The following is a 56,741-nucleotide window of genomic DNA, read 5'->3' on the forward strand; positions in this document are numbered from 1 at the left end:
ATCATCCGCGAGGTCCGGCTCGACGATCCCGGCGCGGTAACCGTCACGATCACCCCGACCTACTCGGGCTGCCCGGCGATGGCCACGATCCGTGACGACATCACCGCCGCGTTGCAGCGTCACGGATTCGCCGACGTCACGATCCGAACCAGCCTCACCCCGGCGTGGAGCACCGACTGGATCACCGACGAAGGGCGCGCCAAGCTCGTCGAGGCCGGATACTCGCCGCCGGGCGCTGCCCCGCGGCGGCGGTCGGGGCCGATCCCGCTGACGTTGACCGCGCGCCCGCGCGAGGTGGCGTGTCCGCAATGTGGTTCGACTCGCACGCAACTGATCTCGGAGTTCGGCGCTACCCTGTGCAAGGCGCACTACCAGTGTCTGGCCTGTGCCGAGCCGTTCGATCACGTCAAGGAGATCTGACCGTGACCTCAACCGTCGAGACCACCGCCGTTCCGGTCACCGGTCCGTCGCGCAACCGCGACTTCCACAGCCTGACCGTCGCCGACGTCGAATCCCTGTGTGACGACGCCGTCGCCGTCCGGTTCGACGTTCCGCCGGATCTACGGGACACCTTCACCTTTCGGCCCGGACAGTCCCTCACATTGCGGCGCACGGTCGACGGGACCGAACACCGGCGCACCTACTCGATCTGCGCGCCCGCGGGCACTGCTCCGCGCGTGGGTGTTCGCGAGGTGAACGGAGGACTGTTCTCGAGCTGGCTCGTCCATCACGTGCGGCCCGGCGACCGCATCGAGGTGCAGCCGCCATCGGGATCGTTTCAGGCGAACCCGGATTCGGGTGGGCGGCACCTGTTGATCGCGGCCGGCTCGGGCATCACCCCGATGCTGTCGATCGCTGCGTCGATGCTGGCGACTCCCGACGCCGAGGTGACGCTGATCTACGCCAACCGCAAGACCCGGTCGGTGATGTTCGCCGAGGACATCGCCGATCTCAAGGACGCCCACGGCCCGAGGTTCGACGTGATCCACGTGCTCTCCCGTGAGCCGCGCGAGGCCGAATTGTTCAGCGGGCGACTCGATCGTGATCGTCTCGAGGAGATCCTCACCACCGTCGTACCGACCGGCGACATGGACCACTTCTGGTTGTGTGGCCCGCTCGGCATGGTCGAGGCGGCCGAGGAGGTGCTCCTGGCCCGTGACATCGACAGGGACCGTATCCACCACGAACTCTTCTACGTCGAGGCCACCCCGCCACCACCGGATCGGCATCGGGAGCCGGGGATCTCGGGACCCACGAGCGAGGTGACCATCGTCCTCGACGGACGTTCGGTTGCCGGATCGCTCTCGCGGGACGAGAGCATCCTCGACGCGGGGGAGAACCTGCGCTCGGACCTGCCGTTCGCCTGCAAGGGCGGGGTGTGTGGAACCTGCCGCGCCAAGATCACCTGTGGGGAGGTCGACATGCGACGCAACTATGCCCTCGAGGAGTCCGAGGTGGCCGCCGGATTCGTCCTCACCTGCCAGTCCTATCCCGTAACCGAGTCCGTGACCGTCGATTTCGACGCCTGACACCGTCCTCCCTCTCACGCCTGGAGTCCACCATGACCAGCACCCTCCCCAGCGCCGCCGGCAGTCCGGAGACCGTCGACATCGACCACGCGAGTCGCGACCGGATCGCCGATCTGCAGCTCTCGCGTCTCAAGTGGTCCTTGCATCACGCCTACGACAACGTCGCGCATTACCGGAACGCCTTCGACGAGAAGGGGGTTCATCCGAGCGATCTGAAGGAACTCTCGGATCTGTCGTTGTTCCCGTTCACGGCGAAAGCCGATCTGCGCGACAACTATCCGTTCGGGATGTTCGCGGTACCGCAGAAGCAGGTGTCGCGGATTCACGCCTCGTCGGGAACGACGGGGCGTCCCACCGTCGTCGGTTACACCGCGAACGATCTGAACAACTGGGCCGATTTGGTGGCTCGCAGCCTGCGGGCGGCCGGGGTTCGGCCGTCGGACAAGGTCCACGTCGCCTACGGCTACGGTCTGTTCACCGGTGGGCTGGGCGCGCACTACGGCGCAGAGCGGTTGGGCTGCACGGTGATCCCGATGTCCGGTGGCATGACCGATCGCCAGATCCAGCTGATCGAGGACTTCGCTCCCGATGCCATCATGGTCACGCCGTCGTACATGCTGACCATCGTCGATTCGATGATCGCCAAGGGCATCGATCCGTCGTCGACCTCGTTGCGCGTTGGTGTCTTCGGCGCTGAGCCGTGGACCGAGCAGATGCGGCGTGAACTCGAGACCCAGGTGGGGATGGACGCCGTCGACATTTACGGACTGTCGGAGGTGATGGGCCCCGGTGTCGCGCAGGAATGCGTGGAAACCAAAGATGGACTGCACATCTGGGAGGACCACTTCTATCCCGAGATCGTCGACCCGATGACCGGTGAGGTGCTGCCGGACGGCGAGGAGGGAGAGCTCGTCTTCACCTCCCTGACCAAGGAGGCGATGCCGGTCATCCGGTATCGCACCCGCGATCTGACGCGACTGCTGCCGGGCACCGCGCGTTCGGTGCGACGGATGCAGAAGGTGACCGGACGATGCGACGACATGATCATCCTGCGCGGGGTCAATCTGTTCCCGACGCAGATCGAGGAACTGATCCTCACCGTGCCGGCACTCGCGCCCCAATTCCAGTGCGTCCTCGAACGTCCCGGCCGCATGGACAATCTGACCGTGCGCGTCGAATACCGTCCCGACGCACCGGGTTCGGACTGGCAGCCTGCTGCCGATTCGTTGAGAAAGGCCATCAAGAATCGGATCGGGGTTACCGTGGATGTCGAGATCGCCGAGCCCGGGACCCTGCAACGATCGACCGGCAAGGCGAAACGATTGGTCGACAACCGCCCCAAGGATTGATGTCATGAGCACCGCCGCCTCACACGATTTGGAGTTCGACGTGTGGCGGGAGGCGATCTCGAGTGCCTTCGTGCCGTTGGACGCCGCGCCGCTCGTCGGCGCGCCCACGGCATTCAGCGGCGGCCTCGCCAGCCGGGAACTCGGGGACCTCCAGCTGTCGGAGGTGCTCGGGGAGTCGGCGTGGGTGCGCCGGACCGCATCGACGATCCGCCGGGCCGACCCCGGCGTGATCAAGGTGGCGCTGCAGTTGTCGGGGCATTCGACGGTGTCACAGGCCGGGCGGGAGGCCGAACTCGGACCCGGGGACCTGGCCGTCTACGACACGAGCCGACGTTACGAGCTGGCCCTGGCCGACTCATTCGACATCCTGGTCGCCGTCATCCCGCGGGAGACGTTGCGTATCAATGACTCCGAACTCGACGACGGCGTGGCGCGCACCATCACCTCATGCACCGGTGTGGGCGCTCTGCTACGTCCGATGCTCTGCGCGCTGCGGGAACAATCGCTGGGCGAGGAGCCGATGGCGCCGCAGGGAATGAGCGCACAGTCCCTCGTGACCGATGCCGTGGCCGACCTCGTCAGCGCCTGCCTGCGTGCCGCGGTGCCCGACACCGGCATCGGCGCCGGGGAGACGGTACTGATGTCGGCGCGGACGTACATCGAAGGGCACCTCGGTGACCCGTTCCTGACACCGGCAGCCGTTGCGGCTCATCATCATGTGTCGCTGCGCTATCTGCAGAAGCTCTTCGCGCAGGACGGCGACACCGTCGCCGGGTTCATCCGGCGGCTGCGGCTGGAGCGATGCCGCCGGGACCTGGCCGACCCGCTGCAGATCCACCGCAGCGTCGGAGCGATCTGTGCCGCCAACGGTCTCGTCGAGGCCGCCCACTTCTCCCGAATCTTCAAGAGCGCCTACGGCATGAGCCCGCGTCAATACCGCGACTCCCACCTGCCCGCCGCAAGCTGACCCCGTACCCCGCCGGCGTCCCTGATCCCGCTGGTCGAGGTGACGATAGGAACTCGGCGTCCCTTTGCCCGCTGGTCGAGGTGCGACGAGCGCAGCGAGGAGCCTCGAGACCGCTTGTGCTGCTGATGGTTCCGGTGTGCTGCGGAGGTCCTTTTGCCGGTTGGTGCGGCGGCGGGTTGTGCACACCGATTGTCGGGTTGAGCGGTTTTGTCGGTGGTCATCGTTAGGGTGTGGGTAGTGGTGGTGATCGGCGAGTTCGTGTTCATGGCATCGTGCGGCGGGAGGGGTGGTGATGACCGGAGAGCGTGTGTCGACGGCGGGGTTGTGGTCGTCGCCGTCGGTGTGGCCGGTGTTGTTGGAGCCGATCCTCGCCGGCATCCCTGACAGTTCCGATATACCCAACAGTTCCGATACCCCTGTCACGGCCGACGTACCCTTGCCGATGGTGCCCGCGACGAAGCGGTCAACGAGTCGTTGTGCGCGATGATCGATTTGGAGCGCGGCAAGTCGTATCTGGCGTATGAGATGTATGGGCAGGCGTGGCGGGTTGCGCAGAGTGTGCGGCGTGTTGAGTCGTCGGGCACCGATCATTCGTGGTTGTTGTGTGACGAGCATGCGCAGGTCGCGGCGCGGTTTGCGCATTGTTTGTCGTTGTCGCAGCGGGCTGCCGAGGAGTTGTTGTCGCACGCGATCGCGTTGCATACCCGGTTGCCGAGGGTGTTGTTGTCGTTGCGTGACGGGCAGATCTCGGCGGATCTGGTGAAGGTGGTCATCTCGCATACCGAGTTGGTGGATGGCCGCGAGATCGCAGCTGATGTCGATGCGGAGATCGCCGTCGAACTCGGGGTGCATCGGGGTGCGTGGTCGCGGTGGTCGGTGGCGACGATGGTGGATCGGATTGTGTTCCGTCACGATCGGGATGCGGTGCGGGAGCGTTGGCGTCGGGCCATTGATGGTCGGGAGATGACTGCTCGTCCGACGCGTGACGGGATGGGCCGGTTGTCGGTGACGATGTCGGCCGAGGACATGGCGGTAGCGGTGGCGGGGGTTCGGCGGCTTGCTGATGCGGTGTGTCCGGGGGATGGGCGGACGGTCGCGCAGCGGTGTTCGGATGCGTGTTTCGCGTTGTTGTCGGGGACGGTGTTCGAATGTCGTTGTGGAAGTGCGGAGTGCACGGCGGTGATCCCGGAGCCGGGTACGGTGCCGCCGATGACCGGTGCGGCGATCGTGCATGTGATCGCGGACGCGTCGACGGTCGCCGCGGCGACGGCCCCGCCTGCTGATGAGGTCGCGACCCCTGACGAAGGACGCGTGTCGGCGGGGTTCCTGATCGGGCATGGGGTGATTGCCGATACCCAGGTTGCCGAGATCGTGACCCGGCCCGGGACGGTGGTGCGGCCGGTCGTGCCCGCGGGGACCGTGGAGAACGGTGATGGCTCGTTCACGGTGCCCGCGTATCAGCCGTCTGATCCGCATCGTCCGTCGTCGGCGTTGGACACGTTTGTGCGGGTACGTGATGGTGTCGGGGTGAATCCGGGGGATGCGACGCCGAGGTTTGCTACTGACGTCGAGCATGTCGAGGAGTTCGATCACGACAATCCTGCGGCTGGTGGGCAGACCAGCCCGGACAATCTGAACATCAAGTCGCGGTTCTTCCATCTACTCAAGACGTTTGGTACCGGATGGCTCGATATGCAGTATCGCGATGGTGCGGGCCGGTTGCGGACCGAGTTCGTGCTCCCGGAGGGTTTGGTGGTGCCGGGGAAACCGGAGAATCTGGAAGTCCTGTTTCCCGGGTTGCGGCGGGTGCGGTTCACACCGCCGCGGACGCGGCAGACGCCGGCCGGTGGTGAGGATGAGGGTGATCCGGAGAAACCGGGCCCGCGGATACTGCACGCACCCCGTCGTTCGATGACGCGGGTGGCGGCCAAACATGCCCGTCGCCGTGCCGAGCGGGAGCGCAACCGTCGCCGCCGCGAGAACGGCACCTCCGACATCCACGCACGCATCCGCGGACTGGACTGAGCGACTGACTGAAAACCGCTGCCCGAGTTGGCAAACGCGGGTGGTACACCCACCGCGTCTGCCAACTCGGGCAGCGTTCCCTACGTTCAGTACATGATCACCCCGCGCACGTTCTCGGCGCGGCGCATCGCGGCGTAGCCGTCGTTGACCTGGTCGAGAGTGTATGTGCGCGTGATCATCTCGTCGAGCTTGAGACGCCCCTCCATGTACAGGCGTAGCAGGTGGGGGATGTCGAAGCGGATGTTGGCGTTGCCGAACCATGCGCCCTTGAACGTCTTGCGCATCGCGGTGAGGTCGAACAGGCTCATCGTGACGTCTGTGGCGGTGAGGTCACCTACCGAGACCTGCACGCACACACCACCCTTGGCGACCAGGCTCATCGCCGGTGCCACCAGGGCACCCTGTGCGACGTCGACGGTGATGAGCACCTTGTCGGCCAGCTGACCCCAGGTGATCTCCTGCAGGAGTTCCTGTGCTTCCTCGATGCTCGCGACAGCGTGCGTGGCGCCGAAGATCTTGGCCTGATCCCGCTTGAACGGCGACGGATCGACGAGCACGACGTGCCGAGCACCCGCCAGCGCGGCACCCTGCACCGCACCGCAGCCGACACCGCCCATACCCAATACGACGACGGTCTCACCGGCAGAGACGCCGGCCGCGTAGACCGACGAGCCCCAACCGGTGGTCACACCGCACCCGACGAGCGCGGCCTTGTCGAGCGGGATGTCCTTGGTGAGTTTGACGCATGACGCCTCGTTGACCACGGTCACCGGTGCGAAGGTGCCGAGCAGGCACATCAGACCCGCATCCTGGCCGTTGACGTGATGACGGGATGTGCCGTCGGAGAGCTGCACGCCGGCAAGCAGATTGGCGCCGAGATCACAGATGCTCGACATCCCCTTGGCGCACGACGGGCACCGCCCGCACGCCGGGATGAAGCCGAGGGCGACGTGGTCGCCGACCTCGACGGACTTCACCCCCGGGCCGATCTCGGTCACCACACCGGCGCCCTCGTGGCCGCCGATGTACGGATACATCCCCACGGGCACGCTGCCGTCGCGGACGTGCTCGTCGGAATGGCACATCCCCGACGCAGCCAGCTCGACCTTCACCTCGCCGTACTTCGGGGCGTCGAGCTCGAGCTCTTCGATCTGCCAATCCTGGCCGGGCTCCCACAGAACTGCTGCTTGTGTTTTCATGATCGATCCTTGTCTTCGGTGAAACTACTTCGGTTGGTCCGATGTTCGGGCGGTCGTCACAGGTCTGTCGGTTCAGAGAACGACGGTGACGACCTTCTCCTCGGTGTTCGCGACGATGCCCGCCCACCCGAGCTCACGGCCGACACCGCTGGTCTTCATGCCGCCCCAGGGCAACGCCGGGTCGATCGCCGCCCACCCGTTGACCCAGACCGCTCCGGCCCGTACCCGCGCCGCCAGCGAATGAGCCTGAGCCACATCCGATGTCCAGATACTGGCGGCGAGGCCGTAATCGGTGTCGTTGGCCAGTGCGATCGCCTCGTCCGGTTCGTCGAAGGCGATCACCGTGCCGACCGGCCCGAAGATCTCCTCGCGGGCGATCCGCATGTCGTTGGTGGCGTCGGCAAAGATGGTGGGCTGCACGAAGAATCCGGACTCCCCGCCACGGTCGCCGCCGGCGACGAGGCGAGCCCCCTCGGACCGGCCGGACGCGATGTAGTCCAGCACGGTGGCCTGCTGTTTCGCGTTGACCAACGCGCCCATGGTGGTGGCCGGATCCAACGGGTCGCCGAGGACCTGCGCGGCCGCGGCGCCGGCGAGTCCCTCGACCACCGCGTCGTAGTGCGAACGATGCACCAGCACACGGGTTCCGGCGGCGCACACTTCGCCCTGATTGAAGAACAGCCCCATCGCGGTGCCGTTGATCGCGGCCTCGACGTCGGCGTCGGCGAGGATGATCTGCGGTGACTTGCCGCCGAGTTCGAGCGTGGTGCGCTTGAAGGTGTCGGCGGCCACCTTCAGGATGTGGCGACCCACCCGTGGGCTTCCGGTGAAGCTGATCTTGTCGACGTCGGGATGCGCGGTCAACGCCTCACCCACCACCTGGCCCAGTCCGGGGACGACGCCGACGACGCCGTCGGGCAGTCCGGCCTCGGCGAGTAGCGATGCCAGATGCAGGATCGACAGCGGTGCATCCTCCGGGGGCTTCACCACGACGGTGTTCCCGGCTGCCAGGGCTGGTGCGAGCTTCCATGCGGCGATCATCAGCGGGGTGTTCCACGGGATGATCGCGCCGATCACGCCGACCGGCTCACGCACGGTGTAGGAGTGTGTCGGCCGCCCGAAGTAGCCGGCGGTGGGGATCGACTGCCCGGTGATCTTGTCGGCCCAGCCCGCGAAGTGACGGAACGTGGCCGCCGCGTTGGGGACGTCGAGCATGGCCGGTTGCCCGATCGGCTTGCCGATGTCGAGCGACTCGAGGCGGGCCAGGATGTCGGCATCACGCTCGATGAGGTCGGCCACCCGGTTGAGCAGTGCGCCGCGGGCCGCGCCGGGGGTGGCGGCCCAACTGCCCGACAGTGCGGCACGGGCCGCGCGGACCGCGTCATCGATGTCGGTGGCCGAGCCCGCGGCGACGTCGACCAGCGGCCGACCGGTCGCCGGGTTCAGGTCGGTGAAGGTCTCACCGTCGGCGGCCGCGCGCCAGGCACCTCCGATGAAAAGCCTCGTCTCGGTGCCCGCGGGTAGGTGGGTGGCCGCGCCGTCGATGTCCACTGCCGTCATTGCGTCTCCGCTCTCTCGGTCGTTGTGACTGCTGCCACAATTCTCGAAATCGGCGGCCGGCATTACTTGCACGTGCGCGCATGGATTGTTGACCGAACGCGAACCATCACAACTGGCTAACGACCGCTCCCGCGATTTCCGGGACGCCGATTCGGGGCGTTAAGCTGAGAAAACTGTGACTGTTGTGATTGAAGGGGCTGATGGTGCATAAGAGCTTGGTGCGAGTTCTGGCGGCGGTGTCGACCGCCGTGACCGTCGGCGCGCTCACCGGCACGGGCGTCGGCGTCGCCGACACCGATCCGGCGCCGCCCAATTCCTCGACCAACACCACGACGACGTCGACCACCTCGACCGCCGACCAGCCGGCCAACCCCGCCAATCCGGCACCGATGAACGCGTCGAAGATCCAGACCCTCGTCCATGATTCGCCCCAGCAGGTCACCGCGATCGTGTACTCGGCGTCGATGGACAAGCTGATCCCGGTGACTGTCCTGCTGCCCAAGGACAAGAGCAAGCCCGCGCCGACGCTGTACCTGCTCAACGGTGCCGGTGGCGGCGAGGACTCGGCCACCTGGGCCGCTAAGACCAGTTACATGCAGTACTTCGCCGACAAGAACGTGTACGTGGTGACGCCGATCGGCGGCGCCTTCTCCTATTACACCGACTGGCAGAAGGACGATCCGGTACTCGGGCGCAACAAGTGGACGACCTTTCTCACCAAAGAGCTTCCGCCGCTGATCAACAAGGAGTTCGACACGACGGGCGAGAACGCCATCGCCGGCATCTCGATGGCCGGCACGTCGGTGCTCAATCTCGCGATCGCGGCCCCCGGACTGTACAAGTCGGTCGCCGCCTACAGCGGGTGCGCCCGCACCAGTGACCCGTTGGGGCTGGCCTATATCCGGATGGTCGTCGGCGATCGCGGCCACGGCAACATCGTCAACATGTGGGGCGTGCCGGGCGGTCCCGGGTGGGTGGCCAACGACCCGTACGTCAACGCCGGAAAACTCAAGGGCACCAAGGTGTACATGACCAGCGGCAGCGGTCTGCCGGGTCCCAACGATCAGCTCAATGCGCCACTCATCGACGGTGATCCGGTCACCCTCGGCAACCAGATCCTCCTCGGCGGCGTGATCGAGGCCGCGGTCAATCAGTGCACCGAGCAGATGGCCCAGCGGATGAACGAACTCGGTGTCGAGAGCAAGGTCATGTTGCGTCCCACCGGAACCCACTCGTGGGCCTACTGGGAACAGGACCTGCACGACACCTGGCCGATGATCGCCGCCGACCTCGCAAAGCGGCCGGCCGGCAACTAGGCCGATAGGCGCCTAGTAGGCCATGAACAGGATCTCGTTGCGCGAGTACTCGTGGTCGGGGTGATTCTCGGCCAGGTGCTTGCGAACGTTGTCGACGAGTTCGTCCTCGGTGGTGCCGCGCAGCATCTCGCCGCACGGGCAGGTCAGCCGGGTCTTCATGAGTGGGGCACCCGATCCTTCAGGAGTAGTCGGACGGTCAGTTCGAGGCGATTGGTGACATCGGTCGCCGACGCGCGGCGCGTGAGCCACTGCACCAGGTTGGACATCCACACGTCGGCGAGCACGCGGGCGATGGCGAGATCCTCCTCGCCCGGTTCACCCTCGTCGACGATCGCGCCGGCGAGCAACCGGTCGATGATGCCGGCGACCTGATCGACCTCGGCGGTCGCCGACGCGTCGGCGAACATGAACGCCCGGGTCATCGCCTCGGTGAGAAGCGGATCGCGCTGCATCGCGAAGGTGATCATGTCCAGGACGTGCCGCAGACGTTCGATCGCGTTGTCGCCGCGCAGTTGTGACCGGTCGACCCGAGACTCGACGCGGGCGAGTTCGCGCGCCAGCGAGGTCACCAGCAGGTGCACCTTGGACGGGAAATACCGGTAGAGCGTGCCGACCGCGACGTCGGCTTTCTCGGCGACGGTCCGCATCTGGACGGCGTCGTAGCCGCCCTTGGACGCCAAGGTCAGGGTGGCGTCGAGGATTCGACGTCGTCGGTCTCGCTGGGCCGCGGACCCGTATTCGCCTGTGCCGGTGTCGGCGACCGCTTCGGTCGCGGTTGCGGCGTTGTCAGATGCAGCCATGTGCTCTCGGACATCCTCACGTCGTCGGGTCGTGGTGGGCCGCGCGGTCGCGTAGGTGGGTAGGCGAACCTGCGTCCCTCATGGCATATTAGAACAGGTTCTAGTTCCTGGTCACCTTTCGACACCGAAGGAATCCCGTGACTCTCGCCACGTCTTCCGAACAGCTCGCGGTCTGCGAGGCCGTCGCGGCCTGGTCGGCGCGGGTCGGTACCACCGACATCGCGCGTGCCCAGATCGACAAACCGGGCGAGGACTGGTTGGGATTGTTCCACCAACTCGCCGAGTTCGGGCTGTTCGCCGCGGTGTTACCCGAATCCAAGGGTGGTCTGGGCGCGGGTTTCACCGACCTCGCCGCCATGCTCGAGCAATGCGGCCGCGACCTCGTGCCCGGTCCGATCGGGGAGACCGCGGCGACCGCACTCGCGCTCACCATGACCGACGACCCGCGGGCCGAGGGGCTGCTGGCCGCAGTGGTCGCAGGCGAGGCGCCCGGAGTCGTCCCGGTCTCCGACGGTCCGCTGCCATCCATCGGGGATCGGCTGGAGCTGGTGGTGCCCGGATACGTCGACGCAGCGGTACTGCTCCTGCCCACCGTCGACGGGTGGCGCATTCTCGCGCCCGGCGACGGGACGCGAGAAGCGACCGTCGAGACCCCGGTCGACGGGGCCACTCCGGTCGCCCGCGTCACGATCGACGGCCTCGAGCCGGATGCGCCGATCGTGTGCGCCGACTCACCCCTCGTCGACGGTGTACTGGCGTTGGCGCGCAACGCTTTCGCGAGCGGCGTGTGCCGCTGGGCGCTCGACACCGCCGTCGGCTACGCCAAGGTCCGCACCCAATTCGGGGTGGCGATCGGCTCCTTCCAGGCGATCAAACACATCTGTGCCGATATGTTGTGCCGCACCGAGCAGGTCGAGGCCGCGGCCTGGGATCTCGCGAACGCCCTCGACTCCGCCACTGCCGACGCCGGCGCCGACGAGCAGTTGTCGCTGAGCGTCGAGGTCGCCGACATCCTGGTCGCCGACCTACCCGTCGCCGTCACCAAGGACTGCGTGCAGGTCCTCGGCGGCGTCGGCTTCACCTTCGAACACGATGCGCATCTGTATCTGCGCTCGGCGATGACCGCGCGCGCCCGTCTCGGCGCCGGTGTTCCCGCGCGGATCTCGCTGTCACAGCGCGGACTCGGCGGGCAGCGGCGCGAATTCGAGGTCGACCTGTCGGCCGTCGAGGGGCATCGTGCGGAGGTTCGTGCGATGGTCGAAAAGGTGCGGGCCACACCGGAATCGGAGCAACGTCGGCTGCTCGCCGAGAGCGGCTACCTGGCGCCGCACTGGCCGCCGCCGCACGGGCTCGGCGCCGACCCCGCGCTCCAACTGCTCATCGACGCCGAGTTCGACCGCGCCGATGTCGTCCGGCCCGACCTCGTCATCGGGGCCTGGGCCATCCCGACCATCCTCGAGCACGGCACCGACGCTCAACGCGACCGCTTCGTGGCGCCCACGCTGGCCGGGGACATCATCTGGTGTCAGCTGTTCAGCGAACCCGAGGCCGGATCGGATCTGGCCTCGCTGCGCACCCGCGCCACCCGGACCGACGGGGGCTGGATGCTGACCGGACAGAAGATCTGGACCTCGCAGGCCCACAATGCGCAGTGGGGAATCTGCCTGGCGCGCACCGGCGATGGTGACACACCCAAGCACAAGGGCATCTCCTACTTCCTGGTCGACATGGCCTCGCCGGGCATCGACATCCGGCCGCTGCGCGAGCTGACCGGTCGCGCGAACTTCAACGAGGTCTTCCTCGACGAGGTGTTCGTCCCCGACGACTGCGTGGTCGGTGAGATCGGCGGCGGGTGGCGACTGGCGCGCACGACCCTGGCCAACGAGCGGGTCGCGATGGGCGGTTCCGGGCTCGGCAAGGAGATGGAGTCGCTGCTGCACCAGATTTCCGAAATGTCCCGGCCGCTCGACCGCGCCGAGCAGGCACGTCTGGGCCGACTCGTCGCCGACGCCCACATCGGTCGGGTCCTCGACGCACGTGCGGTCACCCGGCGCCTGGCCGGCCATGATCCCGGGGCGCTGTCGAATGTGCGCAAACTGATCGGCGTCGCCCACCGGCAGTCGGTGCCCGAGGCGGCGCTCGATTTCCTGGGACTCGACGCGGTGATGGCCGGTGGCGCTTCGGATCTCGCATTGCAGAATCGGTGCCTGTCGATCGCGGGCGGCACCACCCAGATCCTCAAGACCGCCGCAGCGGAGCGAATCCTCGGACTCCCGCGCGCCTGATCTGATACAACTAGAACAGGTTCTAATTCTTGCGATAGGAGGTGCCGGGGTGGACTTTGCCGTCGATACCGAGGCGATCGCCGTCGGGGACGTCGCCGCCGAGGTGCTCACACGACACGAGACGGTCTGGGAGTCGAAGTTCACCGACACCGTCGGTGGCTTCGACGCCGCGCTCTGGGACGAGATGACCGCTGCCGGACTCGGACAGTTGGCGCTTCCGGAGTCGCTGGGTGGTGACGATCTCGGCATCCTCGCGTTGACGCCGCTGTTGCGTCGGCTGGGGGAGTCGGCGGCCGTGGTGCCCGCGATCGGATCACTGGCCTCGGCGCTGGTGCTGCGCGCCCTCGACTCGCGGCAGCGATGGGCGGGCACGCTCGCCGAGGGCGCCTGGCACGCCGTCGCACTCGGCGAGCTCGGCGGTGCACTCACCGACGCCCCGTCGACCACGCTGCGCGATGGCCGGCTGAACGGCGTCAAAACCGGAGTCCTGCACGCGGAGGGCTCGACGGTGCTGCTCGTCGGCACCGACGCCGGAGTAGTCGCGGTACGCACGGAGGCACCCGGAGTGGCGCTGGTGCGCACCCCGTCCTCGAGCGGCTGGGGTGAGTACACGGTGCGTTTCGACGACGTGTCCGTCGACGCCGCCGACCTGCTGACCGCCGACCTCGCGCTGTTGCGCGACGCCTACCGGATCGCGTTGTGCGTCTACGCCGACGGCCTGATCGCCGGCGCCACCCGACTGACCGCCGACCACGTCACCAACCGTCAGCAGTTCGACAAGCCGATCGCACTGTTCCAGGCGGTCAGCCAGCAACTCGCCGACGTCTACGTCGTCGGCCGTTCGATGAACCTCGCGACCACCTCCGCGGCGTGGCGTATATCGGAAGATCTTGATGCGCAACAGGATCTGGCCATCGGTACCTATTGGATGGCCGACGAGCTGCCCCCGACCCTGCGCACGATGATCCACCTGCACGGCGGACTCGGCGTCGACGTCACCTATCCGTTGCACCGATACTTCTCGATCGCCAAGGACCTCGCCAGGCTGGTCGGGGGGTCGTCGGCGCGGATCGACGAGCTGGCGGACCTGCACACCGAGGAGACCGCCGATGTTCATTGATCTGACACCCGATCAACGGGCACTCAAAATGCAACTGCGCGAATACTTCTCCGACCTGATCAGTCCCGAGGACGCGCACACCATGCTCACCGAGCGGCACGGTGAGACCTGTCGCAAGGTGATCAAGCAGATGGGTACCGACGGGTGGCTCGGCGTCGGATGGCCCAAAGAGTACGGCGGCAAGGGTTTCGGTGAGATCGAACAACAGATCTTCACCAACGAGGCGGTCCGTGCCGACGTCCCGCTGCCCGCGGTGACCCTGCAGACCGTCGGCCCGACCCTGCAGGAACACGGCACCGAGGAGCAGAAGGACCTGTTCCTACCCAAGATCCTCTCCGGCGACGTGCATTTCGCGATCGGCTACACCGAGCCCGAGGCCGGCACCGACCTGGCGTCGCTGACCACCACCGCCGTGCTCGACGGCGACCACTACGTCGTCAACGGACAGAAGATCTTCACCACCGGTGGCCACGACGCCGACTACATCTGGCTCGCGGTACGCACCGACAAGAACGCCCCGAAACACAAGGGCATCTCGATTCTCATCGTCGACACCACCGACCCCGGCTACTCATGGACGCCGATCATCACCGCCGACGGCGCACATCACGTCAACGCCACCTACTACAACGACGTGCGGGTGCCGGTGTCGATGAGTGTCGGTGAAGAGGGCGGCGGCTGGCGCCTGATCACCACCCAGCTCAACCACGAGCGGGTGATGCTCGGCCCCGCCGGACGCATCGAGGGACTGGCCGCGCGCGTGCGGCGCTGGGCGCAGCGCCCGGGCGCCGACGGCGTACCGATCGCCGAGCACCCCGACGTCCGGCGCACACTCGCCCGGATCGACGCCTACGCCCGGATCAACGAACTGCTCAATTGGCAGGTGGCCTCCACCGGTGAGGCCATCTCGATGGCCGACGCCGCGGCCACCAAGGTCTTCGCGACCGAACGACTGCAGGGCATCCACCGCATGATCGACGAGATCCTCACCCGCCATGGTGATCTCACCGACCCCGACACCGACGAGCTCGTGCGATGGCTCGACGTGCAGGCCAAACGCAACGTGGTCATCACCTTCGGTGGCGGCGTCAACGAGGTGATGCGCGACATGATCGCCACCGCCGGACTCGGATTGCCGAGGGCCAAGCGATGACCGCCCGGACGAGCGAGGCCATCCTCGAGGCCACCGAACAGATCAAGGCGGCCGGACCGAGCGCATCGGTCGCCGGCCGGGATCCGGTGAACCTACCCATGATCCGCAACTGGGTGGAGGCGATGGGTGACGACAACCCCATCTACGTCGACGCCGACGCGGCTCGTGGCGCAGGCCACCGGGGGATCGTCGCACCACCGGCGATGGCGCAGGTGTGGACGATGCGCGGACTGCGCGGGGTGCGCAGCGCCGACGATCCGCTCGGGCGCGCCAGTGAACTGTTCGACGAGGCTGGCTACACCTCGGTCGTCGCCACCAACTGCGACACCACCTATCACCGCTACGTGGAGGTCGGTGAAGAGGTGAGCCTGTCGGCCGAACTCGTCGACGTCGTCGGACCCAAGACCACAGCACTCGGCGAGGGCTGGTTCTTCACCACCCGCAACACCTGGTCGGTCGGCGACGAGGTGGTCGCCGAGATGGACTTCCGCATCCTCAAATTCCGTCCGCCGGCCGGCCCATCCGTTCCGGGGACGACGACGGTCCCGGAGGATCTGGACCCCGCGAAGATGTTGCGGCCCAGTGCGTCCCGGGACACCGCGTTCTTCTGGGACGGTGTGGCGGCACACGAACTGCGCATCCAGCAGGTCGCCGACGGCTCGTTGCGGCATCCGCCGGTCCCGGCGACCTGGAAGCCCCGCGCAGCCGACGGTACCGTCCCGGACACCGACTTCGTGGTCTCCACCGGGCTCGGCACCGTGTACAGCTACGTGGTGCACCGTGCGCCGAAGGTGCCCGGCCGCGGCCTGCCCTTCGTCGTCGCGCTCGTCGAACTCGATGAGGGTGTACGCATGCTCGGCGAGCTGCGCGGCGTGGACCCCGATGCGGTGGAGATCGGGATGCCGGTCACCACCACCTATCTCGACTTTCCCGCCGACCCCGATACCGGTGCGCCGGCGTGGACGCTCTACGCCTTCACCTCGCGTGAGGACGGAGGACGGTCATGACCCTCGAGGCGGCACCGGCAGTGGAGGTGGGAACGAGGTTGCCGGAGTTGATGATCGAGGCCACCCCGACCTTCGTCGTGGCGACAGCGCTGGCCACCCGCGACTTCCAGGACGTGCACCACGACCGGGATCTCGCGCACGCCAAGGGCTCCAAGGATATCTTCGTCAACATCCTCACCGACACCGGACTGGTCGAGCGGTTCGTCACCGACTGGGCCGGCCCGTCGGCGCGCATCACCACGATCACCCTCAAGTTGGGGGTGCCCTGGTACGCCTACGATGCGGTGACGTTCACCGGCGAGGTGACCGCATGCGATCAGGACGCGGTCACCGTGTCGGTGGTGGGTGCCAATTCCCTTGGCAAACACGTCATCTCGACGGTCTCACTGACGTTGCACGCAGGAGCGAAGTGATGGGAACAGCGAAGTGACGGGAACACTGAAGTGACGGGAACACTGGGCGGACAGGCCGCCATCGTCGGCATCGGTGCCACCGAGTTCTCCAAGGATTCCGGGCGCAGTGAGCTCCGGCTGGCCGCGGAGGCGGTGGGTGCGGCGATCGCCGACGCCGGATTGACCCCGGCCGATGTCGACGGCCTGGTCACCTTCACCATGGACACCAATGCCGAGATCGCCGTCGCCCGTGCGGTCGGCATCGACGAGATGACCTACTTCTCCCGCATCCACTACGGCGGCGGGGCGGCGTGTGCGACCGTGCAGCAGGCCGCGATGGCGGTCGCGACCGGTGTCGCCGACGTCGTCGTGGCCTACCGTGCCTTCAACGAGCGGTCGGGATTGCGCTTCGGGCAGGTGAATTCGGCAGTCGCCAATCAGGAGAACTCGTCGGGTACCGACAATGCGTTCTCCTACCCGCACGGCTTGTCGACCCCGGCCGCGTTCGTCGCGATGGTCGCGCAGCGTTACATGCACGACTACGGCGCCACCAGCGCAGACTTCGGTCGGATCGCCGTCGTCGACCGCAAACACGCAGCGGTGAACCCGAATGCGTTCTTCCACGGCAAACCCATCACCCTCGACGACCACCAGGCCTCGCGATACATCGCCGAACCGTTGCATCTGCTGGACTGCTGCCAGGAGTCCGATGGTGGTGTGGCGCTGGTGATCACGTCGGTCGAACGTGCCAAGGACCTGCCGCACACGCCTGCGGTGATCGCCGCCGCTGCCGCCGGAAGTGCGGCCGACCAGTTCATCATGACCAGCTACTACCGCGACGAGTTGGCGGCGCTCCCCGAGATGGGCATCGTCGGCCGGCAGCTGTGGGAGCAGTCCGGGTTGCGTCCCGACGACATGGATCTGGCGATCCTCTACGACCACTTCACCCCCTACACACTGCTCCAGCTCGAAGAGCTGGGCTTCTGCGGCCGGGGCGAGGCCAAGGATTTCGTCGCCGAGCCCGGCGCCCTGGAAGTGGGTGGGCGGTTGCCGCTCAACACCCACGGCGGCCAGCTCGGTGAGGCCTACATCCACGGCATGAACGGCATCGCCGAAGGTGTACGGCAACTGCGCGGCACCTCGGTCAACCAGGTCGACGATGCGACGAGGGTCGTCGTGACCGCGGGCACCGGCGTCCCCACCAGCGGTCTGGTGCTGACCGCATGACCTCACACCCCGAAGGAGTTCGTCAATCATGACCCCAGACGCCCAAATCCCCGTTTCGCAGATCCCCGTTTCACAGACCCCGTTCAAGTTCAACCTGGCCGACGTGTTCGAGACCGTCGCGGACTCGGTGCCCGAGCGGATCGCCCTGAGTTACGAGGGCCGCCAGATCAGCTACGCCGAACTCGACAGGCTCGCGAACCGGGTGGCACACCTGTTGCGCGACAACGGTATCGGTACGGCAGATCACGTCTCACTGTTCCTGAAGAACAGCGTCGAGCACGTCACCAGCCTGCTCGGGCTGCTGAAGATCCGCGCGGTCCCGGTGAACGTCAATTATCGGTACACCAACTCCGAGCTGCGCTACATCTTCGACAACTCCGACTCACGAGGCATCATCGTCGAACTCCCCGAGCATCAACGCAGTGTTGCCGCGCTGCTTCCCGAATTGCCGCTGGTGCGCACGGTGTTCGTCGTCGGCGACATCATCGACGAATTGACCGCGGCCGCAGCGTCGTTACCCGAGGGGCGCACGGTCTCGATCGTGCCGTTCGCCGACGAGGTCGCGGCGTCGGAAGCGCGTGACTTCGAGGCCCGCACCGGTGACGAGCTGTACCTGCTCTACACCGGCGGCACCACCGGATACCCCAAGGGCGTGATGTGGCGTCACGACGACTTCTTCCGCAAACCCATCTCCGGCGGCAACCCGTACGGCGACGCCCGCAAGGATCTCGCCGAGGTGGGCAGTGCGGTCAAGGAATTCGGCTCCATCGCCTTCAACATCGCGGCTCCGCTCATGCACGGCGCGGCGTCGTACTCGTTGTTCACCTTCCTCACCCTCGGTGGGCGATTGGTGCTGATGCGCGACTTCGACCCGGCCGCGATCGTGGCGGGCATCGAGGACGAGAAGATCCAGATCATCCTCATCGTCGGTGACGCGATGGGTATGCCGCTCGTCGAGGAGATGGAACGCCGCAAGGACGACGTCGACCTGTCGTCGCTGTTCTCGGTGACCTCCGGCGGCGCGATCTGGTCGCACCACAACCGCGACCGGTTCGCGGCGATCAAACCCGAACTCATCCTGCGCGACAACTTCGGCGCGTCGGAGTCGGGCAACGACGGTGAGATCATGATGGACGACAACGGCAATCTGCGGGTGCCGCCGACCGACAAGATGATGGTCGTCGACGAGCGGCTCAACCGGATCGAGCCCGGCTCGGGCGACGTCGGTTACATCGCACGCATCGGCAATGTGCCGCTCGGGTACTACAAGGACGAGGAGAAGAGCGCCCGGACGTTCCCGACCCTGCCCGACGGCCGTCGCATCTCGATCCTCGGTGACATGGGCACCGTGGAGGCCGACGGGTCGATCGTCTTTCTCGGCCGGGGTTCGCAGTGCATCAACACCGGTGGGGAGAAGGTGTACGCCGAGGAGGTCGAGGCGGTGTTGCACGCCCATCCCGCGATCGGTGATGCGCTCGTCGTCCCGGTGCCCGACGAACGCTACGGTCAGCGGGTGGCCGCGGTCGCCCGCGTTGCCGACGGCGAGGCGGAGCCCACCCTCGCCGAGATCCAGGAGTACTGCCGCGAATCGCTGGCCGGATACAAGGTTCCGCGCACCATCGTGTTCGTCGACGAGGTCAAGCGCACCCCGGCGGGCAAGGCGGACTACCGCTGGGCCAAGAACACCGCGGCGGCCTCCGAGCAGCAGGCTGTGACAGCCTGACCGCAGGTCACATCACCTGTAGGCCGACCCAGAGCGCGACGACCGCGGCGACGAGGGTCGGCGGAACGGTGAGCGTGCCCAGCAGCACGTAGCGTCGCGTCGGCGGCGCGATGGTGTGGCGGCGCATCACGTCGCGCCACAACAGGTTTGCCAACGAACCGAAGTAGGCGAGATTGGGGCCGATGTTGACGCCGAGCAGCATGGCCAGCGCCAAGCCGTGATCATGGGCGACCATCGGCAGCAGGAGCAACGTCGCCGGGAGATTGTTGAGCACGTTGGCCGCGACCGCCGCCAGCGCAGCCACCGCCAGGAGTGCCCACAGCGAGTTGCCGCCCGGGATGAGATGGGTGATCGCCTCGCCGATCGGTCCGAGCCGGATGGGCAGGATGATGATACCCAGCGCGGCGACGAACGCGAGGAACGGGATGTTCACCGCGCGCAGCGCACGAACCGCGGTGACCACGGGCGCCTTGCGCATCGGAACGATGAGCATCACCGCCGCCCCGACGCCGGCGATCGCGGCCAAGGGAATTCCCAACGGCTCGGCGACGATGAAGCCGCACAGCAGCAGACCCAGCAGGATCAGGGTGACGACCGGCGCCGGGCGCCGGGTGGCGCTCTCCGGTGTGCCGCTGGGCGGCTCCGCCGGAGTGCGGGTGGTCTGCGGTGCGGTGGTCCGCAGTTCACCGGCGAAGAAGATCCGGAAGATGACGTATTCGACGACGATCGCGACCACCCATGGCGCCGCCATCAGTCCGGCGAAGGAGAGAAAGCCGAGCCCGGTCGCCGAAAAGGCCAGCAGATTGGTCAGATTCGACACCGGCAACAGCGTCGAGGCACTGTTGGCCAGATGTGCGGTCGCCGTGCCGACCGGGGTCACCCGGGCGCCGATCCGCCGCGCGGTGGCCACTGCCACCGGGGTCAACAGCACGATCGTGGTGTCGATCGACAGCACCGCCGTGGTGAGCGCCGCGGCGACGAACACCAGGCCGAGTAGGTGCGTGGGCGATCCGCGGCTCCAGTCCGCGAGCAACTGACCCACCCAGGCGAAGACCCCGGTGCGTGCGCACACCTCGGCGACGACCAGCATGGCGGCGAGGAAACCGATGGTCGGCCCGATGAACCCGAGTTCGTCGCGCACCTGTGACCACGACACGACGCCGAGCAGGGTCAACAGCACCGCGGCCGGAACCGCGACGATCGCCGGCGAAAGGCGTTGTGCGGACACCGCGATCCCGATGACGGCGATCAGGGCGAGCACGGCCACGGCGGTGCCCAGTGGACTGTGGACGTCGAGCACGTCGAGAGCCTACGCAACCACTCGTCGCGGCGCGAGGATCGTGGTCACCACGGACCCGACGACGAGGACGATGCCCAGCACCAGACACCCCTGGTTCATCGGGACGACGAAGGCGTCCTGCGCGCCGTGCAGGACGCGGGCGCCGAGGTCACCGGGCAGCCGCGCCGCGACTTCTTTTGCCTCGGCCAGTGAGCGGGTGATGTGGTCGGCGGCAGCGGGCTCGGCACGGACGAGGTCGGCGGTCGGGCCGATGCGGTGTGCGTATCCGGCGGCGAGCAGACTGCCGGCCAGGGCGATGCCGATGGCGGCGCCGATCTCGCGTGCCGTGTCGTTGACCGCGGAGCCGACACCCTGATTCTCCAGCGGCGTGTTGGACATGATCGCGGTCGTCGACGGGGCGGTCGCCAGACCGATACCGATCGCGCAGATCGCGAGCATCCACGCCATCATCCAGTAGGCGTCGTAGTCGATGACCCCCAACAGGATCAGCCCGATGCCGGCGATGAGCAGCCCACTGCCCAACACGAAGCGCAGTGAGTGAAACCGCACCGCGAGCCAATTGCCCAGCAGCGCAAAGATGCTCACACCCAGTACCATCGGCATGAGGGCGAAGGCCGAGCGCAGTGGCGAGAAGTCGAACACCAGCTGCAGGCGTTGCAGCAGAAGGTAGAAGGCGCCGAAGGAGGCGAAGAACTGCAGCGCCACCGACAACGCACCGGCGCCGAACGCGCGATTGGTGAACAGGCGGACATCGAGGAGTTGCCGGGTGCCGCGCAATTCGATCAGGCAGAACACTGCGACGAGGAGTACGCCGCCGATCAGGGTGAGAAGGACCAGCGCATCATCCCAACCGCGGTGTGGGGCCTCGAGGAGCCCGAACACGATGCCGGTGACCGCGAGGATCGACACGGCCGATCCGGCGTAGTCGAAGGGTCGTGGATGAGAGTCCTTGGAGGTGCCGATCGTCAGGCACACCAGTGCCGTCAGCACCGCCGACGCGGCGAAGGTGACGAAAATCGAATGCCACGAGAAGAATTCCAGCAGGATGCCGGAGACGAAGAATCCGGCGATCGCGCCGGCGCCGGCGACCGCGGCCCAGATACTGATGCCGATGCTGCGTTTGTCGGCCGGCACGCCGGAGGTGATGAGCGACAACGTCGTCGGCATGATGAATGCCGCGCCCACGCCGGCGACGCAGCGGGTGATGATCAACTGCGTCGGATCGGTGGCCCAGATCGCCGTCAGCGACCCGACCGCGAAGATGGCCAGACCGACGATCAACATCTCGCGGCGGCCGAAGCGGTCGCCGATCGCGCCGGCGGGCAGCAGCAGCGCGGCGAGGGCGAGGGTGTAGCCGTCGGCGATCCAGGTCATCTGGCCGGTGTCGGCGCCGAGGTCGATGGCGATGTCGGCGAGCGCGGTGTTCAGTGCGGCCATGGCGGCGACCACCATGCTGACCGCCGCACAGGCGATCGCGATCAGCCACACCGAGCGCAGATCGAGCGCCCTGAGCCGATTCATCCGGCCCTCCCTCCCCGGAGTGCTGCAGAAAACGAATCCAAGAGTGTGATCCAGCCGACACGCGGGGCGCAAATCGCGACACCACAGGCAACCTGTGACACATTGATCACTGGAGTAACAAACCCGGGGTTGCAGATCGCCACTGTGGTCGTGGCCTCGGACAACCGAAAGTGGGAGATCATGGCCGCACCGGTCGCCTCTTCACGATCCACCGACACGCCGACCGCACGCCTGCACGTCTGGCGGGTGCTGGTGATGCTGGCGGCGCTCATCGCCGTCGTGTGCGCGCTGGTACTCGTCGTCACCAGCGCCGCCTGAGGGCCGCGACGCCCACCCGGGTGCGACCGGGTGAGCGAGCCGCGGCCGCGGGTCACGCGTGCTTCTCGATCACGTCGCCGACGGCGGGAAGTGCCTCGGACACATAGCCCTTGGCTTTGCCGCGCAGCGTGCCGTAGGCCTTGGCCAGCGGCGCCTTGGCGGATTCCACCTGGGCGTCGGTCACCGCGAGCAGGGCCTCCGACGCGGTGTCGGGGTCACTGGCCAGATGCGCACCGAACGGTGTGCCCGCGGGCTTGGAATCCCAGAACGGCTGCAGGGCGGCGACGAATTCGGGGAGCATCAGGTTGGTCGCCTTCTTCACGATGTCGGGCTTGACCTTGCCGACGGCACCGTATGCAGCCTTGACGGTCGCACCGCCGAGCCCCTTCTGGGCTGCGACCTGCGAGTCGATCACCCCCACCAGATCGTCGACGACGGCCGGACGGTTCGGACCGAGCAGGGACTGCAGCGAATCGCTCATCAAGATTCTCCTCAAGGGACGGTTTCGACGAAGGACGGGCGCGGCCGGCGCGACCGGCGCCCCCTGAGCAGAATAGACGGATCGGTCAGTTCTCGAAGATGGTGCGCAGCGCCGGCGCCACGCCGCGATGATCCCGGATCGGAAGGCAGCGGCCGTGGCCGAGGAGCGCCAGGTCGGCCGCCAACTCGAGGTCGTGTTCGCCGGAGACGTCGACGAGGACGTCGAGCCGGTTCAGGGTTCCCGGGATCTCCCGCGGGTCCGGGCCGGCGTTGTGCACGCAGTCGCTGAGCAGCAGCACGCGGGAGTCCGCAGCGGGTACCCCACGGAGTTGGTCGGCCGCGGTGCTCAACGCGAAGCTCAGATTGGTCAGCCCCTGGGTGGGCAGCGTGAGCAGTGCGTCGATGACCCGGTCGGGGTCGACCGGATCGCCGAGCCGGGAGATCACGGCGGCATCGGACCAGAAGGCGATGACCGACACGGCATCTCGGGAGAGTTCACCGGTCAGCGCGCCGACGGTGGCCGCCGCGGTGCGGACCTGTTCTCCGCGGGCCGATCCGGAGATGTCGACGACGATCACCACCGACCGCCTGCGCCGGATGCGCCGGCGCACCGCGATGTCGTCATCGGTCGGCAGCGGATTCGCCGCGATCGCCTCGAGTGTCACATCGAGATCGATCTCGTCGGAATCGCCACGCCACCGACCGGTCCGCAGGGTTCCGGTGGCCGACCGCGGGGCACGTGGGGATCGGACGACCTCGGTCAATGCGAGTTTCCAGGCGATCTGATGTGCCCGCCTGCGGGCTTCGTCGTCATGTGCGGCCGGGTGGGCGGCAGTGTCGAGTTCGCCTGTCTCCGAGGTCATTCCCGGTTGGGTCGAGCCCGGCGTGCCAGGTGCCCCGGGCGGGCGGCGATCACGTCGGCCGAGGAGAACCCAGCCCGCGCCGCCGGCGCCCGGCACGAGGAGATCGGGCTCGGTGTCGAGGTGCTTCGGTTTACGACGCAGCGGTGCGAGTGTGCGCGGGTGGGTGTGCCGGGCACCGCGGCGGCGGGTCAACGGCGACTCGGCGGCGATCGCTCTTCAACCGGGCTCGGCCGCCGCGGGGTCGAGGACGAAATGGTCCTGCCAGATCTCGGTCAGGACGCCCTCCGGAGTGGTGAAGGCGGTGTCGTCGAGATGGATTCGACCCGACAGCGCCACCATCATCGCATCGAGGACGGTGGCGGTGTAGTCGGTCGGCAGGTCGCGCGGAGGTGGCACGGCGCCGTCGGCGGGCACAGGAACCCCGCGCATCGCGCACAACTGTGCGGTGATGAGCGCGAGGTCGATCGCTCCGCGCACGCTGCTGCCCTGGCGGATGTCGTCACGGATCCGGGTGGCCCGGGTCAGTGCCACCGAGTCGTTGACGATCCGATCCGACCCCGATCCGGTTCGGCGCCGGACGATCTCGCGTTCGGCAGCGTCGTCCTGATAGTCCACCACGAGTCGGCACATCCGATCGTGCACCGAGGTCGACAGGCGTGTGGTGCCCACGTTGTCGTACGGATTCATCGATGCGACGATCCGGAAACTGTCGGCGGCGACGATGGTTCCCACCCGTGGCACGGTGATGACCCGTTCGGCCATCGCGGTCAGCAGTGTGTCGACGGTGTCCTCGGGCGCGCGGTTGAATTCCTCGACGTAGAGGAACCCGCCGCTACGCATCGCCTGTAGCAGAGGCCCATCGACGAAATTGTCGGGGCGGTAGTCCTCTTTGAGGACGCGGGCGGGATTGTGGTGGCCGACAAGGTGACTGGGCGTGAGATCGGCATTGCCCTCGACCAGGATCAGGGGAATGCCCCAGTGTGCGGTGATCGCCCGCAGCAGGGTGCTCTTGGAGGTACCCGGCGGGCCCTCGAGGATCATGTCGCGTCCGGCGGCGACCGCGGCGAGGACGAGATCCAATTCGCGGTTGCGCCCGACGATCTCGGTCGCGACGGCCGAACGGACCGCAGCGACATCGCTGCGGTCCGTCGTCGGGCTGGATCCCGTCGGAATGGTCCCCGTCACGTCACCGGATCCGTGTTCACGCCGGTCAGCAGCATGTGCCCGGCGTCGACCGGAATGGTGACGCCGGTGACGGTGGCCGCCAGATCGGAATTCAGGTACAGCGCCGTGTTCGCGATGACCTCCGGCGGCATGAACGAGGTGCCCTTGAGTGCGTGGAAGCTGTAGCCACCCGCGATGAGGTCGTCGGGAGTGCCGCCTTCGTGCCCGGCGAACATGTCCCACGCGCCTTGCTGGTTGGTCATGGGCGTCAGGATCGCACCGGGATTGATGGAATTGCAGCGGATTCCGTACGGGGCGAGTTCGAGCGCGATGTTCTTCATCAACCCGATCACGCCGTGTTTGGTCGAGACATAGTGGGCGTAGTTCATGCCCGGTTCGAGTCCGTTCACCGAGGAGGTGATGACGATCGAACCGGACTGACGCTCGATCATGTGTGGTGCCACGGCCTTTGCCGATTTCCAGACCCCGGTCAGGTTGACGTCCATCATGTCCGACCACATCTGTTCGGTCATCTCCCAGAACGGTGCCCGGGTCCAGATGCCGGCGTTGGCGATGAGGATGTCGATCTTCCCGAACTCCGCGATGCCCGCGGCGACTGCCGCGTCGAGCTGGCCCTGATCACGAACGTCGGCGTCGAAGGTCAACGCGCGACGGTCGAGTGCCTCGACCTGACGCACGGTCTCGGCCATGTCGTCGGCGGTTGCGAGCGGGTAGTCGACCGATCCGAGGGCCTGCGAGGTGATGTCGAGCAGGATCACGTCGGCGCCCTCGCGTGCCGAGGTCACCGCGTGGGCGCGGCCCTGCCCGCGGGCGCCGCCGGTGATGAGTGCGGTCTTGCCGTCCAATAGTCCCATGTCAACTCCTTTGTCGTTGGGTCTGTGTCTTTGGGTCTTTGCCGTGGGGATGGGAGAGGTTTACAGCGCTCCGCCGGCGTCGATGACCTGTGTGGTTCCGGTGACGTAGCGTCCGGCGTCGGAGACGAGATAGAGGATTGCGTTGGAGATGTCGATGGGTTCGACCATCGACACCGGTAGCCGGTTCATCTGCGAGGCTGCCTCTTCGAAATCGGCCCGGGTCGGTTCCTCGAGATCCGGTCGGAACAGTTTGTAGGTGGGCTCGTTGAGGATCATGTCGGTCGCGACCGTGGTGGGATGCACGGTGTTCACCCGAATGCTCTGCGGCCCCAGCTCTTTCGCCAGTACGCGCATCAGTCCGATCAAACCGTACTTGGCGGCGGTGTAGTGGGCGATGTTCTCATTGGTGGTGATGGCCGCGAGCGAACTGGTCAGGACCACTGCACCGCCGCGCCCACCGGCGACGATGTGCGGCACCGCCGCGCGCACGGTCTTCCACACGCCGGTCAGGTTGATGTCGATCATGGTCTGCCACGTCTGCTCCTCCATCTCGAGGGTGGGGGCCATGGTGGAGATCCCGGCGTTGGCGAGGACGATGTCGAGCCGGCCGAGGGCGGCGACCCCGTCCTGCGCGGCCTTGGTCAGGCCGGCGAGATCCCGCACGTCCACCTCGGAGGCGATGATGCGACGGTCGAGCGCCTCGACCGCACGCACGGTCTCCTCGAGATCGCCGGGACGTGCCGTTGCGTAGGGGACGGTGTCGACCTGTTCGGTGATGTCGACGGCGATGATGTCGGCGCCCTCTTGCGCCAGACGCAGTGCGTGACTACGCCCTTGGCCGCGTGCTGCTCCGGTGATGAAGGCGACCTTGCCTTCGAGTGTGCCCATGATGATGACCTGCTTCCCTCGACGAACTCGTGTGATCCACGTCGCATCCCGAGGATATGTCACAGGGTGTCACAACGCCAGAGGGACGAAGGTCCCCACGCTGACATCGGTCGGTGGGACGATGGGCGGATGGCATCCAGCGCAGAGCGGAGCGTCGCGGACACCTCGGGCGAGGTCGATCGCGGGGGACGGCCCGCCAGCACGAGTGCCCACGAACTCGCGGCGGCCGCACAACGCTTGTTTCTCCGCGACGGATTCGACGAGACGAGCGTCGAGGACATCGCTGCCGCGGTCGGCGTCAGCCGGCGCACCTTCTTCCGGTACTTCCCGACCAAGGCCGACGTGGTGTGGGTCGAATCCGACAAGGAACTCGACGAGTTCCGTCGTCTGCTCGCGGCGTCGGATTCGGAGACCGACCCGATCGACATCGTGGTCGAGGCGTTCATCTCGGTCGTCGATCACGGGCGTCATGAGGACGAATGGGCCCGCGGGCGAGCGCAATTGATCCTCGAGGTGCCCGCCGTGCAGGCTCGCGCCAGCGAGGTCTATCGCCAGTGGCGCGCGGTGATCGCCGAGTTCGTCGGCGATCGGAGCGAGATGTCGGCGACTGCGATCTATCCGACCGCAGTCGCCCACTCCATGGTGGCCGCGTCGGCCGCCGGGCATGAGCAGTGGATCGCGAATCCGGGTCGTGGTCTCCGGGCGAGCCTGGCCCCGATGTTCGCGCTGATGGTGCCTCGACGCCCCTGACCGGGCACCGCGGCAGTGGCCGTCAGCGCTTCTCGATGACCACGTTCTTCAGCGCGGGTGCGCCGTCGCGGTCGGCGACGCTCGCCGCGACCAGTAGCGACCGGCCCTCATCCCACACGTCGACGTCGATGGTCTCGCCCGGGAACACCACGCCGGCGAAGGTGGCCGAGTAGTCGGCCACAGAGGTCACGTCGCCGTCGAGGAGTGCGTCGACGACGGCTCGGCATACTGTCCCGTACGTGCAGAGCCCGTGCAAGATCGGTCGGGGAAACCCTGCACGAGAGGCGAATTCGGGATCGGAGTGCAGCGGGTTGCGGTCACCGCACAGGCGATAGAGCAGCGCCTGGTTGGGCAGCGTCGGTACCGACAGGCGCTGATCGGGTGCCCGATCGGGGTAGTCGAGCTTGGCGGAGTTGCCGCGGTCGCCGCCGAAACCGCCCTCGCCCTTGGCGAAGATGGACGAGCGCGCCGTCCACAGCGGTGTGCCGGCGTCGTCGACGGTGACCGATTCCTGGAGGATCACCGCAGCCGATCCCTTGTCCTGGATCTCGGCGATCGTGGTCCGGGTGGTGGCGTTGCCCGACGCGGGGATCGGGCGGTGCGCGGTGACCTGCTGGCTGCCGTGGACCACCTTGGCCAGGTCGATGTCGACACCGGGGAACGAGACCTTCGGCGCCTCGGTGGCATGGAAGGACGCCGCCACGGTAGCGAAGGAGGGCAACACCTTCGGGGCGGCGTCGTCGACGTAGGTCAGACCCGCGCGGTCCATCGGGTCGGCGGCCGCACCGACGGCCAGGTGATAGAGCGCGACGTCGGAGGCCGACCATTCGAAGCCGACCTCGGGTAGCTCGGCGCCCAGTGCCACGGACAGGTCGATCGGCATGGTCAGTTCTCCTCGCCGGCGGACGCCGATGTCGTTGCGGTATCCGGGATTCGGACGGCGGGGTGTTCGGCGCAGTCGAGTGCGGCGAGGTAGCCGAAGACCATCGCGGGTCCGATGGTGGCCCCTGGGCCGGCGTAGGTGTGGCCCATCACCGGTGCCGAGGTGTTGCCGGCCGCGTAGAGCCCGTCGATGACCGAACCGTCCGCGCGCAACGCCCGGGCGTGCGCGTCGGTGTCGATGCCGCCCTTGGTGCCCAGATCGCCGGGCACCATCTTCACCGCGTAGAACGGCGCCTTGTCGACCACCCCGAGACTCGGATTGGGCTTGTTGGTGATGTCGCCGTAGTAGTGGTCGTAGCCGCTGCGCCCACGCCCGAAGTCCTCGTCGGTGCCGCTGCGCGCGAAGCCGTTGAACCGATCGGTGGTGGCGCGCAATGCCTCCGCGGGAACCCCGATCTTCTCGGCCAAGGCTTCGACGGAGTCGGCCTTGACGACCACTCCGGACTCGAACCACTTCTTCGGAAGGGGTTGGCGCGCATTGATGCCGGCGAACAGGTACCGGTTGCGGCAGCGCTGGTCGAAGATGAGCCACGACGGGACGTTCTCGCCGGGGCCCTCGCCCTGTCCGAAGTCGCCACCGTACATCTGGTGCACCGCTTCGACATACGGCAGCGACTCGTTCATGAAGCGTTGTCCGCGTTCGTTGATCATGAAGGTGCCCGGGACGGCGCGCTCGGACAGTGCGAACCACGGTCCGCGCGGCAACGGGATGGTCGGGCCCCACCACGAGTCGTCCATCAGCGACACCGCGGCGCCGATCTTGACGCCCGCGTTGATGCCGTCGCCGGTGTTGGTCGGTGCACCGGTGGTCCACTCCGATCCGATGGGTTCGCGCTGATACTTCTTGCGCATCTCGGCGTTGTGCTCGAAGCCGCCGCACGCGAGGATGACACCGCGCTGCGCGTGCAGGCGGATACGCGTGCCTTCGTGTTCGGCGATCACCCCGACCACCCGGTCGTTCTCGGTGATCAGGTCGACCAGACCGGTCGACAGGCGCAGCGGCACGCCGGCTTTGCGGACCCCGAGCAGCAGCTCGGCGGCCAGTGCGGCGCCCATCGCGATGAGTTTCTTGCCGCGGCTGCGGGCCCAGAAGAACCGGGCGCCGACCTTGCCCATCCGCACCGGTCCGCGCCAGTGCCGTAGGCCCGTGTTGAGCCAGCGGTAATCCGATTGCAGCACAACCATGTTGAGCGGCGCCTTGGTGTACTGCGGATGCAGGGTCGACAGGTCATCGCCGAGGGCCCGGGCGTCGAAGGGCCGCGGTTCGACGCTGCGTCCGCCGAGGCGTCCGCCGGGGGCCTCGGGGTAGTAGTCGGAATAGTTCTTCACCCATTCGAGGTCGAGGGGAGCATGGGCCATCAGGAACTCCAACGCCTCGGGGCCGCGGTCGATGTAGGCGTCGATCTTCTCCGCGGGCGCGTGCTCACCGATGATCGCGTGGACGTACTGCCGGGCCGTCTCCTGGTCGTCGCGCACCCCGTCGCGCTTGAGCACCGGATTGCCCGGAATCCAGACGCCGCCGCCCGAGCGCGAGGTGGAACCGCCCCAGTACGCCGACTTCTCGATGATCACCGTCCGCAGGCCCTGCGCGGCCGCGGTGATGGCGGCACTCAGGCCCGCGGCACCGGCGCCGACGACGATGACGTCGTAGGTATCGTCCGCCTCCGGGCGGCCTGCGGGGGGAGTGGATGCCTGCTGTCCTGCTGGTTCGGTCGCGCCGGCCATGAATCGGTCCCTTCGTGCGCCGCGGGTGTAACGTGTTCTCATCTAAAAGTAGAACACGTTACAGATTCGCGGCGCCAGGGGTCGCGCTCGGCGGGGCGTGGTCGGCGTCGACGACGAGTTCCCACGGGTCGATCCCGTCGTCCAACGCACGTTCGGCAAGTGCCCGTGACCAGTACTTCTCGTCGCCGTGTCGGTCCCGCCAGGCCAGCAGCGCCATGGTGAATCGGCCGAGATGATGCTCCGAGGTGAATCCGATCGCGCCGTGAATCTGATGCGCTGCGGCGGCGACCTCCCGCGCGGTCGACGCGACGACGATCTTGGCCGCGGCGGTGGTGCCGGCGTGATCGGGGTTCCCGGCCATCTCGACGGCGTGCTCCACCGCGGCACGGGCCTGCGCGGTGAGCGCTGCCATCGACGCCAGACGTTGCTGGATGGCCTGGAACTTGGACAGCGGTCGGCCGAACTGGGTGCGTTGCGATGCGTGGCGCACCGTGGTCTCGACGATGGTGTCCGCGCAGGCGGACATGGCCACCGCATAGGCCAGCGCGCCGCGCAGGCGCAGTTCCGCCGAGTCGACCGGAGAGTCGGTGAGCCGTTCGACGACGACGGCGTCGAGAGCCACGTCGTCGACGGACGCCCCGAGCAGATCGGTGCCGTGGTAGAGCGTCAGGCCGGGTGCGGTTCGGGAGACCAGTGCCACCGAAGAGGCGACGTGCACGACGAGAACGTCGGCGTCGCAGGCGTGTACGACGCCGGGCAGCAACCCGTCGAGCGCCCATCCCTCGTCGGTGGAGCGCACGGAGGTGCTCTCGCCGCCCAGGGCGAGTGTCGCGGTGCGCCCGCCGAGGTCGAGTCCCGCGCGTGCGGCCAACCAGGCGGCCAGGACGGTGTGCTCGATGTGTGGGGTGAGTGCGCCGCTCGCCGCTGCCGCCGACACCACGGTGAGCGCATCGGTGAACTCGCCGCCGGAGCCACCGAGAGCCTCGTCGATGCCGACGCCGGTGAACCCCGCATCGGTCAGCGCCGCCCAGACCCCGGTGTCGATCGTGGTGGCCGGCCTCGTGGTGTCTGGGCCGACGCGCTCGATCACCGCGGTCACCGCCGCATGCAGCTGGGCGTCGCCGATCACCGCAATCCCATTCCTCTGGCCACGATTCCACGCAGGATCTCGTTGGTGCCGCCGCGAAGTGTGAAGGCGGGAGTGTGCAGCATCGCGGTCGCCAGCAGGGTGGCGAAGGGGTTCGCATCGCTGACCCGCGCCACGGTGTCCGAGGAGGATCGGATGGCCTCGACGACGTCACCCTCGAACTGCGAGCCGATGTCCTTGACCATCGCGGCCAACACATCGGGTGCGCCGCCGTCGGCGAGTTCGGCGGCCACCTGCAACGACATCCGGCGCAACGCCCACGCACGGGCGGTCAGCGTTCCGAGCGTGATCCGCTGCTCGTCGGACGCTCCGGCTCTGCGCAACTCGCCGGCCCACGCCCGCAACAGCGGCATCGTCGACAGGTATCGCTCCGGTCCGGAGCGTTCACAAGCCAACTCGCTCATCACTTGTTTCCATCCCGCGCCGCGTTCGCCGAGTAGTGCCCCGGTGCCGACGTTCGCGTCGTGGAAGATCACCTCGTTGAAGTGGGCGCCGCCGTCGATGCTGCGCAACGGGCGGATCTCGATGTCGGGGTGGGGGAGATCGACGATCAGCTGGGACAGTCCGGTCTGACGGTCGTCGGGTGTGCCGTCGGTGCGGGCCAACAACACCATCGCGTGCGCGACGTGCGCTCCGGTGGTCCACACCTTGGTGCCGCTGATCCGCCACGACCCGTCGTCGGTGCGCACCGCGCGGGTGCGTACCGAGGCGAGGTCGGAGCCGGCGTCGGGCTCACTCATGCCGATTGCGAAATAAGTTGTACCCGAGCATATTCCGGGGAGGTAGCGTTGCCGCTGGCGTTCGGTGCCGTGGGCGAGTATGCCCGGCGCCATCTGCCGGTCGGCGATCCAGTGCGCCGCGACCGGTGCCCCGGCGGCGAGGAGTTCTTCGGTGATGATGAATCGTTCGACTGCGCTGCGGCCGCGGCCACCGTACTGCTCGGGCATCGTCATGCCCAGCCAGCCGTGCCGGCCGAGGCGGGCACTGAACGCCGGGTCGAATCCGCTCATCCAGCTGTCGCACCCTGGGACGAAGGTGCCGGCATCGAGTTCTGCGGTCAGGAACTCACGCACCTCGTGGCGCAGCGTGTCGATACCCGCCTGGTCGGTGCCCACGGTCGAACGGTAGCACCGGGCCGGACCGAGGGATCCTCCCAGAAACCTGGAACATGTTCTAAACTAGAACACGTTCATTCCCCGGAAGTGAGGCTCTCATGGCGGTTGACCAGGCAATCCGCGAGCGGATCGCCGCTGATCTGTGGACCGCGGAGCGGACCGCGACGGCGATCGGCCGACCGACCGATGCCCATCCGGAACTCGATGTCGTCGACGCGTACGAGATCCAGTTGATCAACATTCGCAAGCGTCTCGACGCCGGTGCGAAGGTCGCCGGGCACAAGGTCGGGCTGGCGTCGGAGGCCATGCAGAAGATGATGAACGTCGACGAGCCCGACTACGGGCATCTGCTCGACGAGATGCAGTACCACGAGGCCACCCCGATCGACACCGCGACGCTGTGCTTCCCGCGGGTGGAGGTGGAGGTGGGGTTCATCCTGGGCAAGGATCTGCCCGGTGCGGGTTGCACCAACGACGACGTGATCGATGCCGTCGAGTGGGTGGTGCCATCGATCGAGTTGATCGATTCGCGGATCACCGATTGGCAGATCACGTTGTGCGACACCATCGCTGACAACGCGTCGTCGTGCGGGTGGATTCTCGGCACCGAGCGAGTGGCGATCACCGACATCGACACCGGTGACATCGACGCGGTGTTGCACCGCAACGGCGAGGTCGTCGCGAAGGGCAATTCCTCTGCGGTGCTGGGCCATCCGTTGAATGCGGTGAGCTGGCTGGCGCGCAAGGTGGAGTCTTTCGGGGTGCGACTACGCAAGGGGGATGTGATCCTGCCGGGCACCGCGACACGGGCGTTCGACGTCGGACCGGGTGATCACGTCGTCGCCGAGTTCGCCGGACTCGGCAGCGTCACCCTCGATTTCACCTGACCAACAACAGTTTTCGACAACACTCTCAGAGGAGGCGCAGGTGGCAGCCAAGCTGACCGCGGCGATCATCGGGTCGGGCAACATCGGTACCGACCTGATGTACAAGCTGGAACGATGCGAGGTGATCGCTCCCCGATGGATGGTCGGGATCGACGCCGACTCGGAGGGCATGAAGCGGGCCGCCGACCACGGGCTCATCACGATGAGTGGCGGCGCCGACGAGTTGCTCGCGTCGTCGGAGAAACCGGACCTGATCTTCGAGGCGACGTCGGCCTATGTGCACCGCGAGTATGCGCCGCGCTATGAGCAGGCGGGTATCACCGCGGTCGACCTGACGCCGGCGGCGGTGGGTCCGGCGGTGGTGCCGCCGGCCAATCTGCGCGAGCATCTCGACGCGCCGAACACCAACATGATCACCTGCGGTGGGCAGGCGACGATCCCGATGGTCCACGCGGTGTCGTCGGTGGTGCCGGTGCCCTACGCCGAGATCGTCGCATCGGTCGCGTCGGTGTCGGCAGGTCCGGGGACGAGGGCCAACATCGACGAGTTCACCCGGACCACGTCGAAGGGAATCGAGACGATCGGTGGTGCCGCCCGCGGCAAGGCGATCATCATCCTCAATCCGGCCGATCCGCCGATGATCATGCGCGACACCATCTTCTGCGCCATCCCCGACGACGCCGACACCGATGCCATCGCCGCGTCGATCCACAAGCGGGAAAAAGAGATCCAAGCCTACGTGCCCGGCTATCGACTGCTGCAGGACCCACAGTTCGATCCGCCGAGTGTGCTCAACGGCGGCCACGCCCGCGTCTCGATCTTCGTCGAGGTCGAGGGCGCCGGGGACTTCTTGCCGCCGTACGCCGGCAACCTCGACATCATGACCGCCGCGGCGACCAAGGTCGGCGAGGAAATCGCGAAGCAGAAGTTGGGAGTTTCGGCATGAGCACACCGACGACGGACCTGATGGCCAACGCCCGCAAGTACTCCGCGGATCTCGACATCCGCATCACCGATTCCTCATTGCGCGACGGAAGTCATCACAAGCGCCACCAGTTCACCACCGACGAGGTACGGGCGATCGTCGGTGCCCTCGACGACGCGGGTGTGCCGGTCATCGAGGTCACCCACGGTGACGGTCTCGGCGGATCGTCGTTCAACTACGGCTTCTCCAAAACCCCTGAACAGCAGCTGATCTCCGCGGCAGCCGAGACGGCCAAGCGGGCGAAGATCGCGTTCCTGATGCTGCCGGGTCTCGGTACCAAGGACGACATCCGGGCCGCGCAGGACAACGGTGGCCAGATCTGCCGCATCGCCACGCACTGCACCGAGGCCGACGTGTCGATCCAGCACTTCGGACTGGCCCGCGAACTCGGGCTCGAGACCGTCGGCTTCCTGATGATGAGCCACAGTCAGCCACCGGAAGTGCTTGCCGCCCAGGCGCGGATCATGGCCGACGCGGGCTGTCAGTGCGTCTACGTCGTCGACTCGGCAGGCGCGCTGGTGCTCGAGGATGTCACCGTCCGGGTGCAGGCGCTCGTCGCCGAACTCGGCGACGACGCGCAGGTCGGTTTCCACGGGCACGAGAATCTCGATATCGCCGTGGCCAATTCGATCAACGCGGTGCGCGCCGGAGCCCAGCAGATCGACGGGTCCATCCGGCGCTTCGGAGCCGGCGCCGGGAACACGCCCACCGAGGCGTTCGTCGGGGTGTGCGACAAACTCGGCATCACCACCGGCGTGGACTTCATGAAGATCGCCGACGCGGCGCAGGACGTGGTGCGCCCGGCGATGCCCTCGGAGTGCCTGGTCGACCGATCGGCGATGATGATGGGCTACGCGGGCTGCTACAGCTCGTTTCTCAAGCACGCCGAGGGTCACGCCGAACGCTACGGCGTCTCCGCCGCGGAGATCCTCATCGAGGCAGGCAACCGCAAACTCGTCGGCGGCCAGGAAGACCAACTCATCGACATCGCGCTCGAACTCAAGAAGAAGGCCGACGCCAACGCCGGTGTGTAGCGCGGCCTACATCCCGGCCGGCGGATGGCCGAGGCAGATCATCGCGCCGAACGGGTCGTTGATGACGGCGAGGGTGCCGTACGGGGTGTCCTCGCCGGGCATGACGATCTCGCCGCCGAGATCGGCTGCCTGTGCGACGGTCGCGGCGACGTCGTCGACGCAGATGTAGATCTGCCAGAACGACGGGGCGTCGCCGAACAGTCCGGTGGAGTCCATGACGCCGGCGTAGGCGGTCTCCCCGAAGAACAGTTGCGAGTAGCGCAGCGGCCCGCCGGGGGCGACCTCCTGACCGGTGTTGTCGATGACGGTGTCGGCGCGGGCGCCAACGGTCTCGGTGTAGAACGCGAGCGAGGCCGGGTAGTCGCGGGTGGCGAGTTCGAACCAGTAGGGCGCTCCGTGCACACCCCACTCGGTGAAACCATGATGCTGGTTGGGCTTCCAGAACCCGATGACGGCTCCGGCGTTGTCGACGGTGACCATCATGGTGCCCTCCTCGCCGACTGCCATGGGCGGCACCATGATCGAACCACCCGCGGCCTCGACGTTCTTGACGGTGGTCTTCGGGTCATCGGTACGCAGGTAGAGCGACCAGATGTTGGCCGGGCCACCACCTTCGGCCATGTACGGACTGAGCCCGGCGACGCGTTTGCCGTGCAGGGTGAAGTTCTGGTAGCCGCCGAACTCCTCGCGCGGTGGGCCCTCGACCTCCCAGCCGAACAGGCCCTGATAGAACTCGGCGGCCTTCGCCGGCTCGCTGCTCATCAGGTCGAACCAGATCGGTGCGCCCACGGGGGCGGAATATGCGGTCATGGTGAACTCCTGTTTCCGGTGACGATTGGTGACAAGGGTGAGACCTCCATCCTCGTCGAAACTCATCGGTGTCACGGCCGACCTGCCGATCTCGTGACGTGCGTGAGGAAGTCGCGTGCCGCACCGGCGCGCGGTTCGTCGCCGCCGATCCACACTGCTCGCAGGGCGCGTCGCAGATCGAGCCCGGACACCGGCACGGCGATCAGCCGACGACCGAGGTCGTCGCGTACGGACAGATCGGACACGACCGCCGGTCCGGCGCCGGCGATGACCGCCGAGCGCACCGCCGCGGTCGTCGACAATTCGAGCACCGGTTGCGCGCGGGCCACGTCGGGCTCGTGGGCTCCGGCCAGCATGGTGTCCAGGAAGAGTCTTGTCCCGGAACCGGATTCGCGGGTCACCAGCGGGGTGCGGGCCAACTCCTCGGAGCTCACCGCCGTGCGCCGACGCGCCCACGGATGCTCGGGCGGTACGACGAGCACCAGGGTGTCGTGGGCGACGACGCGACTGCGTACCCCGGGGGCCACCTGCGGGCCCTCGACGAAGCCGAGTTCGACGTCGCCGGCCCGGACCAATTCGCAGGCGTGCTCGGAGTTCGTCGCGGTGAACGACACCTTGGGTGCGTGCTCGACGCTCTGCCCGAACGACACCAACCATTGCGGAAGGAGATGTTCGGCGACCGTCAGACTGGCAGCCAGACGCAGTTCGTCGCGTCGTTCGCGACGTAGTGCGGCGAGCCCGGCGTCGAACTCCGAGGCCAGGCCGAGAAGCCGATCGGCCCACTCCGACACCAGGATTCCGGCCTCGGTGGGTGCGGTGCCGGTGGGGGACCGGGTCAGCAGTGAGATGCCGAGCGTGGCCTCCAACGCCCGCATCCGCGCCGATACGGCCTGCTGGGTGATCCCCAACTCACCCGCGGCGGCATTGAGGCTGCCGGTGGTGACCACCGCGAGCAGTGTCTCCAGCGAGGGCAGGTCGGGCATGCGCGGGCTCAACACCCTCCCAGGTTACAACCATCCGTTGTAACTGTTGCAGGGAATTGTCGTCTACCTGCCAAGACGTCGATCGGCGACCGTAGGTGCATGACGTTGCGCGAACCACCGGTCCGGACCCACTTCGCCCACGTGCCGCCGAATTGGTTCGCGACGGTGATGGGCACCGGCATTCTGCCGATCGCAGCGCACGGGCTGGGCCACGGCACACTGCTGAGCGCGCTGTCGATCGTGTTCTGGCTGCTCGCGTGCCTCGTCTACATCGGGGTGATCGCCGCGACCGTCATGCACTGGCGTCGCCATCGCGACGCCGCACGCGCCCACCTGCGGCACCCGGTGATCGCGCACTTTTACGGTGCCGTGCCGATGGCGACGCTGACCGTCGGCACGTCGACCCTGGTGGCCGGCGTCCACGTGATCGGGCCGAGCGCCGCGCTTGCCGTCGACATCGTGTGCTTCACCCTCGGCACGCTCGGCGGAGTCGCGACGGCACTGTTGATTCCGGCCCGCCACCTCCTCGGCCGAGCGGGCGACCCCGGAGGACCGAATCGGCCGGAATCGAACCGGCCGGAACCGTTCGGGGGTTGGCTGATGTCGGTGGTCCCGCCGATGGTGTCGGCATCGGCGGCCGCGGTGCTCGCCGGGGCGTTCGACGATCCGAGTGCACGCCGCGCGCTGCTGGTCATCGGGGTCGCGGCCTTCGTGTTCTCACTGGTCCTCGCCGCGCCGATCGCGGTCTCGGTGATCGGTTCCCTGATGACGCGCGGAACGGGCCCCGCCGGACTGGCACCGACGTGGTGGATCGTCCTCGGACCGCTCGGACAATCGGTGACCGCGGCGTGTCTGCTCGCGCACGTCGCGACCGGGGTGACCGGAACGGCCACCGCCGGAGTCCTCGGCGCCCTCGCCCACGACTACGCGCTCACGGTGTGGGCCGCGGCGGTGATCTGGATCGTCGTCGCCACCGTCATCACCGTGCGGTCGGTGCGCCGCGGTCTGCCGTTCGGTCTGACCTGGTGGTCGTTCACCTTTCCGCTGGGCACCTTCGTGACCGGGTCGTCGGCATTGGCGGCGACCACCGGGCACACGATGTTCGCGGTGGTCGCAGGTGTCGGGTTCGTCGCCCTGCTCCTGGCCTGGGGGATCGTCGCGACCCGTACCGTCGCCGGGATCGTCGACGGTGCCTTGCTCATCGCCCCCGCAGGAGCGCGTGGCACGCTGGGACGGTGAGCCTCGAAAGGATTCGGCCGTTCCTGTGGCCGGCGTTGGTGGTCGTTGGCCTGGCGATCGTGGGCTGCGCGCAAGCGAGCTGGGGTGCCTCCGATCAGGGGGCCCAACTTCAGGTGAGCGGGCTCGGTGGGGTCAGCGCCCGAGCGGCCGCGACCGCCGACGTCGAGGCGGCCTTCTCCGCCCACACCGAACGGCCGGCGTTGCTCACTCTTGTGTTCGGCATCGTCATCGCCCTGGCGGCGCTGCTGGGTTGGTGGAAGCCGTTTCGCCGCAACCCCATCGGTGTGCTTGCCGTGTCGGCGGTGATTGTGGCGGCGGGGGTGGCGACGATCGTCGTGGCCGCGATGGTGATCGCCGACCCGGCGGGGCACCTGTTCGACGCTGCGGTCAACGATGCCATCGACGCGCCGGGCCCGCTGTTGTCGCCGGCATGGGGCGTGATCGCCACCCTGATCCTCGCGGTGCTGAGCGTGGTGCTCGCACCGCTCACCAGTATCCGTCGGGGTCGGATTCGGGAGACTGCGCCGGGATGATCCCCTCGGCGACACCGTGATCGATACTCGCCGAGAGTCGCGGACACGTCCGCATCATCGCCGGGTTGCCGCCGATCAGCCGGATCTCCTCGAGCTCGTCGCAGCGCGCCCGGGCGCTGGGGTTCCACTGCACGCTGGTGTGGTGCGGACTGGTCTTCTTGACCATCACACAGGCGTGGCAGGACCGGCATTCGATCTCCGTCATACCGCCGCGCAGGTAGTGGTCGCGGTCGCGGGCGGTGGCCTCGTGAACCCGGGCGAGGAGTTGCGGGTCGTCGGTGTGGTCGGGAGCCTTTGCCCAGCCCGCGCGGGTCATCGGTTCAGACCCGCGACTCGGCCGTCTCGGCGGCCGAGTCGGCCTGTTGCGCTTCGAGTTCCTCGCGGCGCCGAATGTTCTCCTGCACTTCGATGTTCCAGCTCTCGACGGCCTTGGTGGTGTCGATCTCGTACTCGAAGCGTTGGGTCATCTCGTCGGTGACCTCGGCCTTGTCGACGTAGAACTGCTCGTACCAGCGACGCAGCTGATAGACCGGTCCGTCCTCCTCGACGAGGAGTGGATTGTCGATGCGTGTCTTGTGCTTCCAGATCTCGACGTCCTGCAGGAATCCGACCTCGATGCCCGCGGTGATCTTCTGGGCCATCTTGTCGGCCTGTTCGGGTGAGAGGCCCTCGGGGATCTTGGCCATCACGCCGTACATGAGGACGAATGAATTGGCGTCGATGGGGTAGTGGCAGTTGGTGAGGATGGTCTCGATGGCGTAGCCGCCGTAGTACTGCACCATCGGATTCAGCATGTACGAGGGCCCGTAATAGGCCGCGATCGACTCCAGGCGGGTGTCGCCGTAGGCGGTGCCCAACGAGATGTCTGGGCGCCCATGGGAATTCATGTATTGTGTGGCGGTCTCACCCTCGAAGACGTTCTTGAAGTAGTCGGGGAGTGCGAAGTGCACGTAGAAGAAGTGCGCCATGTCGACGACGTTGTCGATGATCTCGCGGCAGTTGGAACCCTCGATGACGATCCGATTCCACGTCCACGCGGTCCACTCGTCGCTGTCGACCTCCGACAGCTCCGGGATGATGATTTCCTCCGGGGGAGGATTGCCTTCCGGGTCGTTGTAGACGAACACCTGCCCGTTGCGAACCATGGTCGGCCACGCCCGGGTCTTGGCGAGCTTCGGGTTGCGCTTGGCGTAGGGAACACCGGCGCAGCGTCCGTTGCCCTTCCACAGCCAGCCGTGGAACGGGCAGGCGACGTTGTCGCCCTTGATGCTGCCCTGTGACAGATCGCCACCCATGTGTCGGCAGTAGGCGTCGAGCACCTGGATGTGGCCCGACGTGTCGGTCCAGACGACGAGCTTGGTGCCGAAGATCTGCACCGAGTGCGGCTTGCCGTCGGCGAACTCGCCCACCAGGCCCAGGCAGTGCCATCCGCGGGCGAAGCGGGTCGGCGGGGTACCGGTGTCGATCTCCCGCACGCCCGGATCGGCCGCGTCGGCGGCCGAGGTTGCGTTCGGGGTGCCTGTGCTCACAGCCATTGGCGATCTCTCCCATCGTGGCGCTGCATGCGAATCGCGTACAGCCGATACTAGAACATGTTACAAAAATAGCAGTGGGCCGAGGCCGATGAACCCGGATACGGGCAGGAAATGGGCACAAAGTCCCAGTACTCGACATAAATGAGAACGTGTTCTAGTCTTGGAATCGGTACGCGTCACACTGGTGCTGGTGGGGGGACGAGCACACGAGAAGACACACAGTGAAGAGAACAGGGATGGGTGAGATGCCAGCACGAGAGAGCGATCCGAGCCAGCGCAGCAAGGCCGGGACGCAGGTCCTGGAGAAGATCAATGCGCTGCTGCCCGAACTCGAGCAGCGTGCGCAGCAGACCGAGGATCTGCGCCGGATTCCCGACGAGACGGTCTCCAGCCTCGAGAGCGCGGGCTTCTTCCGGCTCGTGCAGCCCGAGCAGTGGGGCGGTTATCAGGTCGATCCGGTGACCTTCTACGAGGCCGTTCGGCGCCTGTCGACGGCGTGCGGGTCCACCGGCTGGGTGTCGGGGATCATCGGAATCCACAACTGGCATCTCGCGCTCTTCGACCAGCAGGCGCAGGAGGACGTGTGGGGCAACGACACCACGGTCCGCATCTCCTCGTCGTACGCCCCGATGGGGATGGGCGAGGTCGTCGACGGCGGATACAAGGTCAACGGCAACTGGGCGTTCTCGTCGGGATGCGAGATCGCCGACTGGACCTTCGTCGGTGGTCCGGTCATCAAGCGCGGCAAGCCCGTCGACTTCGTCAGCTTCTTGCTGCCCCGCTCGGACTACACCATCAAGGACGTGTGGAATGTGGTCGGGCTCAAGGGCACCGGCTCCAACACCATCGAGGTCAAGGACGCCTTCGTCCCGACCCACCGCGTGCTGTCGATGCGCACCATGGCCGAATACCGCAGTCCCGGCCTCGAGCGAAACACCGCGCCGGTCTTCAAGATGCCGTGGGGCACCATTCATCCCAGTGTGATCTCGACGCCAATCATAGGAATGGCCTACGGCGCCTACCATTCGCACGTCGAACATCAGGGCAAGCGCGTTCGCGCCGCCTACGCGGGGGAGAAGTCCAAGGACGATCCGTTCGCCAAGGTCCGGATCGCCGGCGCCGCCAGCGACATCGACGCCGCCTGGCGTCAGGTGTCGGGCAACCTGCAGGCCGAATACGACCTCATCCTCGCCGGCGAGGAGATCCCGATGGAGTTGCGGCTGGCCGCCCGGCGCGATCAGGTGCGCGCCACCGGCCGCGCGATCGAGTCGATCGACAGTCTCTTCGAGAACTCGGGTGCCGGTGCGCTGAACGTGGATTCGCCGATCCAGCGGTTCTGGCGCGACGCACACGCCGGACGCGTCCACGCCGCCAACGACCCCGAGCGCGCCTACGTCGCATTCGGTAACGGGGAGTTCGGAATTCCCGTCGGCGACACCATGGTCTGATCCACGCCGATCTGATTCACGCCGATCCGGTGGACAGCACACGCGAGGACAGGAGCACCCAGCACATGACCGACAGTCCCATCCGTTCCCTGGGGTACATGCGCATCGAGGCGACCGACGTCGACGCCTGGCGCGAGTACGGCCTGAAGGTTCTCGGCATGGTCGAGGGCGCCGGTACCGTCGACGGCGCGCTCTACCTGCGGATGGACGACTTCCCGGCTCGCCTGGTGATCGTGCCGGGCGAGCACGACCGGCTCGCGTCCTCCGGCTGGGAATGCGCCAATGCGTCCGCGCTCCAAGACGTCCGAGATCGTTTGTCGGCGACCGGCGTCGTCTATCGCGAGGCCAAGGACACCGAACTGCTCGAGCGGCAGGTCGTCGAGATGATCGTGTTCACCGACCCGGCCGGCAACACCATCGAGGCGTTTCACGGTGTGGCACTGCAGCATCGACGAATCGTCAGCCCGTACGGCCACCGCTTCGTCACCGGTGAGCAGGGCCTCGGGCATGTGGTGCTCACCTGTGACGACGACAAAGCTGCGCTGGAGTTCTACCGCGACGTCCTCGGCTTCTCGCTGCGCGATTCGATGCGACTGCCACCGCAGGCCGTCGGCCGCGAAGAGGGCGACGAGGTGCCGTGGCTGCGCTTCCTCGGCTGCAATCCACGACATCACTCGCTGGCGTTCCTGCCGATCCCCAATTCGACGGGCATCGTGCATCTCATGGTCGAGGTCGAGAACTCCGACGACGTGGGGCTGTGCCTCGACCGGGCGCTGCGCCGCAAGGTGAAGATGTCGGCGACCCTCGGCCGGCACGTCAACGACCTCATGCTCTCCTTCTACATGAAGACACCCGGCGGATTCGACGTCGAATTCGGTTGTGAGGGAAGAACCGTCGCCGACGACGACTGGATCGCCCGGGAGAGCACCGCGGTCAGCCTGTGGGGACATGACTTCACCGTCGGATTCTCCCAGTAGCGACGAGTCGGCCATGAGCACCCATACCCCCTACGGCTCCGCCGATTTCGACTCCCGACAGTTCCGCACCGCGATGGGGCAGTTCTGCACCGGGGTCACCGTGATCTCCACGCTCACCGCCGACGACCAGCCGGCCGGATTCGCCTGCCAGTCGTTCGCGGCGCTGTCCCTCGACCCGCCGCTGGTGCTGTTCTGCCCGCAGAAGACCTCACGAACGTGGTCGGTGATCGAGCAGCGGGGTGCCTTTTGTGTCAACGTGCTCTCGAATCGTCAGCAGGACGTGAGCGCGAATTTCGGTGCGCCGCGCGAGGACAAGTTCTCCGGCGTCGTCTGGGACCCCTCGCCCGCGGGGCTGCCGGTCATCCGGCACTGCCTGACCTGGGCGGAGTGCACCATCGAACAGGTCGCCGACGGTGGTGATCACCACATCGTCATCGGCCGCGCCCGGACGCTGGGAGAGGTGTTGCAGGACAAGCCGTTACTGTTCTACCGAGGCGGATACCTCTCCACCGAGCACCCGCGCGTGACACCCGCACAGGCCGAACTCGAGAACTTCCTGACCTGGACCGGAGGGGACACCTGGCTATGAGTGCACCGAGCATCACGATCGCCGAACAGGCCACCAAGCCGTTCACCGATGCCATCGCCGAGGCCGAGAAGCTGATCCGCTCAGCGGAATTCGTGAGCAGCGAACAAGATCTGGCCGAGGGGCTCGACTATCTCGCCGGCAGTATCTCGGCGATCGGTCACCTGGTCCGTACCCGCAACCTCACCCATCCGGTGTTCGTCGCCTCGACCGGGCCATACACCAAGATGGGCCTGGACAACCCCGACACCCTCTACTACCACGCCGACATCGACCCCGCAGGCACCTACCGGGTCTGGGGGCGGCGGGGCACCACCGCCGACCTGAGTTTCCAACTGCTGCGCGGGGATTACACCCCCGACGCGGTCCCGGGCGGTGACGACGCCTTCGACGACCGGCGCATCACCATTGCCGACGACGGTTCCTTCGAGATCGTCTTCCGCCCCGCGGGCAGCGCACCGGGCGGCGCGGACGAGTTCGTCCTCCCCGACGGCGCCACCACACTGTCGGTGCGTGAGGTCTACTCCGACTGGGTCCAGCGCAAGGGTGCCATCGCCATCGAACGCGTCGACACGAGCGGAACCGCGCCCACCGAACCGGATCTCGAACGGGTGACCCGTCGCTACCGGACTGCGGCCAAGATGTTGACCGCGCGCATCAACACCTGGTTCAACTTTCCCAAGTGGTTCTACCTCGACGAGCCGGTGAACACCTTCACCCCGCCGCGGCTGACACCCGGTGGGCTGGCCACCCAGTTCTCGTCGGTCGGCCACTATCGTCTCGCCCCCGACGAGGCGATCCTCGTCACCGTCCCGAAGTCCGAGGCGCCCTACCAGGGATTCCAGCTCGGCAGCCTCTGGTACATCTCACTGGACTACGTGCACCACCAGACGAGCCTGAATTCTGCTCAGGCACAAGCCGATCCCGACGGGATGATCCGCATGGTGATCTCCCACACCGATCCGCACATCACCAACTGGATCGAGACCACCGGGCGCGAACGCGGGATCATGCAGTTCCGCTGGCAGCGGACCGAGCGACCGATCACCCCGGAGCAGGGCCCGACGGCACAGGTCATCGACGTCGGCGACGTGGCGGCGCATTTACCGTATCTCGAGCACAACCGGGTCGACGCGGACGGCTGGGCGCAGCGAATAGCACAGCGGCAGCGAGGCTTTGCCGGGAGGATGCTCACATGAGTGACGGACTACTGGCCGGCAAGGTCGTCGTCGTGTCGGGCGTCGGGCCCGGGCTCGGACGCTCGATCTGTGTTCGGGCCGCGGCTGCCGGAGCGAGTGTGGTGCTCGCGGCTCGGACCGAATCCAGGCTCAAGGAGGTGGCCGCCGAACTCGACACACCCACGCTCGTCGTACCGACCGACATCACCGACGACGACGCCGTCGACGCACTGGTGAGCGCCGCCGTCGGCGAGTTCGGTGGCGTCGATGTGCTGGTGAACAACGCGTTCGCGCTGCCGTCGATGAAACCCCTGGCCCGCACCGACTTCGACCAGATCACCGCGAGTCTGGACCTGACCGTGCTCGGTACCCTGCGCGTGATCAAGGCCTTCACCGACGCCCTTGCCGAGCGGGACGGGTCGATCGTCAACATCAACTCGATGGTGATCCGCCATTCCGAGCCCCGCTACGGCAGTTACAAGCTGGCGAAGTCGGCGGTGCTCGCGATGTCGCAGACCCTGGCCACCGAGCTGGGGGACAAGGGGATTCGGATCAACTCGGTGGCGCCCGGCTACATCTGGGACGACCAGCTGAAGTGGTACTTCGGCGAAGTGGCCAAGAAGTACGGCATCACCCCCGAGCAGGTGTACGAGCAGACGGCGGGCCGCTCCGATCTCCATCGGCTACCCGAGCCGGATGAGATCGCCGACGCGGTGGTCTTCCTCGCCTCGCCGATGGCCCGCGCCATCACCGGTCACACCCTCGACGTGAATTGCGGTGAATACCATGACTAGATCGACGCTGACGACGGTGGGTACCGTCGACGACCTCCACGAATCAGCCATGCGGGCAACCGGTCTGGATGATTTCGGCGATGACGGGTACCGGGAGGCGCTGGCGATCCTGCTCACCTCGTACGCCGAGGAAGCCGGGCTCACCGAACTCGGTAGCAAGATGTTCCGGTTCTTCCTCAAGGGGGCGCTGGTGGCGCGGCTGCTGAGCGAGGCGTCGTGGAAAGCCAACCCCGGCTACGTCGACGTGCCGATCACCCGGCCGATCTTTGTCACCGGGCTGCCACGGACCGGGACCACCGCGCTGCATCGGCTGCTCACCGCCGATCCCGCCCATCAGGGCCTCGAGATGTGGTTGTGCGACGTTCCGCAGCCACGCCCGCCGCGCGAGACGTGGTCGGACAACCCGGTGTTCACGCAGATCAATGCGGGCTTCGCCCAACACCACGTGGAGAACCCGGAGTTCTTGGGACTGCACTACATGGATGCGGCCGAGGTCGAGGAATGCTGGCAGTTGTTGCGGCAGAGCATGATGTCGATCTCCTACGAGTCACTGGCGTACCTGCCCACTTATTCGCGCTGGCTCGCCGGCCAAGACTGGACGCCGGCGTACGCCCGACACAAACGCAACCTGGCGCTCATCGGCTCCAACGATCCCGAAAAGCGCTGGGTACTCAAGAATCCCAGCCACCTGTTCGCCTTGGATGCGCTGATGGCCACCTATCCCGATGCGCTGGTGATCCAGACACATCGGGCGCCGGAAACGATCATCGCCTCCATGTGCAGCCTCGCCGAACATGCCACTGCGGGGTGGTCGACGACCTTCGTCGGCGAGCGGATCGGCGCCTCACAGCTCGAACTGTGGTCGCGTGGCCTGCGCGAATTCTCGAGTGCCCGACAGCGATACGACCCCGCACAGTTCGTCGACGTCGAATTCGGCGAATTGCGGGCAGACCCGTTCGGCGTCGTCGACCGCGTGTACGCGGCATTGGGGGCATCGGTGTCCGACGAGGCACGAGCGGCGATGCGGGTACTCGACGAGGAGAGCCGTTCGGGTGCGCGAGCACCCCGCCACTCCTACCAGCTGTCCGACTACGGTCTCGACGAGGACACCGTGACAACCGCTTTCACATCCTGATCGCTTGCGCCCGGGCGGTCGATCACCGCCGTCAGACGCCGGTCCGGCGGCTGGGGTCCGCGTGGCTGCAGCAGATCGGCGAGTGCGGTGCGCAGGCATTCGGTGAGCAGCCGGCTGTCGGTGACGGCCGCGGGATCGCAGTTCACGCCGAGGAAGACGCCGCCGGCGTAGGACATGAGTCCCACGTTGACCGCGGCCCCCGACTTGGGTGCGAACGGGATGAGCTTGGTGACCTCGGCGCCCGCGGTGTAGACCGACATCGGTGGGCCCGGGACGTTCGTCGCCGCGACGTCGACCCCCTTCATCAAGGATCCCGCGATCGAGGTGGTCAGCGGGGCCGGTAACGAGGCGAGCAGTTGGTAGACGACGGTCGAGGCGCGCAGTGCCGGATCGTGTTGGGCCCGCCGCACCACGGGCTCGATCCGTCGGAGCAGGCCAGCGATGTCGGCGGGTTCGGCCGGCATCACGAAACGTGCGGGGAACCAATGATTCCCGGCTGCCGCGTCCGCGTCGGTACGCACACTGACCGGCATGTTGACCCGGACCCGGCGCAGTTGCTCGCCCAACGCGAGGTGATAGTCGCGCGGCGCTGCGGTCACCACCGCCAGGAAACAGGTGTTGAGCGTGGTGTCGTGCCGACGCGCGGCGGCCTTGAGGGCATCGAGGGGTACCTCCACCACCGAGAAGTCCACCGACAGCGAGCGATCCGACATCAAGGTGGACAGCGGGCGGCCCTGGGGTGCGAGCATCCGAATCGTCGACGCCGCGGTGTCGACGGCCTGCCGGGTCAGACCCACGGGGTCGGCGACAGCGGTCTTGGCGGTCGTGAACGCCAGTCGTGCGAGCCGGGCGGTGTCGTCGGCGGCGGCACGGACCTCGAACCCCACAGCCTGCTCGACCCGATGGATCAGGCTCGACGGTTCGGCGGTGGGCATCATCGGCATGTCACCGGGTTCCGGTGCGTCGCGGGTGAGGTCGAACAGCGAGGCGGCCATCGCCAGACCACCGATGCCGTCGGTGATGCAGTGGTGGATCTTCACGATCAGGGCCGCCTGATCGTCGGCGAGACCGGTGATGATCGCGGCCTCCCACAGCGGGCGCGCGCGGTCGAAGTCGGCCTCGCTCATCCGCTCTGCGAAGTCGAGGATCTCGACGAGCGCTTCGCGTTCGCCCGGTGCGCGCCGCCACCGCAGGTGGAATCCGGCGTCGAAATGTGGATCGACCTCCCAGCGCGGCGGAGCCAGCGACATCGGATTGCCGACGGCTTGCTGACGTAGGCGCGGTTGGAGGCGGGTCAGTCGTTCGGTGCGGTCGGTCACCCGCTCGAGGTCAGGCGCGGTCGAGCATCGCGACGAGCGTGATCGACGACCGCAGCAGTGGGTCGTCCTCGATGCCGAACATCACCGCGTCGAATGCGCCCATTCTGGGATCGAGGCCAACCATGTGCGTATTGTGCGACAGTCATCCTTGCCGGTGCCACGAATTGCGCGAGGTCGGCGATCGTCGGCGGGCCATCGGACCTAGGGTTGATCCCATGTCCGAGAAGTACGACCGCCGTACCGACGAGGGGTTCCGTCGACTGATCGCCTTCACCGATGCCGTCGTCGCGATCGCGTTGACGTTGCTCGTGCTGCCGCTCGTCGACATCATCCACGACGTCGCCCAGGATCCGACGGTGGGGCAGGTGTTCGACGAGCATTCCGACGAGATCACCAGCTTCCTGATCAGCTTCGTCGTGATCTGGGTGTTGTGGCGCAACCACCATGGCACCTTCGAGTACTTCAAGAACTACGACCGGGTGATCTTCAACCTCCATCTGCCGTGGCTGCTGACCGTCGTGGTGCTGCCCTTCGTCACCGCGCTGATCAGTGGGAACACCATCAAAGGGGCCAGCGCCTTCTACATGGCGGTGTTGTGGCTGTCGATCGCGTCGGTGATGGTGATGTCGATGTGGGGCCGCCGGCACCGCGAACTGCTCCACACCGGCGACGACGTCGACGCCTGGCTGGCCCGGCTACCCGACTTCGGGACGCTGATCCTGCTGACCGTCGCGATCGTGATCACGCTGGTGGTGCCGCCTTCGGGGCTGTATTCACTTCTGCTGCTGTTCGCGGTCGGTCCCGTCAACGCCGTGATCGAACGGTGGGTCGGTCGGGGAAAGCCCGCCTGAGCTGCACCGGCGGGGTCTTCCCGGTCGTCGAGGTGTGACGAGCCGCCAGGCGAGGAGCCTCGAGACGTGGTGCGGTGGTGCTGGTTCTCAACCGTGTCACCGACCCGGATCATCCACCGGGTAGTCGTCGAACACGGTCTTCCAATACTGCTCCGGAAGCTCGACGCCACGGCGGAGAACGATCGCCAGGCCGGTGGCCATGGCGATACCCAGTATCCCCAGCCACAGGCCGCCGAGTGCGAGCGCCACGAGCGCGATGGTGTGCAACACCGGCCACCCGTCGAGCAGAAGAAGGATCGGCGCGAACAACAGGCTCACCACGATGTAGGACGACGAGCCGAAGCGGTCGCTGCGCATGATCATCCGCAGCCACCGGGGAACGTCGATGTCGGGGGAGGTGTTGGAATCGGCGGTGGCGGTCATGTCGGGCTCCTCTCGTCGGTTCCATTCCACTGTTCGCGGGGTTGCGTGGTCAATGACCTTGGAGGTCATGGTTGCCACCACCGAGCTGATCGTTCGTCTCGATGAGCACTAGACGTTCAGGCGCAACCGTTTCACCATGTCGGCAACCACCTCGTGCGGTTGGCCGAACAGCTGGGAACTCGATTGCGCGCGTTTGAAGTACAGCTGGATGTCGTGTTCCCAGGTGATGCCGATGCCCCCGTGGATCTGGATGGCGTCGCCGGCGACGCTCGTGTAGGCCTCCGAGCAGTGGACGCGGGCGGCCGCCGCGAGTTCTGCGGCGTCGACCGAACCGGCGGCGAGTGCCTCGACCGCGGCGTGGGAGATCGCGCGAGATGTCGCCACGTGTGCATACATGTCGGCCATCCGGTGTTTGAGTGCCTGGAACGATCCGATGGCGCGGCCGAACTGGTTGCGCTCCTTGCTGTATCCGACTGTCAGATCGAGGGCACGGGCGGCGCCACCGACCTGCTCCGCCGACATCAGAGCCCAGGCCGCGGTCCGGATCGCGTCCACTGCTCCGGCGCCGGCGGTGATCGTCTCGGCCGGTACATCGTCGAAAGTGACCGATGCGAGCGGACGTGTCGGGTCGAGTAGTGGTTGCGGAGTGATCGTTACGCCTTCGGCACGGGCGTCTACGTCGTGGACGGTGAGTCCGGCGTCGGTGCCGGCAATGACGAGCAGATGATCGGCGGACTCCGCATCAAGGACGTAATGGGCTGTGCCCGAGAGCAGTCCGGCCTCCGCGCGGACACCGGACGACGACCACCCCGACGGTGCCGCCCAACACAGCGCGACGATCGACGTCCCCGCGGCGATCGCGGGCAGCAACCGCTCCGAGGCCGCATCATCACCGGCGGCCAGCAGCGCGGCGCTCGCGAGCGCCGCCGAGAACACCGGCACCACCGACAGCGCGCCGCCGAGTTCCTCGAGCACCACTGCGGTCTCGAGGAAGCTCGCTCCGGCGCCACCGAACTCCTCGGGAATCGGCAGTGCCGTGACACCGATCTCCGTCGACAGCGTCTGCCACAACCCCCGGTCGATGCGTGGTGTTGTTGTCATCGATGCACGCAGCGCGGCAGAACCGCCCCGCTGCGTGAGCAACGCGGCAATCGACTCCCGCAAGGCCCTTCGTTCCTCGGCGGAGATGGATTCGCGCACAGTCGGTTCGGTGGTCACAACGTCTCCAGGATTCGCGCCCGATGCGCGGCGGGGGTACCCCAGGCGCCGATCAGGGCGCGGGCCTTGGTCAGATACAGGGAGAGATCGTGCTCGGCGGTGTACCCGATCGCCCCGAGCACCTGCAGAGCCTGACGCGACGCCAGGTACGCCGCATCGGCGGCGGCCACTTTCGCCGCGGAGATGTCGCGGCCCACATCGGTGCCCTCCGGGGCTCCGCCGTCGATGCCGACGGCCGCGCCGTGAATCAGCGGCCGTGCCATCTCCAACGCGATGGCGACATCGGCCAGGTGGTGCTTGACGGCCTGGAAGGAGCCGATGGCGCGACCGAACTGCTTGCGTGCCACCGCGTACTCCGACGCGATCGACAGCATCCGATCACCCAGGCCGAGTAACTGGGCGGCGGTGGCCAGCGCGCCGAGATCGGCTGCGGCGGTGCCGTTCACCTCGGTGGCGACCGGATCGACCGCGCTCACCTCGGAGACGGTGCGGGCCGGGTCCACCGTGCGGTGGGTGGCGGTGATCTGCGCCGTGGACAAGGTGCCGTCGGCGAGGAGGTACACCTGTGACGCGGCCTCGGCGTCAGCGGCGCGAGGCGTCCGCGGCGCCGCCGCCACCGACACCAGCCGACCACCGGCGATGGCGCCGAGGTCGTCGGCGGCATCGGTGCCGGCGATCAGAGTCGGTGCGACGGCCACTGTTTCGGCCAGGGGTCCGGGAACGCCGTGCCGGCCCAGAACCTCGGCGACGACCACCATCTCGACCGCTCCCGCGCCGGCACCGCCATGTTCGTCGTCGATGAGGAGCCCGAGGACACCGATCTCGGCGAGTTGGCCGAAGACCTTGGCGGCCGGCGCCCGGTCGCTGGCGGCCCATGCGCGGGCGACGGCGGGACTGTCGGCCTTGGTCAGCAGCGCATCCACGCTGGAGGCGAGGTCGTTGTGGTATTCGGCGAGCAGGAAGTCCATGTCAGCGATCCCCCCGGGGTAGGCCGAGGAGTCGCTCGGCGATCACATTGCGTTGAATCTCGTTGGTGCCGGCATAGATCGGTCCCGACAGCGAGAACAGGTAACCGTCGAGCCACGCGTCGTTGAGTTCGGCCTCGGCACCCTGGAGGTCCAGGGCGGTCTCGTGGGCTGCGATGTCCCACTGACTCCAGAACACCTTGTTGATCGACGACTCCAGGCCGAGCTGACCGCCGGCGGCGAGCCGGCTCACGGTCTGATACGTCGACAACTCGTATGCGCGGGAACCGATCCAGGCGTCCGCGACGCCCTTGTCGGTCGCTGCGGTCGGCGGAACACGGTCGCCGCATACCTTCCACAGTTCGACGAGTCGGTCGGTGGTGGCGAGGAATCGGCCGGGGGAGCGCAGCGACAGTCCGCGCTCGTTGGCGGCGGTGCTCATCGCCACCCGCCACCCGTTGTCGACCTCTCCGATCACCCCCGACCCGGCGGGATCGGCCGGGTCGTCGGGGACGAAAACGTCTTCGAGGAACAGTTCCGCAAAACCGGGTTCGCCGTCGAGCTGGGCGATCGGACGCACCGTCACCCCGTCGCCATGCAGGTCGAACATGAAGTAGGTCAAGCCCTTATGGCGTTGTGCGGACTTGTCGGTCCGGAACAGACCGAATGCGCGATCGGCGAAGGACGACCGCGAACTCCACGTCTTCTGGCCATTCAGCAGCCATCCGCCGTCGGTGCGGGTGGCACTCGAGCGCAGCGACGCCAGGTCGCTGCCGGCTTCCGGTTCGCTCCACGCCTGACCCCAGATGTCGTCGGCGCGTGCCATCCGCGGCATGATCCGGGACAGCTGTTCGGTGCTCGCGTGCTCGAACAGCGTGGGCGCCAACAGGAAGATGCCGTTCTGGCTGACCCTGCCGGGTGCGCCGGAGCGGTAGTACTCCTCTTCGAAGATCAGCCAGTGCAGCAGCGGCTCATCACGACCGCCGTACTCCTCGGGCCAGCTGACCGCCGACATCCGGTCGGCCGCCATCGTTCGTTCCCACTCGCGATGTGCCTCGAAGCCCTCGGCGGTGTCCATCGACGGCAACGGCTCCGCGGGAACATGGTCGGCGAGCCAGCTGCGGATCTCCGCCCGAAATGCTTGTGCCGCATTATCCAACAGATAGTCCACGTCAGGACCCCGCCCTGGCGGCGGCGCTCTTCATCGACTTCGCGTCCATGCCGCCCAACGAGTCCCCGCCGGAGGATTCGGCATTGGCCGAGTGCGCGAAGTGGTGCCAACCGAAGACCGAGTCCATCGCGTTGCGCATACCCATCTGGTCCTCGCAGATGTTGACCGCCTTCTTCGACAGGAACAGGCCCTGCATCGGCATCTCGACGATCTTCTCCGCGATGCCGTTCACCTTGCCCGCGAGTCCATCTCGTTCGACGACATGGTTGACCATGCCCCACTCGGCGGCCTGGGACGCGGTGAACCGCTCGCCGGTGAACAGGATCTCCTTGGCCCGGCGGGGCCCGAGGACGTAGGCATGGGCGAAGTACTCGACGCCGGGAATCCCCATGCGGGCGACCGGGTCGGAGAAGAATGCGTCGTCGGAGGCGACGATGAAGTCGCAGACCCACGCCAGCATGAGCCCGCCGGCGATGCATGCCCCGTGCACCGCGGCGATCATCGGCTTGGGGATGTCGCGCCACCGGCGACACATCCCCATGTAGACCTCCATCTCACGGGCCAGTCGCTGATCGGCACCCGACTTGTCGGTGTGATCCCAGTGCAGGACAGCAGCGTTCTCGTAGTAGGTGTCGAAATCACGCTCCGGAGTACCGATGTCGTGGCCGGCCGAGAAGTGCTTACCCTTGGCCCGCAACACGATGACCTTCACCGACGCGTCGTCGACGGCCTTACGGAAGGCGGCGTCGAGCGAATACGTCATCACCGAGTTCTGCGCGTTGCGGTACTCGGGCCGGTTGAGGGTCACGTAGGCGACCGCGCCAGCCGGACCGCCGACCTCGTAGGCGACCGGGGAGGTGTCGGGTCCGAGATCGTCGGGGCCCAGGGGTGGTGGGATGACGGCGTCGCTCATGCCACCGAGCGTAACCTAGCAAGTGCTTGGTTGGTAGTGGCGGCCTGGTCGGGCGGCTGCGACGAGGAGAACGCTCAGTCCAAGGGGCACGATTGCCCACAAGGCTGCGGTCCGGTAGCCACCGACGGCCGGCAGAAGAGAATCGGGCGGCGTCGCGGAGGCGAGGAGGAAGCCCGCAACGGCGCTGCCCGCGCTGAAACCCGTCGCTCGGACGATCTGATTGATGGAGAGCACGCTCGAGGTCTCGTCCTGTGGCACGTCAACCAGCAGAAGCCCGGGCATGGCCGCGGAGATCCCGCCGACTGCATAACCGAGCAGCGCGACTGCGACCAGAACAGCGGCCAGAGAGTTGTGAGCGATGACGAACACCGCTGCGGCGGCAATGGCAGGCATTGCCGACAGCGCGTACACCCAACCTTCAGCCAGGCGACCACCTAGGGCGTGTCTCCCAAATGCTGTAGCCAGTTGAGGATCGCGTTGAGCGTCACTGCTGCTCGATAGGTGATGGCGAGTTTGTCGTAGCGGGTGGCTAGCCCGCGCCAGTGCTTCGACCATGCGAAGGATCGCTCGACGACGTTGCGGTCCTTGTACAGTTTGGGGTCGAATGTCGGTGGCCGGCCACCGTTTCTGCCGCGCTTCTTGCGGGAGTTGATCTGGGTGGACTTCTCCGGGATCACTGCGGTGATCCCTTTGTCACGCAACAGTGTCCGGTTGACGCCGGTGGCGTAGGCCTTGTCGGCGAGGACCGCGTCCGGGCGAGTCCGTGGCCGACCGGCACCGATGCGTGGAACGTAGATGTCGGCGAGGACCTCGGCGAGCATCGCCCCGTCGTTGCGTTGACCGCCGGTGACGATGTTGGCCAACGGCCGGCCCCGCCCGTCGACGGCGCGATGGATCTTCGTGGTCAACCCGCCACGCGACCTGCCGATCCCGTGACCTGCGGGTTCACCACCGTCAGGGGCGAGGTTTTTGTGATTCGATGATGCCCCCTGTGTCCTGATCAGGGCGTGTGGTGTTCGTCGCGTGCTGATGGGCACGGGCGATCGTCGCGTCGACCGAGATGTTCCAGTCGATCCTGCCGACCGCATCAGCCTGCGCGAGTACGTGAGTCAGGATACGGTCCCACGTGCCGTCCTGTGCGTAGCGTCGATGGCGTTTCCATACCGTCTGCCATGGCCCGAATTGCTCACGAGGCAAGTCCCGCCAAGGGATTCCGGTCCGGTACCGATAGGCGATGCCCTCCACGACTCGCCGGTGCTCACCAAATGGGTGCGCGCGTTTGCCGACATTCGACGGCAGTAACGGTTCGATCCGCGCCCACTGCTCGTCGGTGAATACCTGATACCTCGAAGTCGTCATCGCCACCGAATCAGCCTGCCCGCCATACATCCTCAAGTATCGGCGACCCGCCTAACCGAGGACCTGCCCAACATCGATTCGATTGCCGTCCGGATCACAGAAGACGAACCCTCGCACACCGTAATCGGCGTCGCGCAGCCGTTTCACAATGCGGACGTTGTTTTCAACGAGGTACTCGTACAGGCGGGTTGCATCAGCAACCAGCAGGTGCGCCACGTTGAAGGCGCGGGGCCGGTGGCTACCCACGAGCGTCAGGTGAAGTTCGGCGTCATCACGACGCAAGATGACAAACCCCACGGGCGTGCCGTTCGTGAACACCACCGTCATACCCAGCATGTCACGGTAAAAGCCCAAAGCCCGATTGATATCACCTACGGGTATCGTGGCCGCGATCCGGCCGAAACTGACGTGCGACTCACTCATATGGGCGCGCTCCAAATACACGAGCGGGTACGGAGACGATGCTCGCGCAACCCAGACGTCGGCGCGGTGGCCGCTACCACCAACACAGTACCCGCTCAAACTCCCAGCGGACTCCGCCCCCAGTATAGGAGACACGCCCTAGAAGCGGAGTCGTCCTCGCTGCCATGAATCCGAGCAGCGAGAACGGAATCAGCGACGCTCCTGCCGCTAAACCCGGAAGCGCGAATCCGTAGTTGGCAGCCGGCGGCGTCTGCACGTATCTGGTCATCAGACTGAAGAGCAGGTAGAGACCTACCGCAGCGATCAGCATCGCGAGGTTCGCCCGCAATTGCCGAGCGCGTCCCAGCAGCCGTAGGTTCACCAGAGGGGAACGGCTGCGGAGTTCGATGGCAACGAATGCGGTGATCGCGACCAGCACACCGACGACGGTGACCACAGCTGCCCCTGGGGCCCGCCATAAGGCGGGGTCGGCGATGATCAGCAATACGCCGAACATTGCGACCGCGAGCGTCGACGCCCCTCCGATATCGATCGTCGGACGCGGACCAGGTTTCTCGGCGGGCAGTGATCGCCACGCGACGATCAACGCGACAACAGACAAGGCGAGCCCGATGCCGTATGCGGCGCGTAGGCCCGTGGCCTGATCGACAAAGCTGACCAGCGGATAACCGACCCCGATCCCTACGGTCGAGGCAACTGAGAGGGCAGCGATGGTCGACGGCGAGTGCTGTGGTGAAAGATGTTCGCGGGCAACACTCATCAGCAGTGCGACGACTCCGACGGCGAGCCCCTGTAGACCGCGGCCGACGAGCAGAACCCACAAGGGTGCGGCGATGACTGTCAGGATGCCGCCCACGGCAACCAAGGACAGGGTGGCCAGGATCGTGGCGCGCCGAGCCGGTCCGCTCCCGAGTCGGCCGAGTACCGGACCAGCGATCGCGCCGGTGAACAACGTCACCGTGAGCGTCCATTGCGCGGCGTCGAGTGACACATGCAGGCTGGTTGCGACCGCCGTGATCAACGGTGCTCCGACGCTTCCGATCACGGCCGCCGCCAGAGCGGTGCACACGAGAGAGGCACTGAGCTGACGGTCGGGTCTCGAGATGACCGTTTCCTCCGGGTGGCCGCGGGTCATCGGTTTGTCTCGGTCGTGATGTGCGCGAAGAGGCCTGGCCGAATGCGTGTGCGGACGCCGTCGGCCCAAGGCGCGTCGATGTCGTTGACGTCGAGAGCCG

56 protein-coding genes and 1 pseudogene (2 of these 57 only partly in view) are annotated in these 56,741 nt (G+C 66.9%); 27 read left to right on the forward strand and 30 right to left on the reverse strand.

Annotated features, from left to right (window positions below; all coding sequences use genetic code 11):
• The 5 genes from paaD to QNM97_RS02200 form a co-directional block, all read left to right on the forward strand.
• Positions 1-420 carry the 3' portion of a 1,2-phenylacetyl-CoA epoxidase subunit PaaD gene (gene paaD, locus QNM97_RS02180; protein WP_208792586.1) on the forward strand. The gene continues 90 nt to the left of window position 1, outside the view, so the window shows 420 of its 510 coding nt (coding positions 91-510); its start codon lies off the left edge, out of view; the stop codon is at positions 418-420.
• Positions 421-422: 2 nt separating this feature from the next.
• The gene (paaE, locus tag QNM97_RS02185) at positions 423-1,529 is read left to right on the forward strand and encodes a 1,2-phenylacetyl-CoA epoxidase subunit PaaE (RefSeq protein ID WP_283821399.1); all 1,107 of its coding nucleotides are present in this window, start codon (positions 423-425) and stop codon (positions 1,527-1,529) included.
• A 32-nt stretch (positions 1,530-1,561) separates the two neighbouring features.
• Complete coding sequence (gene paaK / locus QNM97_RS02190; protein WP_283821400.1) at positions 1,562-2,878, forward strand: phenylacetate--CoA ligase PaaK; 1,317 nt, start codon at positions 1,562-1,564, stop codon at positions 2,876-2,878.
• A 4-nt stretch (positions 2,879-2,882) separates the two neighbouring features.
• On the forward strand, positions 2,883-3,845 hold the full coding sequence (locus tag QNM97_RS02195) for an AraC-like ligand-binding domain-containing protein (protein ID WP_283821401.1): 963 nt from the start codon (positions 2,883-2,885) through the stop codon (positions 3,843-3,845).
• A 483-nt stretch (positions 3,846-4,328) separates the two neighbouring features.
• On the forward strand, positions 4,329-5,870 hold the full coding sequence (locus tag QNM97_RS02200) for a DUF222 domain-containing protein (protein ID WP_283821402.1): 1,542 nt from the start codon (positions 4,329-4,331) through the stop codon (positions 5,868-5,870).
• Positions 5,871-5,956: 86 nt separating this feature from the next.
• On the opposite strand, the gene QNM97_RS02205 is transcribed toward QNM97_RS02200, so the two are convergent.
• Positions 5,957-7,069, reverse strand: a complete 1,113-nt coding sequence (locus QNM97_RS02205; RefSeq protein ID WP_006369766.1) for an NDMA-dependent alcohol dehydrogenase — start codon at positions 7,067-7,069, stop codon at positions 5,957-5,959.
• Positions 7,070-7,141: 72 nt separating this feature from the next.
• Positions 7,142-8,629, reverse strand: a complete 1,488-nt coding sequence (gene styD / locus QNM97_RS02210) for a phenylacetaldehyde dehydrogenase StyD (RefSeq protein ID WP_283821403.1) — start codon at positions 8,627-8,629, stop codon at positions 7,142-7,144.
• 200 nt (positions 8,630-8,829) lie between these two features.
• Here styD and QNM97_RS02215 point away from each other — a divergent pair, with 200 nt between their 5' ends.
• Positions 8,830-9,945, forward strand: coding sequence for an alpha/beta hydrolase (locus QNM97_RS02215; RefSeq protein ID WP_283821404.1), 1,116 nt, complete (start codon positions 8,830-8,832; stop codon positions 9,943-9,945).
• A gap of 12 nt (positions 9,946-9,957) precedes the next feature.
• On the opposite strand, the gene QNM97_RS02220 is transcribed toward QNM97_RS02215, so the two are convergent.
• On the reverse strand, positions 9,958-10,104 hold the full coding sequence (locus QNM97_RS02220; RefSeq protein ID WP_006369769.1) for a YuzB family protein: 147 nt from the start codon (positions 10,102-10,104) through the stop codon (positions 9,958-9,960).
• The gene (gene kstR / locus QNM97_RS02225) at positions 10,101-10,745 is read right to left on the reverse strand and encodes a cholesterol catabolism transcriptional regulator KstR (RefSeq protein ID WP_006369770.1); all 645 of its coding nucleotides are present in this window, start codon (positions 10,743-10,745) and stop codon (positions 10,101-10,103) included. Before kstR ends, QNM97_RS02220 begins: the two co-directional genes overlap by 4 nt.
• Positions 10,746-10,882: 137 nt before the next feature.
• Here kstR and QNM97_RS02230 point away from each other — a divergent pair, with 137 nt between their 5' ends.
• The 7 genes from QNM97_RS02230 to QNM97_RS02260 are packed head-to-tail and all read left to right on the forward strand — an operon-like array spanning position 10,883 to position 19,652.
• On the forward strand, positions 10,883-13,030 hold the full coding sequence (locus tag QNM97_RS02230; RefSeq protein WP_283821405.1) for an acyl-CoA dehydrogenase family protein: 2,148 nt from the start codon (positions 10,883-10,885) through the stop codon (positions 13,028-13,030).
• Positions 13,031-13,079: 49 nt separating this feature from the next.
• Positions 13,080-14,150 (forward strand): acyl-CoA dehydrogenase family protein, encoded by a 1,071-nt coding sequence (locus tag QNM97_RS02235; RefSeq protein ID WP_283821406.1) that lies wholly within the window; start codon positions 13,080-13,082, stop codon positions 14,148-14,150.
• Positions 14,140-15,303: an acyl-CoA dehydrogenase family protein gene (locus QNM97_RS02240; RefSeq protein ID WP_283821407.1), complete on the forward strand. Its 1,164-nt coding sequence runs from the start codon at positions 14,140-14,142 to the stop codon at positions 15,301-15,303. The genes QNM97_RS02235 and QNM97_RS02240 overlap by 11 nt, the downstream gene beginning before the upstream one ends.
• The gene (locus tag QNM97_RS02245) at positions 15,300-16,310 is read left to right on the forward strand and encodes a bifunctional MaoC family dehydratase N-terminal/OB-fold nucleic acid binding domain-containing protein (RefSeq protein ID WP_283821408.1); all 1,011 of its coding nucleotides are present in this window, start codon (positions 15,300-15,302) and stop codon (positions 16,308-16,310) included. The genes QNM97_RS02240 and QNM97_RS02245 overlap by 4 nt, the downstream gene beginning before the upstream one ends.
• Positions 16,307-16,723, forward strand: a complete 417-nt coding sequence (locus QNM97_RS02250) for a MaoC family dehydratase (RefSeq protein WP_283821409.1) — start codon at positions 16,307-16,309, stop codon at positions 16,721-16,723. The genes QNM97_RS02245 and QNM97_RS02250 overlap by 4 nt, the downstream gene beginning before the upstream one ends.
• 30 nt (positions 16,724-16,753) lie before the next feature.
• On the forward strand, positions 16,754-17,929 hold the full coding sequence (locus tag QNM97_RS02255) for a lipid-transfer protein (protein WP_283821410.1): 1,176 nt from the start codon (positions 16,754-16,756) through the stop codon (positions 17,927-17,929).
• A gap of 28 nt (positions 17,930-17,957) precedes the next feature.
• The gene (locus QNM97_RS02260) at positions 17,958-19,652 is read left to right on the forward strand and encodes an AMP-binding protein (protein WP_283821411.1); all 1,695 of its coding nucleotides are present in this window, start codon (positions 17,958-17,960) and stop codon (positions 19,650-19,652) included.
• Positions 19,653-19,659: 7 nt separating this feature from the next.
• On the opposite strand, the gene QNM97_RS02265 is transcribed toward QNM97_RS02260, so the two are convergent.
• Both QNM97_RS02265 and QNM97_RS02270 read right to left on the reverse strand, forming a co-directional pair.
• Positions 19,660-20,952 carry an SLC13 family permease gene (locus QNM97_RS02265; protein ID WP_283821412.1) on the reverse strand — a complete coding sequence of 431 codons (1,293 nt, stop codon included), beginning with the start codon at positions 20,950-20,952 and terminating at the stop codon, positions 19,660-19,662.
• A 9-nt stretch (positions 20,953-20,961) separates the two neighbouring features.
• A complete protein-coding gene (locus QNM97_RS02270; RefSeq protein WP_283821413.1) occupies positions 20,962-22,473 on the reverse strand; it encodes an MFS transporter in 1,512 nt (503 codons plus the stop codon).
• Between the two features lie 150 nt (positions 22,474-22,623).
• On the opposite strand from QNM97_RS02270, the gene QNM97_RS02275 reads away from it, so the two are divergent.
• Positions 22,624-22,791, forward strand: a complete 168-nt coding sequence (locus QNM97_RS02275) for a hypothetical protein (protein ID WP_231386592.1) — start codon at positions 22,624-22,626, stop codon at positions 22,789-22,791.
• Between the two features lie 52 nt (positions 22,792-22,843).
• Here the strand turns inward: QNM97_RS02275 and QNM97_RS02280 are convergent, their stop codons facing one another.
• The 5 genes from QNM97_RS02280 to QNM97_RS02300 all read right to left on the reverse strand — a co-directional run bounded on the left by QNM97_RS02280 (position 22,844) and on the right by QNM97_RS02300 (position 27,061).
• Complete coding sequence (locus tag QNM97_RS02280; RefSeq protein ID WP_006369781.1) at positions 22,844-23,272, reverse strand: DUF6918 family protein; 429 nt, start codon at positions 23,270-23,272, stop codon at positions 22,844-22,846.
• 85 nt (positions 23,273-23,357) lie between these two features.
• Positions 23,358-24,326 carry a vWA domain-containing protein gene (locus QNM97_RS02285; RefSeq protein WP_283821414.1) on the reverse strand — a complete coding sequence of 323 codons (969 nt, stop codon included), beginning with the start codon at positions 24,324-24,326 and terminating at the stop codon, positions 23,358-23,360.
• A 24-nt stretch (positions 24,327-24,350) separates the two neighbouring features.
• Positions 24,351-25,319: an AAA family ATPase gene (locus QNM97_RS02290; RefSeq protein WP_283821415.1), complete on the reverse strand. Its 969-nt coding sequence runs from the start codon at positions 25,317-25,319 to the stop codon at positions 24,351-24,353.
• Positions 25,316-26,173 (reverse strand): mycofactocin-coupled SDR family oxidoreductase, encoded by an 858-nt coding sequence (locus tag QNM97_RS02295; protein ID WP_283821416.1) that lies wholly within the window; start codon positions 26,171-26,173, stop codon positions 25,316-25,318. Before QNM97_RS02295 ends, QNM97_RS02290 begins: the two co-directional genes overlap by 4 nt.
• A 60-nt stretch (positions 26,174-26,233) precedes the next feature.
• On the reverse strand, positions 26,234-27,061 hold the full coding sequence (locus QNM97_RS02300) for a mycofactocin-coupled SDR family oxidoreductase (RefSeq protein WP_283821417.1): 828 nt from the start codon (positions 27,059-27,061) through the stop codon (positions 26,234-26,236).
• A gap of 129 nt (positions 27,062-27,190) precedes the next feature.
• On the opposite strand from QNM97_RS02300, the gene QNM97_RS02305 reads away from it, so the two are divergent.
• Positions 27,191-27,811 carry an acyl-CoA-like ligand-binding transcription factor gene (locus tag QNM97_RS02305; RefSeq protein ID WP_283821418.1) on the forward strand — a complete coding sequence of 207 codons (621 nt, stop codon included), beginning with the start codon at positions 27,191-27,193 and terminating at the stop codon, positions 27,809-27,811.
• Between the two features lie 22 nt (positions 27,812-27,833).
• Here the strand turns inward: QNM97_RS02305 and chsH3 are convergent, their stop codons facing one another.
• From chsH3 to QNM97_RS02325, 4 genes are read right to left on the reverse strand one after another with little or no spacing between them, the layout of a single operon-like run.
• Positions 27,834-28,694 (reverse strand): enoyl-CoA hydratase ChsH3, encoded by an 861-nt coding sequence (chsH3, locus tag QNM97_RS02310; protein WP_283821419.1) that lies wholly within the window; start codon positions 28,692-28,694, stop codon positions 27,834-27,836.
• A gap of 2 nt (positions 28,695-28,696) precedes the next feature.
• Positions 28,697-30,478 carry a 3-oxosteroid 1-dehydrogenase gene (gene kstD, locus QNM97_RS02315; RefSeq protein ID WP_283821420.1) on the reverse strand — a complete coding sequence of 594 codons (1,782 nt, stop codon included), beginning with the start codon at positions 30,476-30,478 and terminating at the stop codon, positions 28,697-28,699.
• Positions 30,479-30,536: 58 nt separating this feature from the next.
• Positions 30,537-31,607, reverse strand: coding sequence for an acyl-CoA dehydrogenase family protein (locus QNM97_RS02320; protein WP_283821421.1), 1,071 nt, complete (start codon positions 31,605-31,607; stop codon positions 30,537-30,539).
• Positions 31,604-32,740 (reverse strand): acyl-CoA dehydrogenase family protein, encoded by a 1,137-nt coding sequence (locus QNM97_RS02325; protein ID WP_283821422.1) that lies wholly within the window; start codon positions 32,738-32,740, stop codon positions 31,604-31,606. Before QNM97_RS02325 ends, QNM97_RS02320 begins: the two co-directional genes overlap by 4 nt.
• Before the next feature lie 98 nt (positions 32,741-32,838).
• Here QNM97_RS02325 and QNM97_RS02330 point away from each other — a divergent pair, with 98 nt between their 5' ends.
• From QNM97_RS02330 to dmpG, 3 genes are read left to right on the forward strand one after another with little or no spacing between them, the layout of a single operon-like run.
• Positions 32,839-33,627, forward strand: coding sequence for a 2-keto-4-pentenoate hydratase (locus QNM97_RS02330; RefSeq protein WP_006369791.1), 789 nt, complete (start codon positions 32,839-32,841; stop codon positions 33,625-33,627).
• A 40-nt stretch (positions 33,628-33,667) separates the two neighbouring features.
• A complete protein-coding gene (locus QNM97_RS02335) occupies positions 33,668-34,573 on the forward strand; it encodes an acetaldehyde dehydrogenase (acetylating) (RefSeq protein WP_283821423.1) in 906 nt (301 codons plus the stop codon).
• Complete coding sequence (gene dmpG, locus QNM97_RS02340; RefSeq protein ID WP_020170128.1) at positions 34,570-35,646, forward strand: 4-hydroxy-2-oxovalerate aldolase; 1,077 nt, start codon at positions 34,570-34,572, stop codon at positions 35,644-35,646. The genes QNM97_RS02335 and dmpG overlap by 4 nt, the downstream gene beginning before the upstream one ends.
• A gap of 6 nt (positions 35,647-35,652) precedes the next feature.
• Here dmpG and QNM97_RS02345 read toward each other — a convergent pair whose 3' ends face one another.
• Complete coding sequence (locus tag QNM97_RS02345) at positions 35,653-36,456, reverse strand: VOC family protein (protein ID WP_283821424.1); 804 nt, start codon at positions 36,454-36,456, stop codon at positions 35,653-35,655.
• A gap of 71 nt (positions 36,457-36,527) precedes the next feature.
• Entirely contained in the window at positions 36,528-37,439 is a 912-nt protein-coding gene (locus QNM97_RS02350; RefSeq protein ID WP_283823073.1) for a LysR family transcriptional regulator, read from the reverse strand.
• A gap of 99 nt (positions 37,440-37,538) precedes the next feature.
• Between QNM97_RS02350 and QNM97_RS02355 the strand changes: the two genes are divergently transcribed.
• Together QNM97_RS02355 and QNM97_RS02360 are read left to right on the forward strand one after the other, a co-directional pair.
• Positions 37,539-38,678 (forward strand): TDT family transporter, encoded by a 1,140-nt coding sequence (locus tag QNM97_RS02355; RefSeq protein ID WP_283821425.1) that lies wholly within the window; start codon positions 37,539-37,541, stop codon positions 38,676-38,678.
• Positions 38,675-39,211, forward strand: a complete 537-nt coding sequence (locus QNM97_RS02360) for a hypothetical protein (protein WP_283821426.1) — start codon at positions 38,675-38,677, stop codon at positions 39,209-39,211. The genes QNM97_RS02355 and QNM97_RS02360 overlap by 4 nt, the downstream gene beginning before the upstream one ends.
• Here QNM97_RS02360 and QNM97_RS02365 read toward each other — a convergent pair.
• Positions 39,165-39,527: a hypothetical protein gene (locus QNM97_RS02365; RefSeq protein ID WP_283821427.1), complete on the reverse strand. Its 363-nt coding sequence runs from the start codon at positions 39,525-39,527 to the stop codon at positions 39,165-39,167. The genes QNM97_RS02360 and QNM97_RS02365 overlap by 47 nt on opposite strands.
• A gap of 4 nt (positions 39,528-39,531) precedes the next feature.
• Positions 39,532-40,746, reverse strand: coding sequence for a 3-ketosteroid-9-alpha-monooxygenase, oxygenase component (locus QNM97_RS02370; RefSeq protein WP_283821428.1), 1,215 nt, complete (start codon positions 40,744-40,746; stop codon positions 39,532-39,534).
• 236 nt (positions 40,747-40,982) lie between these two features.
• Between QNM97_RS02370 and hsaA the strand changes: the two genes are divergently transcribed.
• From hsaA to QNM97_RS02400, 6 genes are all read left to right on the forward strand, one after another.
• Positions 40,983-42,194 carry a 3-hydroxy-9,10-secoandrosta-1,3,5(10)-triene-9,17-dione monooxygenase oxygenase subunit gene (hsaA, locus tag QNM97_RS02375; RefSeq protein ID WP_283821429.1) on the forward strand — a complete coding sequence of 404 codons (1,212 nt, stop codon included), beginning with the start codon at positions 40,983-40,985 and terminating at the stop codon, positions 42,192-42,194.
• Positions 42,195-42,259: 65 nt separating this feature from the next.
• A complete protein-coding gene (gene hsaC / locus QNM97_RS02380) occupies positions 42,260-43,171 on the forward strand; it encodes an iron-dependent extradiol dioxygenase HsaC (RefSeq protein WP_283821430.1) in 912 nt (303 codons plus the stop codon).
• A 13-nt stretch (positions 43,172-43,184) separates the two neighbouring features.
• Positions 43,185-43,760, forward strand: a complete 576-nt coding sequence (gene hsaB, locus QNM97_RS02385; RefSeq protein ID WP_283821431.1) for a 3-hydroxy-9,10-secoandrosta-1,3,5(10)-triene-9,17-dione monooxygenase reductase subunit — start codon at positions 43,185-43,187, stop codon at positions 43,758-43,760.
• Entirely contained in the window at positions 43,757-44,956 is a 1,200-nt protein-coding gene (locus tag QNM97_RS02390; RefSeq protein ID WP_283821432.1) for a hypothetical protein, read from the forward strand. The genes hsaB and QNM97_RS02390 overlap by 4 nt, the downstream gene beginning before the upstream one ends.
• Positions 44,953-45,729: an SDR family oxidoreductase gene (locus QNM97_RS02395; protein ID WP_283821433.1), complete on the forward strand. Its 777-nt coding sequence runs from the start codon at positions 44,953-44,955 to the stop codon at positions 45,727-45,729. Before QNM97_RS02390 ends, QNM97_RS02395 begins: the two co-directional genes overlap by 4 nt.
• On the forward strand, positions 45,722-46,864 hold the full coding sequence (locus tag QNM97_RS02400) for a sulfotransferase family protein (RefSeq protein ID WP_283821434.1): 1,143 nt from the start codon (positions 45,722-45,724) through the stop codon (positions 46,862-46,864). Before QNM97_RS02395 ends, QNM97_RS02400 begins: the two co-directional genes overlap by 8 nt.
• Here the strand turns inward: QNM97_RS02400 and QNM97_RS02405 are convergent.
• Positions 46,819-48,183: a wax ester/triacylglycerol synthase domain-containing protein gene (locus tag QNM97_RS02405; protein ID WP_283821435.1), complete on the reverse strand. Its 1,365-nt coding sequence runs from the start codon at positions 48,181-48,183 to the stop codon at positions 46,819-46,821. The genes QNM97_RS02400 and QNM97_RS02405 overlap by 46 nt on opposite strands.
• Before the next feature lie 215 nt (positions 48,184-48,398).
• Here QNM97_RS02405 and QNM97_RS02410 point away from each other — a divergent pair, with 215 nt between their 5' ends.
• Positions 48,399-49,034, forward strand: a complete 636-nt coding sequence (locus QNM97_RS02410; protein ID WP_283821436.1) for a TMEM175 family protein — start codon at positions 48,399-48,401, stop codon at positions 49,032-49,034.
• Positions 49,035-49,130: 96 nt separating this feature from the next.
• Here QNM97_RS02410 and QNM97_RS02415 read toward each other — a convergent pair whose 3' ends face one another.
• From QNM97_RS02415 to QNM97_RS02460, 10 genes and pseudogenes are all read right to left on the reverse strand, one after another.
• On the reverse strand, positions 49,131-49,457 hold the full coding sequence (locus QNM97_RS02415) for a hypothetical protein (RefSeq protein WP_283821437.1): 327 nt from the start codon (positions 49,455-49,457) through the stop codon (positions 49,131-49,133).
• 108 nt (positions 49,458-49,565) lie between these two features.
• Positions 49,566-50,675: an acyl-CoA dehydrogenase family protein gene (locus QNM97_RS02420; RefSeq protein ID WP_283821438.1), complete on the reverse strand. Its 1,110-nt coding sequence runs from the start codon at positions 50,673-50,675 to the stop codon at positions 49,566-49,568.
• Entirely contained in the window at positions 50,672-51,643 is a 972-nt protein-coding gene (locus QNM97_RS02425) for an acyl-CoA dehydrogenase family protein (RefSeq protein ID WP_283821439.1), read from the reverse strand. Before QNM97_RS02425 ends, QNM97_RS02420 begins: the two co-directional genes overlap by 4 nt.
• Position 51,644: 1 nt before the next feature.
• On the reverse strand, positions 51,645-52,811 hold the full coding sequence (locus QNM97_RS02430) for an acyl-CoA dehydrogenase family protein (protein WP_283821440.1): 1,167 nt from the start codon (positions 52,809-52,811) through the stop codon (positions 51,645-51,647).
• Between the two features lies 1 nt (position 52,812).
• Complete coding sequence (locus QNM97_RS02435) at positions 52,813-53,724, reverse strand: enoyl-CoA hydratase (protein WP_283821441.1); 912 nt, start codon at positions 53,722-53,724, stop codon at positions 52,813-52,815.
• Positions 53,725-53,739: 15 nt separating this feature from the next.
• On the reverse strand, positions 53,740-54,135 hold the full coding sequence (locus tag QNM97_RS02440; RefSeq protein WP_283821442.1) for an MFS transporter: 396 nt from the start codon (positions 54,133-54,135) through the stop codon (positions 53,740-53,742).
• A gap of 23 nt (positions 54,136-54,158) precedes the next feature.
• Positions 54,159-55,083 (reverse strand): annotated as a pseudogene (locus QNM97_RS02445) (IS5 family transposase).
• Positions 55,084-55,134: 51 nt separating this feature from the next.
• A complete protein-coding gene (locus QNM97_RS02450) occupies positions 55,135-55,506 on the reverse strand; it encodes a VOC family protein (RefSeq protein WP_283821443.1) in 372 nt (123 codons plus the stop codon).
• A 73-nt stretch (positions 55,507-55,579) separates the two neighbouring features.
• Positions 55,580-56,641, reverse strand: coding sequence for an MFS transporter (locus tag QNM97_RS02455; RefSeq protein ID WP_283821444.1), 1,062 nt, complete (start codon positions 56,639-56,641; stop codon positions 55,580-55,582).
• Positions 56,638-56,741, reverse strand: partial view of a TetR/AcrR family transcriptional regulator gene (locus tag QNM97_RS02460; protein ID WP_283821445.1) — the 3' end only. Its footprint extends 457 nt past the window's final position; 104 of the gene's 561 nt are visible here — the last part of the coding sequence; its start codon lies off the right edge, out of view; its stop codon occupies positions 56,638-56,640. The genes QNM97_RS02455 and QNM97_RS02460 overlap by 4 nt, the downstream gene beginning before the upstream one ends.

The organism is Gordonia sp. L191 (assembly GCF_030077625.1).
GTDB lineage: Bacteria > Actinomycetota > Actinomycetes > Mycobacteriales > Mycobacteriaceae > Gordonia > Gordonia polyisoprenivorans_A.

Excerpts from the sequence above, each read along its gene's own strand:
- kstD (WP_283821420.1), bottom strand. The coding sequence starts at position 30,478 with ATGGCCGGCGCGACCGAACCAGCAGGACAGCAGGCATCCACTCCCCCC.
- QNM97_RS02240 (WP_283821407.1), top strand. The coding sequence starts at position 14,140 with ATGTTCATTGATCTGACACCCGATCAACGGGCACTCAAAATGCAACTG.
- QNM97_RS02355 (WP_283821425.1), top strand. The coding sequence starts at position 37,539 with ATGACGTTGCGCGAACCACCGGTCCGGACCCACTTCGCCCACGTGCCG.
- QNM97_RS02400 (WP_283821434.1), top strand. The coding sequence starts at position 45,722 with ATGACTAGATCGACGCTGACGACGGTGGGTACCGTCGACGACCTCCAC.
- QNM97_RS02295 (WP_283821416.1), bottom strand. The coding sequence starts at position 26,173 with ATGGGACTATTGGACGGCAAGACCGCACTCATCACCGGCGGCGCCCGC.
- hsaC (WP_283821430.1), top strand. The coding sequence starts at position 42,260 with ATGACCGACAGTCCCATCCGTTCCCTGGGGTACATGCGCATCGAGGCG.
- QNM97_RS02415 (WP_283821437.1), bottom strand. The coding sequence starts at position 49,457 with ATGACCGCCACCGCCGATTCCAACACCTCCCCCGACATCGACGTTCCC.
- QNM97_RS02260 (WP_283821411.1), top strand. The coding sequence starts at position 17,958 with ATGACCCCAGACGCCCAAATCCCCGTTTCGCAGATCCCCGTTTCACAG.
- styD (WP_283821403.1), bottom strand. The coding sequence starts at position 8,629 with ATGACGGCAGTGGACATCGACGGCGCGGCCACCCACCTACCCGCGGGC.
- QNM97_RS02300 (WP_283821417.1), bottom strand. The coding sequence starts at position 27,061 with ATGGGCACACTCGAAGGCAAGGTCGCCTTCATCACCGGAGCAGCACGC.
- QNM97_RS02205 (WP_006369766.1), bottom strand. The coding sequence starts at position 7,069 with ATGAAAACACAAGCAGCAGTTCTGTGGGAGCCCGGCCAGGATTGGCAG.
- QNM97_RS02280 (WP_006369781.1), bottom strand. The coding sequence starts at position 23,272 with ATGAGCGATTCGCTGCAGTCCCTGCTCGGTCCGAACCGTCCGGCCGTC.
- QNM97_RS02435 (WP_283821441.1), bottom strand. The coding sequence starts at position 53,724 with ATGAGCGACGCCGTCATCCCACCACCCCTGGGCCCCGACGATCTCGGA.
- QNM97_RS02215 (WP_283821404.1), top strand. The coding sequence starts at position 8,830 with ATGGTGCATAAGAGCTTGGTGCGAGTTCTGGCGGCGGTGTCGACCGCC.
- QNM97_RS02220 (WP_006369769.1), bottom strand. The coding sequence starts at position 10,104 with ATGAAGACCCGGCTGACCTGCCCGTGCGGCGAGATGCTGCGCGGCACC.
- QNM97_RS02330 (WP_006369791.1), top strand. The coding sequence starts at position 32,839 with ATGGCGGTTGACCAGGCAATCCGCGAGCGGATCGCCGCTGATCTGTGG.
- QNM97_RS02455 (WP_283821444.1), bottom strand. The coding sequence starts at position 56,641 with ATGACCCGCGGCCACCCGGAGGAAACGGTCATCTCGAGACCCGACCGT.
- dmpG (WP_020170128.1), top strand. The coding sequence starts at position 34,570 with ATGAGCACACCGACGACGGACCTGATGGCCAACGCCCGCAAGTACTCC.
- QNM97_RS02270 (WP_283821413.1), bottom strand. The coding sequence starts at position 22,473 with ATGAATCGGCTCAGGGCGCTCGATCTGCGCTCGGTGTGGCTGATCGCG.
- QNM97_RS02350 (WP_283823073.1), bottom strand. The coding sequence starts at position 37,439 with ATGCCCGACCTGCCCTCGCTGGAGACACTGCTCGCGGTGGTCACCACC.
- QNM97_RS02395 (WP_283821433.1), top strand. The coding sequence starts at position 44,953 with ATGAGTGACGGACTACTGGCCGGCAAGGTCGTCGTCGTGTCGGGCGTC.
- QNM97_RS02305 (WP_283821418.1), top strand. The coding sequence starts at position 27,191 with ATGGCATCCAGCGCAGAGCGGAGCGTCGCGGACACCTCGGGCGAGGTC.
- QNM97_RS02200 (WP_283821402.1), top strand. The coding sequence starts at position 4,329 with ATGATCGATTTGGAGCGCGGCAAGTCGTATCTGGCGTATGAGATGTAT.
- QNM97_RS02245 (WP_283821408.1), top strand. The coding sequence starts at position 15,300 with ATGACCGCCCGGACGAGCGAGGCCATCCTCGAGGCCACCGAACAGATC.
- chsH3 (WP_283821419.1), bottom strand. The coding sequence starts at position 28,694 with ATGCCGATCGACCTGTCCGTGGCACTGGGCGCCGAGCTACCCGAGGTC.
- kstR (WP_006369770.1), bottom strand. The coding sequence starts at position 10,745 with ATGGCTGCATCTGACAACGCCGCAACCGCGACCGAAGCGGTCGCCGAC.
- paaK (WP_283821400.1), top strand. The coding sequence starts at position 1,562 with ATGACCAGCACCCTCCCCAGCGCCGCCGGCAGTCCGGAGACCGTCGAC.
- QNM97_RS02365 (WP_283821427.1), bottom strand. The coding sequence starts at position 39,527 with ATGACCCGCGCGGGCTGGGCAAAGGCTCCCGACCACACCGACGACCCG.
- QNM97_RS02410 (WP_283821436.1), top strand. The coding sequence starts at position 48,399 with ATGTCCGAGAAGTACGACCGCCGTACCGACGAGGGGTTCCGTCGACTG.
- QNM97_RS02195 (WP_283821401.1), top strand. The coding sequence starts at position 2,883 with ATGAGCACCGCCGCCTCACACGATTTGGAGTTCGACGTGTGGCGGGAG.
- QNM97_RS02370 (WP_283821428.1), bottom strand. The coding sequence starts at position 40,746 with ATGGCTGTGAGCACAGGCACCCCGAACGCAACCTCGGCCGCCGACGCG.
- QNM97_RS02450 (WP_283821443.1), bottom strand. The coding sequence starts at position 55,506 with ATGAGTGAGTCGCACGTCAGTTTCGGCCGGATCGCGGCCACGATACCC.
- hsaA (WP_283821429.1), top strand. The coding sequence starts at position 40,983 with ATGGGTGAGATGCCAGCACGAGAGAGCGATCCGAGCCAGCGCAGCAAG.
- QNM97_RS02345 (WP_283821424.1), bottom strand. The coding sequence starts at position 36,456 with ATGACCGCATATTCCGCCCCCGTGGGCGCACCGATCTGGTTCGACCTG.
- QNM97_RS02250 (WP_283821409.1), top strand. The coding sequence starts at position 16,307 with ATGACCCTCGAGGCGGCACCGGCAGTGGAGGTGGGAACGAGGTTGCCG.
- hsaB (WP_283821431.1), top strand. The coding sequence starts at position 43,185 with ATGAGCACCCATACCCCCTACGGCTCCGCCGATTTCGACTCCCGACAG.
- QNM97_RS02390 (WP_283821432.1), top strand. The coding sequence starts at position 43,757 with ATGAGTGCACCGAGCATCACGATCGCCGAACAGGCCACCAAGCCGTTC.
- QNM97_RS02425 (WP_283821439.1), bottom strand. The coding sequence starts at position 51,643 with ATGGACTTCCTGCTCGCCGAATACCACAACGACCTCGCCTCCAGCGTG.